This is a genomic window from Paenarthrobacter sp. PPS72 (assembly GCF_048537125.1).
GTDB lineage: Bacteria > Actinomycetota > Actinomycetes > Actinomycetales > Micrococcaceae > Arthrobacter > Arthrobacter nitroguajacolicus_E.
Genome location: NZ_JBLYIE010000051.1, coordinates 1 through 54525 on the forward strand (window position 1 = coordinate 1; position 54525 = coordinate 54525).

General features: G+C 59.9%; 50 protein-coding genes, 2 tRNA genes and 1 riboswitch. Of the genes, 42 read left to right on the forward strand and 10 right to left on the reverse strand.

The features are described 5' to 3' along the window. The first annotated feature begins 291 nt into the window (after positions 1–291). The 16 genes from ACLRGI_RS18920 (at position 292) to hisF (ending at position 12242) form a co-directional block, all read left to right on the forward strand. Positions 292–363, forward strand: a tRNA-Val gene (locus ACLRGI_RS18920). A 127-nt stretch (positions 364–490) separates the two neighbouring features. Further along, positions 491–637: a hypothetical protein gene (locus ACLRGI_RS18925; protein WP_419203087.1), complete on the forward strand. Its 147-nt coding sequence runs from the start codon at positions 491–493 to the stop codon at positions 635–637. 32 nt (positions 638–669) lie between these two features. After that, positions 670–1563: a cytochrome gene (locus tag ACLRGI_RS18930; RefSeq protein ID WP_419203088.1), complete on the forward strand. Its 894-nt coding sequence runs from the start codon at positions 670–672 to the stop codon at positions 1561–1563. A gap of 50 nt (positions 1564–1613) precedes the next feature. Beyond that, positions 1614–2186 carry a peptide deformylase gene (def, locus tag ACLRGI_RS18935; RefSeq protein WP_419203089.1) on the forward strand — a complete coding sequence of 191 codons (573 nt, stop codon included), beginning with the start codon at positions 1614–1616 and terminating at the stop codon, positions 2184–2186. Further along, positions 2183–3103, forward strand: coding sequence for a methionyl-tRNA formyltransferase (gene fmt, locus ACLRGI_RS18940; protein WP_419203091.1), 921 nt, complete (start codon positions 2183–2185; stop codon positions 3101–3103). The genes def and fmt overlap by 4 nt, the downstream gene beginning before the upstream one ends. Continuing rightward, positions 3100–4668 carry an RsmB/NOP family class I SAM-dependent RNA methyltransferase gene (locus ACLRGI_RS18945; protein ID WP_419203092.1) on the forward strand — a complete coding sequence of 523 codons (1569 nt, stop codon included), beginning with the start codon at positions 3100–3102 and terminating at the stop codon, positions 4666–4668. The genes fmt and ACLRGI_RS18945 overlap by 4 nt, the downstream gene beginning before the upstream one ends. A gap of 57 nt (positions 4669–4725) precedes the next feature. Continuing rightward, entirely contained in the window at positions 4726–5400 is a 675-nt protein-coding gene (gene rpe, locus ACLRGI_RS18950) for a ribulose-phosphate 3-epimerase (RefSeq protein WP_419203093.1), read from the forward strand. Positions 5401–5478: 78 nt separating this feature from the next. After that, positions 5479–5637: riboswitch (FMN riboswitch) on the forward strand. A gap of 89 nt (positions 5638–5726) precedes the next feature. After that, positions 5727–6431, forward strand: coding sequence for a nicotinamide riboside transporter PnuC (pnuC, locus tag ACLRGI_RS18955; RefSeq protein ID WP_419203094.1), 705 nt, complete (start codon positions 5727–5729; stop codon positions 6429–6431). Then, complete coding sequence (gene ribD / locus ACLRGI_RS18960; protein ID WP_419203095.1) at positions 6428–7549, forward strand: bifunctional diaminohydroxyphosphoribosylaminopyrimidine deaminase/5-amino-6-(5-phosphoribosylamino)uracil reductase RibD; 1122 nt, start codon at positions 6428–6430, stop codon at positions 7547–7549. Before pnuC ends, ribD begins: the two co-directional genes overlap by 4 nt. Continuing rightward, the gene (locus ACLRGI_RS18965) at positions 7549–8178 is read left to right on the forward strand and encodes a riboflavin synthase (protein ID WP_419203096.1); all 630 of its coding nucleotides are present in this window, start codon (positions 7549–7551) and stop codon (positions 8176–8178) included. The genes ribD and ACLRGI_RS18965 overlap by 1 nt, the downstream gene beginning before the upstream one ends. Beyond that, on the forward strand, positions 8175–8870 hold the full coding sequence (ribB, locus tag ACLRGI_RS18970) for a 3,4-dihydroxy-2-butanone-4-phosphate synthase (protein WP_419203097.1): 696 nt from the start codon (positions 8175–8177) through the stop codon (positions 8868–8870). The genes ACLRGI_RS18965 and ribB overlap by 4 nt, the downstream gene beginning before the upstream one ends. Continuing rightward, positions 8867–9571: a GTP cyclohydrolase II gene (gene ribA / locus ACLRGI_RS18975; protein ID WP_419203098.1), complete on the forward strand. Its 705-nt coding sequence runs from the start codon at positions 8867–8869 to the stop codon at positions 9569–9571. Before ribB ends, ribA begins: the two co-directional genes overlap by 4 nt. Before the next feature lie 17 nt (positions 9572–9588). Then, positions 9589–10074, forward strand: coding sequence for a 6,7-dimethyl-8-ribityllumazine synthase (gene ribH, locus ACLRGI_RS18980; protein WP_014921429.1), 486 nt, complete (start codon positions 9589–9591; stop codon positions 10072–10074). Positions 10075–10179: 105 nt separating this feature from the next. Further along, complete coding sequence (locus ACLRGI_RS18985; RefSeq protein ID WP_018778638.1) at positions 10180–10443, forward strand: phosphoribosyl-ATP diphosphatase; 264 nt, start codon at positions 10180–10182, stop codon at positions 10441–10443. Positions 10444–10527: 84 nt separating this feature from the next. After that, positions 10528–11388 carry an ATP phosphoribosyltransferase gene (hisG, locus tag ACLRGI_RS18990; protein WP_419203099.1) on the forward strand — a complete coding sequence of 287 codons (861 nt, stop codon included), beginning with the start codon at positions 10528–10530 and terminating at the stop codon, positions 11386–11388. A gap of 77 nt (positions 11389–11465) precedes the next feature. Then, positions 11466–12242 (forward strand): imidazole glycerol phosphate synthase subunit HisF, encoded by a 777-nt coding sequence (gene hisF, locus ACLRGI_RS18995; protein WP_419203100.1) that lies wholly within the window; start codon positions 11466–11468, stop codon positions 12240–12242. A 57-nt stretch (positions 12243–12299) separates the two neighbouring features. On the opposite strand, the gene ACLRGI_RS19000 is transcribed toward hisF, so the two are convergent. Further along, positions 12300–12944, reverse strand: a complete 645-nt coding sequence (locus tag ACLRGI_RS19000; RefSeq protein ID WP_419203133.1) for a TIGR03085 family metal-binding protein — start codon at positions 12942–12944, stop codon at positions 12300–12302. 89 nt (positions 12945–13033) lie between these two features. Between ACLRGI_RS19000 and hisI the strand changes: the two genes are divergently transcribed. The 11 genes from hisI (at position 13034) to pyk (ending at position 28266) form a co-directional block, all read left to right on the forward strand. After that, the gene (hisI, locus tag ACLRGI_RS19005; protein WP_419203101.1) at positions 13034–13450 is read left to right on the forward strand and encodes a phosphoribosyl-AMP cyclohydrolase; all 417 of its coding nucleotides are present in this window, start codon (positions 13034–13036) and stop codon (positions 13448–13450) included. A 58-nt stretch (positions 13451–13508) separates the two neighbouring features. Continuing rightward, positions 13509–15089, forward strand: coding sequence for an anthranilate synthase component I (locus tag ACLRGI_RS19010; protein ID WP_419203102.1), 1581 nt, complete (start codon positions 13509–13511; stop codon positions 15087–15089). Then, entirely contained in the window at positions 15086–15691 is a 606-nt protein-coding gene (locus ACLRGI_RS19015) for a Trp biosynthesis-associated membrane protein (protein WP_419203103.1), read from the forward strand. The genes ACLRGI_RS19010 and ACLRGI_RS19015 overlap by 4 nt, the downstream gene beginning before the upstream one ends. A gap of 131 nt (positions 15692–15822) precedes the next feature. Further along, a complete protein-coding gene (locus ACLRGI_RS19020; RefSeq protein ID WP_011774532.1) occupies positions 15823–16095 on the forward strand; it encodes an HGxxPAAW family protein in 273 nt (90 codons plus the stop codon). Positions 16096–16097: 2 nt separating this feature from the next. Beyond that, positions 16098–16916 carry an indole-3-glycerol phosphate synthase TrpC gene (trpC, locus tag ACLRGI_RS19025; protein WP_419203105.1) on the forward strand — a complete coding sequence of 273 codons (819 nt, stop codon included), beginning with the start codon at positions 16098–16100 and terminating at the stop codon, positions 16914–16916. A 114-nt stretch (positions 16917–17030) separates the two neighbouring features. Then, the gene (gene trpB, locus ACLRGI_RS19030; protein ID WP_419203106.1) at positions 17031–18407 is read left to right on the forward strand and encodes a tryptophan synthase subunit beta; all 1377 of its coding nucleotides are present in this window, start codon (positions 17031–17033) and stop codon (positions 18405–18407) included. Beyond that, positions 18407–19219 (forward strand): tryptophan synthase subunit alpha, encoded by an 813-nt coding sequence (gene trpA / locus ACLRGI_RS19035; RefSeq protein ID WP_419203107.1) that lies wholly within the window; start codon positions 18407–18409, stop codon positions 19217–19219. Before trpB ends, trpA begins: the two co-directional genes overlap by 1 nt. A gap of 21 nt (positions 19220–19240) precedes the next feature. Further along, positions 19241–20395 (forward strand): prolipoprotein diacylglyceryl transferase, encoded by a 1155-nt coding sequence (lgt, locus tag ACLRGI_RS19040; RefSeq protein ID WP_419203108.1) that lies wholly within the window; start codon positions 19241–19243, stop codon positions 20393–20395. Between the two features lie 259 nt (positions 20396–20654). Further along, positions 20655–25268 carry a glutamate synthase large subunit gene (gene gltB / locus ACLRGI_RS19045; RefSeq protein WP_419203109.1) on the forward strand — a complete coding sequence of 1538 codons (4614 nt, stop codon included), beginning with the start codon at positions 20655–20657 and terminating at the stop codon, positions 25266–25268. After that, positions 25261–26718 (forward strand): glutamate synthase subunit beta, encoded by a 1458-nt coding sequence (locus tag ACLRGI_RS19050; protein ID WP_364309467.1) that lies wholly within the window; start codon positions 25261–25263, stop codon positions 26716–26718. Before gltB ends, ACLRGI_RS19050 begins: the two co-directional genes overlap by 8 nt. Before the next feature lie 54 nt (positions 26719–26772). Continuing rightward, the gene (pyk, locus tag ACLRGI_RS19055; protein ID WP_419203110.1) at positions 26773–28266 is read left to right on the forward strand and encodes a pyruvate kinase; all 1494 of its coding nucleotides are present in this window, start codon (positions 26773–26775) and stop codon (positions 28264–28266) included. 137 nt (positions 28267–28403) lie between these two features. On the opposite strand, the gene ACLRGI_RS19060 is transcribed toward pyk, so the two are convergent. Next, a complete protein-coding gene (locus ACLRGI_RS19060) occupies positions 28404–29009 on the reverse strand; it encodes an ANTAR domain-containing response regulator (protein ID WP_011774540.1) in 606 nt (201 codons plus the stop codon). Between the two features lie 198 nt (positions 29010–29207). On the opposite strand from ACLRGI_RS19060, the gene ACLRGI_RS19065 reads away from it, so the two are divergent. Both ACLRGI_RS19065 and ACLRGI_RS19070 read left to right on the forward strand, forming a co-directional pair. Then, positions 29208–29289: transfer RNA gene (locus tag ACLRGI_RS19065), tRNA-Leu, on the forward strand. A gap of 86 nt (positions 29290–29375) precedes the next feature. Then, positions 29376–30506: a tyrosine-type recombinase/integrase gene (locus ACLRGI_RS19070; protein ID WP_419203111.1), complete on the forward strand. Its 1131-nt coding sequence runs from the start codon at positions 29376–29378 to the stop codon at positions 30504–30506. Positions 30507–30832: 326 nt separating this feature from the next. On the opposite strand, the gene ACLRGI_RS23430 is transcribed toward ACLRGI_RS19070, so the two are convergent. The 4 genes from ACLRGI_RS23430 to ACLRGI_RS19085 all read right to left on the reverse strand — a co-directional run bounded on the left by ACLRGI_RS23430 (position 30833) and on the right by ACLRGI_RS19085 (position 32766). Next, on the reverse strand, positions 30833–31330 hold the full coding sequence (locus ACLRGI_RS23430) for a hypothetical protein (RefSeq protein ID WP_503409122.1): 498 nt from the start codon (positions 31328–31330) through the stop codon (positions 30833–30835). 156 nt (positions 31331–31486) lie between these two features. Beyond that, positions 31487–31711 carry a DUF4365 domain-containing protein gene (locus ACLRGI_RS23435; protein WP_503409123.1) on the reverse strand — a complete coding sequence of 75 codons (225 nt, stop codon included), beginning with the start codon at positions 31709–31711 and terminating at the stop codon, positions 31487–31489. Between the two features lie 144 nt (positions 31712–31855). Further along, positions 31856–32455, reverse strand: coding sequence for a Fic family protein (locus ACLRGI_RS19080; protein WP_419203112.1), 600 nt, complete (start codon positions 32453–32455; stop codon positions 31856–31858). Continuing rightward, entirely contained in the window at positions 32452–32766 is a 315-nt protein-coding gene (locus ACLRGI_RS19085) for a hypothetical protein (RefSeq protein WP_419203113.1), read from the reverse strand. The genes ACLRGI_RS19080 and ACLRGI_RS19085 overlap by 4 nt, the downstream gene beginning before the upstream one ends. A gap of 190 nt (positions 32767–32956) precedes the next feature. Here ACLRGI_RS19085 and ACLRGI_RS19090 point away from each other — a divergent pair, with 190 nt between their 5' ends. The 10 genes from ACLRGI_RS19090 to ACLRGI_RS19135 all read left to right on the forward strand — a co-directional run bounded on the left by ACLRGI_RS19090 (position 32957) and on the right by ACLRGI_RS19135 (position 43166). Then, entirely contained in the window at positions 32957–33523 is a 567-nt protein-coding gene (locus tag ACLRGI_RS19090; protein ID WP_419203115.1) for a hypothetical protein, read from the forward strand. Positions 33524–33939: 416 nt separating this feature from the next. Further along, positions 33940–34206, forward strand: coding sequence for a PqqD family protein (locus ACLRGI_RS19095; RefSeq protein ID WP_419203116.1), 267 nt, complete (start codon positions 33940–33942; stop codon positions 34204–34206). Then, positions 34203–34910, forward strand: a complete 708-nt coding sequence (locus ACLRGI_RS19100) for a CPBP family intramembrane glutamic endopeptidase (protein ID WP_419203118.1) — start codon at positions 34203–34205, stop codon at positions 34908–34910. The genes ACLRGI_RS19095 and ACLRGI_RS19100 overlap by 4 nt, the downstream gene beginning before the upstream one ends. 3 nt (positions 34911–34913) lie before the next feature. Further along, the gene (locus tag ACLRGI_RS19105) at positions 34914–36341 is read left to right on the forward strand and encodes a tyrosine-protein phosphatase (protein WP_419203119.1); all 1428 of its coding nucleotides are present in this window, start codon (positions 34914–34916) and stop codon (positions 36339–36341) included. A gap of 100 nt (positions 36342–36441) precedes the next feature. Beyond that, the gene (locus tag ACLRGI_RS19110; protein ID WP_419203134.1) at positions 36442–37155 is read left to right on the forward strand and encodes a nucleotidyltransferase family protein; all 714 of its coding nucleotides are present in this window, start codon (positions 36442–36444) and stop codon (positions 37153–37155) included. Continuing rightward, entirely contained in the window at positions 37148–38056 is a 909-nt protein-coding gene (locus ACLRGI_RS19115; RefSeq protein ID WP_419203120.1) for a phosphotransferase, read from the forward strand. The genes ACLRGI_RS19110 and ACLRGI_RS19115 overlap by 8 nt, the downstream gene beginning before the upstream one ends. A 613-nt stretch (positions 38057–38669) precedes the next feature. Further along, positions 38670–39572, forward strand: coding sequence for a phosphotransferase (locus ACLRGI_RS19120; protein ID WP_419203121.1), 903 nt, complete (start codon positions 38670–38672; stop codon positions 39570–39572). 739 nt (positions 39573–40311) lie between these two features. Beyond that, the gene (locus ACLRGI_RS19125; protein WP_419203122.1) at positions 40312–40809 is read left to right on the forward strand and encodes a hypothetical protein; all 498 of its coding nucleotides are present in this window, start codon (positions 40312–40314) and stop codon (positions 40807–40809) included. Beyond that, positions 40799–41881: a hypothetical protein gene (locus tag ACLRGI_RS19130; protein ID WP_419203124.1), complete on the forward strand. Its 1083-nt coding sequence runs from the start codon at positions 40799–40801 to the stop codon at positions 41879–41881. Before ACLRGI_RS19125 ends, ACLRGI_RS19130 begins: the two co-directional genes overlap by 11 nt. Continuing rightward, positions 41874–43166 carry an MFS transporter gene (locus tag ACLRGI_RS19135; protein WP_419203125.1) on the forward strand — a complete coding sequence of 431 codons (1293 nt, stop codon included), beginning with the start codon at positions 41874–41876 and terminating at the stop codon, positions 43164–43166. Before ACLRGI_RS19130 ends, ACLRGI_RS19135 begins: the two co-directional genes overlap by 8 nt. A gap of 727 nt (positions 43167–43893) precedes the next feature. Here the strand turns inward: ACLRGI_RS19135 and ACLRGI_RS19140 are convergent. Further along, positions 43894–45038 (reverse strand): IS3 family transposase gene (locus tag ACLRGI_RS19140; protein WP_419203126.1). Its coding sequence is split into 2 segments (ribosomal slippage): positions 43894–44762 and positions 44762–45038, totalling 1146 coding nucleotides; the frame shifts between segments, so codons are not numbered across the junction. Between the two features lie 317 nt (positions 45039–45355). Here ACLRGI_RS19140 and ACLRGI_RS19145 point away from each other — a divergent pair. The 3 genes from ACLRGI_RS19145 (at position 45356) to ACLRGI_RS19155 (ending at position 48958) form a co-directional block, all read left to right on the forward strand. Next, positions 45356–46591, forward strand: a complete 1236-nt coding sequence (locus ACLRGI_RS19145) for a hypothetical protein (RefSeq protein WP_419203127.1) — start codon at positions 45356–45358, stop codon at positions 46589–46591. 121 nt (positions 46592–46712) lie between these two features. Continuing rightward, complete coding sequence (locus tag ACLRGI_RS19150; RefSeq protein ID WP_419203128.1) at positions 46713–47192, forward strand: hypothetical protein; 480 nt, start codon at positions 46713–46715, stop codon at positions 47190–47192. Between the two features lie 125 nt (positions 47193–47317). Next, positions 47318–48958 carry an esterase/lipase family protein gene (locus tag ACLRGI_RS19155; RefSeq protein WP_419203129.1) on the forward strand — a complete coding sequence of 547 codons (1641 nt, stop codon included), beginning with the start codon at positions 47318–47320 and terminating at the stop codon, positions 48956–48958. Positions 48959–49139: 181 nt separating this feature from the next. Here the strand turns inward: ACLRGI_RS19155 and ACLRGI_RS19160 are convergent, their stop codons facing one another. From ACLRGI_RS19160 to ACLRGI_RS19170, 3 genes are all read right to left on the reverse strand, one after another. After that, positions 49140–49622 (reverse strand): hypothetical protein, encoded by a 483-nt coding sequence (locus tag ACLRGI_RS19160; RefSeq protein WP_419203130.1) that lies wholly within the window; start codon positions 49620–49622, stop codon positions 49140–49142. A gap of 291 nt (positions 49623–49913) precedes the next feature. Then, positions 49914–52016, reverse strand: a complete 2103-nt coding sequence (locus ACLRGI_RS19165) for a KAP family P-loop NTPase fold protein (protein WP_419203131.1) — start codon at positions 52014–52016, stop codon at positions 49914–49916. Positions 52017–52246: 230 nt separating this feature from the next. Further along, a complete protein-coding gene (locus ACLRGI_RS19170; RefSeq protein WP_419203132.1) occupies positions 52247–54385 on the reverse strand; it encodes a P-loop NTPase fold protein in 2139 nt (712 codons plus the stop codon). Positions 54386–54525: the final 140 nt, after the last annotated feature.

Sequence of the window (54525 nt, forward strand, 5' to 3'; positions counted from 1 at the left end):
TACCAGCTGAGCTACGTCCGCAGTGTCGGTTCGGCGGGCAGCCCTGCAGGCATTCCGTCGCTTTCCGACGAGTAAAAACTCTATAGGAGGTTGTTGCAAACTCCAAATCGGTAGCGTGCCTTGGATCGAGTACGTGGCTGGATCCTTGTATTGACGCGGAAATAGGCAGTATCGACGCGGATCCGCACAAGTTTCATGCCTGTAATTCCATGGTTGTAGTTCGGCCAGGCGCTGGAGGCCCTGATCCGTTTTGCAATCCGGCAATGGTCCGTTAGTGTTTTCTATGCACCCGGGCGATTGGCGCAGTGGTAGCGCGCTTCGTTCACACCGAAGAGGTCACTGGTTCGAACCCAGTATCGCCCACTCCTGTATGCAATAGGTAAACCCCGTTTGGACCGATGAAGTCGGTCCGGACGGGGTTTTCTTTGCATCAGGCTGATGGATTCCGGGTTTCTGCGTCACGAACCATGGGGATGCGACACCCATCAGCATGCGCGAAAAAGACGAGCCGGAATTGCCTCCGGCCACTACGGAACCTGCCACGCCTTTCGCGGATCTCGCGTTGACCGCCCCGATCCTCGCCGGCAAGCTTGCCGCACTGCCCCCTGAGCAGTTGGCGCTGATCTTCCCCGGATGAATTCTGTCGGTCCTCTATGACACAGTCTTTGTATGACTGCTCCACTGCTTGCCCACGCTACTGACTACGGCCGGATGTACGCCCGGTCCACAACCGAGCAATTTTCCGTGCCGTCCATCACCACGGTGATCGGTCAGCAGGCACATGCCTTGGACGGGTGGTTCAGCTACATGGGAGCGAGCAGCCTGGCGGCGGATCCTGAGCTTCCGTCGATTCTTGGAAGCCCGGCCAAAATCCGGCAGGCCATCAACAAAGCCTCCAAAGCAGCCGAGGTTTATCGGGACGCGGCGGCAGCACGTGGTGACCGTGTCCACACGTACTGCGAACAGGTGGCCTTGCGGGCCATGGGGCGTCCGCACCGGATGCAGGAATGCAGGGATGACCTCGCTGCCCACGGCGAGCAGGCCTTTGCGGCCCGTTTTGACGAGTGGTGGGAACTGTACCGGGTAGAACCACTGGCGCCGGAGATCACTGTATGGAACAAGACCGTGGGCTATGCCGGTACTTTGGACCTCGTGGCCAGGATCAACGGTCGAATCTGCCTTATTGACTACAAAACCAAGGGCACCACCCGGGACGGAACGGTCAAGGCTCTTGATGACAAAGTGGTCATGCAACTCGCTGCTGGAATGAAGGCCGAGGAAAGCCTGGTGGATCCTGTTGCCGGTGAGTGGGAGCCGTGGAAGTACGGAGACAGCCCCATGTTGCTTGCGGTAGCCATTGGTGAGACCGAAGTGAGGCCGCAGCGCGCCAATCCGGACATACTCAAGCACCATTGGTGGAAGTTCTGCGCCTTGCGGCGCGTGTGGGAGATGTCAGCGGACGTCGTCGCGGCCGGCCAGCCATTATTGCCGGTTGCCCCGCCGGTTTTCTCATCAGCCGGAGCGGCACCGGCGGCGGCCATGACCTCAACTAAACTGGCTTAGGCTCCGCAACAACCGGAACCTGGTTTGACGATCGTGAGGACTGACAGCAGATGGCAATTTTGAGTATCCGAATCATCGGGGACCCGGTGCTGCGCACCGTAGCTGACCCCGTCACAGATTTCGGTCCGGAGCTCGCCAAGCTGGTAGCTGACATGACGGAAACCATGGAAGACGTTGAAGGTGCCGGCCTCGCCGCGCCGCAGGTGGGCGTCAGCCAGCGCGTGTTTACGTATCGCATCGGTGGAGTGGAAGGCCACATCATTAATCCGGTCCTGGAAAACAGTGAGGACTTCCAACCGGACGAGGTAGAGGGCTGCCTTTCCATTCCCGGTCTGGGCTTCCCCGTGCGTCGCTACAGGGCAACCCGCGCAGCGGGCGTGGACCTCAACGGCAATCCAGTCTCGGTGGAGGCTGAGGGGATGCTGGCGCGCTGTTTCCAACATGAGACTGATCACCTTGACGGTGTCCTCTACACGGACAGGCTGGAGGGCGATGACCGTAAGGCCGCGCTCCGTGCCATCCGGAACGCCAACTACCACGCCATTACAGAACAAACCACGTCCAAGCGCGCCAATTCGGTGGGTTCCAGCTTTGGTGGCGGCAGCTTCGGGGCTCCGGAGTGAGGGTCCTCTTCGCTGGAACCCCCGCTGTGGCCGTGCCATCATTGGACGCGCTGGTTAAAGCAGGCTTCGACGTCGTGGCGGTTCTCACGCGGCCGGATGCGCCCGTAGGCCGCAAACGCGTCCTGACTCCTTCTCCCTTGGCCGCACGGGCATCGGAACTCGGCATACAGATTATTCGTGCGGCAAAGGTCGACGCCGACACGACCGCCAGGATCGCGGAGTTCGCTCCCGACGTCGCAGCCATCGTTGCTTACGGGGGCATTGTTCCCAAAGCTGCTTTGGGTGTGCCCACCCACGGATGGGTCAACCTGCACTTCTCGCTTCTCCCGGCATGGCGTGGCGCTGCTCCTGTGCAGCGCTCCATCATGGCCGGAGACGACGTCACCGGGGCCGTTACGTTCCAGCTCGAGGAAGGCCTCGATACCGGGCCTGTCTTTGGGACACTGACCGAAACGGTCCGCGCTGAAGATACCGCGGGCGACCTCCTCGAGAGACTGTCCGTCAGCGGTGCGGTACTGCTGAGCCAGACCCTGTCCGCCATAGACGCCGGGCAGGTTGCCCCGCAGCCCCAGATCGGGGAGGTCTCCCTTGCTCCAAAGCTGACACTCGACGACGGTCGGCTGGACTGGCAACAGCCGGCCCTTGCCTTGCACCGCCGGGCGCGTGGAGTTACCCCTGAACCTGGAGCCTGGACAACCTTGGACGGCCAGAGGGTCAAGCTTGAACCGGTGTCGCTCCGCGCGGAGATCAAGGATCTTCCTCCGGGAAGCATCCGGGTGGACGGTAAATCGGTTCTGGTGGGTACCGGATCCCATGCAGTGGAGCTTGGCCGGATCCAACCGGCAGGCAAGAAGATGATGTCGCCGGCCGATTGGGCCCGCGGTTTGGCAGCACCCGAGAGAGTGGTATTCGAATGAGCGAGTCCGGCCGGCGAGGCCCCAACAACAGCGGGAGCCAGGACGGCGGCGGGGCGGGAAACCGAGGCTCGCAGGGCAACCGTGGATCCGGCGGCGAGAGCAAACGCAACGCCCAGGGGCGGGAGCGAAACAGGGGACCGCAGAGGGGTTTCACCAACAACGCTCCGTCGCAGCGGACACGTCGGGCTGATCCAGCGCGACTGGTCGCTTTTGAAGTGCTCCGCGCGGTTGCTTCCGAAGACGCCTATGCAAACCTCGTCCTTCCTGCGCGCATCAGGGAACACCGCCTGGACCGACGGGATGCCGGTTTCGCGACGGAGCTGAGCTACGGCGCTTTGCGTGGCCAAGGTACCTACGATGCCATCCTTGCCCGTTGCGTGGACCGCCCGCTGGAACAACTGGATCCCGCAATCCTGGATGCCCTGCGGATTGGCGCGCACCAGCTGCTCTCCATGCGCGTTCCCGCCCATGCCGCGCTGGACCAGACCGTCGGCCTGGCACGCGCGGTGATCGGAGCCGGTCCATCGGCCCTCATCAATGCGGTACTACGCAAAGTCACTGCCCACAGCATGGGCGAATGGCTGGAGATCCTCCTGGATGACGAATCCGACGAGACAAAGATCGCTGCCCTGCGCCATGCCCACCCCGAATGGATCGTTCGCGCGCTCCGACAATCGCTGGTGAACCACGGGCGGCCCAAGACCGAGATTGACGCCCTCCTGGAGGCCGACAACGCGGCCCCGGTGGTCAACCTGGTGGCCTTGCCCGGCCTGGGGAATCTCGACGAGGCTTTTGACAACGGAGCCACTGCCGGCGAATTGGTGGAAGATTCCGCCCTCTCAGCTGGCGGAGACCTGGGCCGTTTTGAATCGGTGCGTCGCGGCACCACGCGTGTCCAGGACGTCGGATCCCAACTTGTGGCGAGGGCTTTGGCCGGAGTCGAGCTGGGGGAGCCTCCTGCCCAGGGCGAACGATGGTTGGACCTGTGCGCAGGTCCAGGTGGGAAGGCAGCGCTTTTGGCTGCCTTGGCCTACCGCGGTGGCGCAACCCTCCTCGCCAACGAGCCTGCACCGCACCGGGCCAAACTTGTTCAACAAGCGCTTTCGGCTGTCCCCAACGACGCCTGGACGGTGCGGACCGGCGATGGCCGTGAAGTAGGTGCAGAGCAGCCCGAAAGCTTTGACCGCGTACTCGTGGACGTACCGTGCAGTGGTCTCGGGGCCTTGCGGCGCCGGCCGGAGTCGCGCTGGCGGCGCTCTCCCAAGGACATCGGAGACCTGGGACCGCTGCAGCGGGACTTGTTGAAGTCGGCGCTTGACGCCGTCAAACCAGGCGGCGTGGTGGCCTACGTAACGTGTTCGCCGCATCCGGCCGAAACCACAGCGGTTGTTACTGATGTGCTGGCCAAGCGCGAGGATCTTGAACTCCTCGACGCCGGACAAGCGTTGGACGATGTCAGCCTCACGGGGAATCTTGGCGCTGGTCACGAGCTGACTGCCCAATTGTGGCCGCACGTGCACCAGACGGATGCCATGTTCATGGCGATCATCCGGAAGAAGCCGTAGCCACCACCTTTAGACCATCACCGAGCTTTCGACTATCACCCATTAGAGGGGGCTGCCTTGTCTCAGTGCTGTATCAACCCGAGCATCCTGTCCGCCGATTTCGTCAACCTTGAGGCGGAACTGCACCGGATCAGCAATGCCGATGCTGTCCACGTGGACGTTATGGACAACCATTTCGTGCCCAACCTGACGCTAGGCCTGCCTGTGGTGCAGAGAATCCAAGCGGTCAGCCCGGTTCCGCTGGACGCGCATCTGATGATTTCCGACGCCGACCGGTGGGCGCCTGCCTACGCGGACGCTGGCGTCGCTTCAGTGACGTTCCATGTCGAAGCCGCCATGGCACCGGTCAAGCTGGCCCGCGAACTGCGCGCCAGGGGGTCCAAAGCCGGCATGGCCTTGCGCCCGGCTACACCCGTGGAGCCATACCTGGACATGCTCAGCGAGCTGGACATGTTGCTGATCATGACGGTTGAGCCCGGTTTCGGGGGTCAGTCTTTCCTGGACATTACGTTGCCCAAGATCCGGCGCGCGCGGGCGGCTATCGAAGGTTCAGGCATCGGCGTCGCCATCCAGGTGGACGGCGGCATTACTGAGGAAACCATTCTGCGGGCTGCTGAGGCAGGGGCCAACGTGTTTGTCGCGGGCTCGGCGGTTTATGGGCATGAGGACCCTGCAGAAGCAATCGACCGGCTCCGCGCTGCGGGCCAGACCGCTTGGGCAACGAAAGCCTGACGACCGTCACCACATGTTACGAAGATGGGCCGGGAATAGCCCGGGCATCTTGGTAGTTGTGGCAGAATAACAACACACATACGTGCTCCGGGGTCGGTGTAAGTCCGAACCGGCGGTTATAGTCCGCGACCCGCGAGCCATTGGAAGACTCCAAGAAATTGGACCTCCGATGGCAGACGGTTGAACTGGTGAAATTCCGGTACCGACAGTTAAAGTCTGGATGGGAGAAGCACGTACAGTCATGCCTTGGGCGTTCCTTTTGCGACGCCCGGCATTGCGCTGTCGTACACCCCCGGAGTCATCGCGGCTTACAGGGAAGGAACGGCATGGACTTACTGCGATGGCTCTTCGAAGCACAGATCCCCGTTGGAGGATCTGCTCTTGTCTTACGCGAAGTGCTTGGCAACATCTTTGGGCTCCTCAGCGCCCTCGGCGGAATGCGCCGGAAAGTCTGGGCCTGGCCTATTGGCATCGTCGGCAACATCCTCCTGCTCACAGTCTTCCTGGGCAACGTCTTTGGCGCAGCGGCGCCGGCCACGCTATGGGGACAGGCTGCACGTCAGATCATGTTCATCGCAGTGGCCATATATGGCTGGTACCGGTGGAAGCAGGGTCAGGAATCAAGCGCCCAAGGGCGGGCCATCGTCCCCGGCTGGGCCAGCAATAAGGTCCGCATCGCGCTAATTGGTGCGATGGTGGCGGGCACGGCGGCGCTGACGCCCTTGTTCGATGCCCTGGGTTCCTACCCGCCCGTCTGGGCTGATGCCTGGACCTTCATGGGATCCCTGCTCGCAACTTACGGCATGGCACGCGGATGGACCGAGTTCTGGCTGATCTGGGTGGCCGTTGACATCGTGGGAGTTCCCTTGCTGTTCGGCGCTGGATACTACGCCAGCGCGGTCATGTACTTGTTCTACGGCTTCTTCACCCTCACCGGGTTCTTCGTGTGGTGGCGGGCCGAAAAGCGTGAACGTGCCGACCATGCCGCCAGCCCCGCAGCCGTCGCCCTGTCAGCGGGTGTTGCCCGGTGAACTTCGTCAACACCACGTACTCTCCCGCAGAGCGAGCGGCCATGGAGGCTGCATTGAATGCGGCCCTGGCCGGTCCCCGCGGTGCCAATCCGCTGGTCGGGGCGGTAATCCTCAGTCCCGAGGGCGAGCAACTGGCAACCGGTTATCACCGAGGCGCCGGAACAGCCCATGCGGAAGCCGATGCAATTTCGGAGGCACGGAAGAACGGCGTGGACACCGTGGGAACCACCATGGTGGTCACTTTGGAGCCCTGTAACCATGTGGGGCGCACCGGACCCTGCGCCCAAGCGATCATTGCCGCCGGAATCGCGAAGGTGATCTACGCCGTCGACGATCCCCATGACCCCGCTGCGGGCGGTGCCCGCACGCTTACGGCCGCCGGTGTTGAGGTCCGTTCAGGGCTGGAAGGGCTGAAAGCGCTGGACCTGAACCGTGACTGGTTCGACGCCGTCGCAGCCAAGCGTCCCTTCGTCACCTTGCACATCGCCCAGACGCTGGACAGTCGCATTGCTGCGGTGGACGGCACCAGCCAATGGATCTCCTGCCCGGAGTCACTCGCCGACAACCATGGGCTGAGGGGACTTATCGACGCGATCCTGGTGGGCACCGGAACCGTGCTGGTCGACAACCCGCGGCTGACGGCCCGAACTCCGGACGGCGAACTTTCGCCCCACCAACCGATTCGTGCCGTCATGGGCCTGCGGGAAGTCCCGGAAGATGCCGCAGTTCGGGGAACAGACGGGCGTTTTGTCCACCTGCCCACCAGGGATCCGGCAGAAGCCCTGGGCCTGCTGTTCGATCAGGGAGTCCGGCACCTCATGGTGGAAGGTGGTTCGTCCATTCTGAGCACGTTCCTCGCGGCAGACCTGGTGGACGAACTGATCGTCTACTTGGCCCCAACGCTTCTGGGATCCGGAACTCCTGCGCTGAACGACCTCGGTATCACCACACTGGCCGACGCCCAGCACTGGTCCTGGGACGAAGCCGGCGGTGGCGCTGTGCGCATTTTGGGCAACGATCTTCGGCTGCACTTACGGTCCCCACGGGGTGCCGCCAGCATTAACAAGAATTTGGTTCCGCAAGCTGAAGCTGCGGAATACGTGACAGGAGGACACTGATGTTTACCGGAATCGTAGCCGAGCAAGGCACCGTGCTGGGCATTGAGCACGATGGCGATAACAGCGCAACATTGAGGCTGAAAGCGCCTACCACCGCGGAGAGATTGCCCTTGGGTGGTTCCATCGCCGTCAACGGCGTGTGCCTGACGGCCACTCAAATCGACGGCCAGGACTTCAGCGTGGATGTCATGGGGGAGACCTTGCTCCGGACGACCATCGGCGAGCTGGCGCAGGGAGATGCCGTGAACCTGGAACGCTGCGTTCCGGCGGGCGGACGGCTGGACGGCCATGTGGTCCAGGGTCATGTGGACGGTGTGGGCGAGCTCCTGGAACGGGAGCCGCTGGGCAACTGGGACCGGCTGCGGTTTGGCGTGCCGGCCCCGCTGGCACGGTACATCGCCGAAAAGGGTTCGATCGCCGTCGACGGTGTCTCACTGACCGTGACCGCTGTCAGTCCTGCCGCCGAAACGGCGCCGTGGTTTGAAGTGGGGCTGATCCCCACCACCTTGGAAGAAACAGGCCTGGGGGCCAAAACGGTGGGAAGCCGCGTGAACCTTGAGGTTGACGTGCTGGCCAAGTACACCGAACGCCTTCTGTCCTTCGCACCCGGTCAGGGAGTGGCACGATGAGCGCCCCCGCCAAAACAACTCCCGCAGGCACTCGGCGCACAGGGCTGGATCCTGTTGAGACCGCTATCGCGGCTATGGCGGCCGGCCAAGCAGTGATCGTGGTGGACAACGAAGACCGCGAGAACGAAGGCGACATCATCTTCGCTGCCGAACACGCCACGCCGGCCCTCATGGGTTGGACCATCCGGTATTCATCCGGCGTCATCTGTGTTCCCTTGGACGAAGAACGTGCGAACGCCTTGGTTCTGCCGCCCATGGTGGAGATCAACGAGGACTCAAAGGGAACGGCCTACACCGTTTCCTGCGATGCCGCGATCGGGGTCAGCACCGGAATTTCAGCTACCGACCGCGCCTTGACGGCCAGGATTCTTGCGGATCCGTCCAGCACTCCGGCATCGATTACGCGTCCCGGGCATATTTTCCCGCTGCGGGCAGTTAACGGGGGAGTGCGTGAACGTCCAGGCCACACGGAAGCTGCTGTGGACCTGTGCCGTCTCGCCGGGCTGGCTCCGGTGGGTGTGATCGCAGAGTTGGTACATGACGACGGTGAAATGATGCGGCTGGACAGCCTGCGTGATTTTGCCGCTGAACATGGGTGCCCCCTCATCTCCATCGAGGACCTGGTGTCGTATGTTGAGGCGGTAGAGTCCCAGACGGCACATGTTTCACAGGAGGACGAGGAGAAGCGATGACCGCATCGACCACACGCAGCAGTGACCACACCGGCCCCGGGCCGCACCCCGTCAGCGGTGGGCCGATCGTGCAATTACCTACGGCTTTCGGTGATTTTGTGGCACAGGCGTGGACAGACCTTGAGACCGGCCACGAGCACCTCGCCGTGAGCTCCCCGAATCCGCCCAAGGGTGGCCGCGCGCCGCTGGTGCGGTTGCATTCCGAGTGCCTGACCGGTGATGTTTTCGGTTCCTACCGCTGCGACTGCGGCGAGCAGCTGGCATTTGCCCTGGAGCTCATCCACGCAGAAGGAGGTACCCTGCTCTACCTGCGTGGCCAAGAGGGCCGTGGAATCGGCCTGGCCAACAAGATCAAGGCTTACGCGCTGCAGGCAGCCGGGTTCGACACTGTGGAGGCCAACGAACAGCTCGGCCTGCCGGTGGATGCACGTTCTTACACGGCGGCAGGGCAGATCCTGGCCGAGATGGGACTGCACGAGGTCAGGTTGCTCAGCAACAACCCGGACAAGCAAAACCGCCTGGCGCAAGCCGGTGTAACGGTTGTGGAGATGGTTCCTACGGAGGTTCCTTCCCGCGAACAGAACCTGCGCTACCTGCAGACCAAGAAGGACCGGATGGACCACCGGTTGGCACTCGAAGTCGAGCCAGTCAGCAACGGCAAGACACCGGCAGCCCTCCCCTTTGACAACAATCAAGACTGAACGGATTCATAGCAAATATGAGCGGCCACGGCGCACCCACTATTGACCTCACTACCCTCAACCCCGAGGAAACTTCGCAGCTGAAGCTGGCCATTGTTGCGGCGAGCTGGCACACACAGATCATGGACGGACTGGTTGACGGTGCCCTCCGCGCAGCCAAGGAAGCCGGCATCGCTGAACCCACGCTGCTGCGGGTTCCGGGCAGCTTTGAGCTCCCGGTTGCCGCGGCCAGGCTCGCACCGCACTTCGACGCCGTCGTAGCCCTCGGCGTGGTGATCCGCGGCGGAACGCCGCACTTCGACTACGTCTGCCAGGCTGCGACGTCGGGACTCACCGATGTCAGCGTCCGCACCGGCGTACCGGTGGGCTTCGGCGTCCTTACCTGCGACACCGAGCAGCAGGGCATCGACCGTGCCGGCCTTCCCGGTTCCAAGGAGGACAAGGGCCACGAAGCGGTGACCGCCGCCTTGGCCACGGCCGTGACACTGAAGCAGTTCAGCTAGAAGCATTGGTTCGAAGGGGATGTTGGTGTGTCTTCACTCACATCCCCTTCGTCATGCAACGCCCCAGGAAGCGGTGGCCGCCCCCGAGCAAGTAGTCTGGAGGGCGTGAAGAATTTCGAGACGCTGTTCGCAGAACTGAGTGAGAAAGCAGCGACCCGCCCGGCAGGTTCGCGCACGGTTGCCGAACTGGACTCCGGAATCCACGGCATCGGCAAAAAGGTGGTCGAAGAGGCCGCCGAAGTCTGGATGGCCGCGGAGTACGAATCGGACGAAGCCGCCGCTGAGGAAATTTCCCAGTTGCTGTACCACCTGCAGGTCCTCATGCTTGCCAAGGGCCTCAGCCTGGAAGACGTTTACAAGCATCTCTAGCCACGCCGCTCCGCTTGCCTGTTGCGGAGCCCCCTGCGTGGCCAAGGTGCCTGAAAACCTCCATTCCAAAAAGAAAGTCTCCCAATGCTCCGTGTAGCAGTCCCCAATAAGGGATCCCTGTCCGAAGCCGCCTCGGCAATGTTGTCCGAGGCCGGTTACCGTCAGCGACGCGACTCCCGTGAACTGGTCATGGTTGATCCCGACAATGACATTGAGTTCTTCTTCCTGCGTCCCCGCGACATCGCTGTCTATGTAGGCCAGGGAACCTTGGACGTCGGCATCACCGGCCGTGACCTCTTGCTTGACGCAAAGGTCGAAGCCGAAGAACTTCTTCCCCTGGGCTTTGCCCCGTCCACATTCCGGTTCGCCGGCCCCGTCGGTGAATTCACCGGCGTCGAGCAGCTTGAAGGCAAGCGCCTGGCCACCAGCTACGACGGACTCCTGCGCGACTACCTCGCCGAACGCGGCGTGAACGCCAAGGTGGTCCGCCTGGACGGGGCCGTGGAATCTTCCGTGCGCCTCGGCGTGGCGGATGCCATCGCCGACGTCGTTGAAACCGGGAACACCCTCAAAGCTGCCGGGATGGAGATCTTCGGAGATCCCATCCTGAAGTCCGAGGCCGTGCTGATTCGTCGCTCCGGTTCCGGTGGCGCTGCCAATGGAACGGCCAAGGAAATCGAGATCCTCATTCGTCGCTTGCAGGGAGTCCTTGTGGCCCGCCAGTACGTGCTGATGGATTACGACATCCGCAAAGACCTGGTGGAAGACGCAGCGGCCCTTACCCCGGGCCTCGAGTCGCCTACGGTTTCGCCCCTTCGCGATTCCGAGTGGGTTGCCGTGCGGTCCATGGTTCCCAAGAAGGAAACCAACCGCATCATGGACGAACTGTACGACCTCGGCGCGCGCGCCATCCTGGTCAGCAGCATCCACGCCTGCCGTATCTGATCCAACGCGGCCACCTCACGCCGCGTCGCAAACGTCAGAACGCATTCCCAGCAGATAGCAGAATTTAGGAGCAGCACATGGCTGTAGCCGTACGCGTCATCCCATGCTTGGACGTCGATGCAGGCCGCGTGGTCAAGGGCGTCAACTTCGAAGGCCTCCGCGACGCCGGTGATCCGGTGGAACTCGCTCACCGGTACGACCATGGCGGGGCCGATGAACTGACATTCCTGGACGTCACAGCCTCGTCCGGCAACCGGGAAACTACGTTCGACGTCGTTCGCCGCACCGCAGAGGAAGTGTTCATTCCCCTGACCGTAGGCGGCGGCGTCCGTGGTGTTGCCGAGGTGGACAAGCTCCTGCGTTTCGGCGCGGACAAGGCGTCCATCAACACCGCTGCCGTTGCCCGGCCCGAGGTAATAGATGAGATCACCCGTCATTTTGGTTCTCAGGTCCTGGTGCTCTCCGTGGATGCGCGCCGTACCCGCGAAGGTGACCAGCCGACGTCGTCCGGTTTTGAGGTGACCACCCACGGTGGCCGCACCGGCACTGGAATCGACGCCGTAGCCTGGGCCAAAGAAGCAGCTGATCGGGGTGTGGGAGAGATTCTGCTCAACTCGATCGATGCTGACGGCACCAAGGACGGCTTCGATCTTGAATTGATTCGCCTGGTTCGTGCCGCAGTGAACATCCCCATCATCGCTTCCGGCGGGGCCGGTGTACCTGCCCATTTTCCGCCCGCGGTGGAGGCAGGCGCCGACGCCGTTCTGGCAGCATCAGTGTTCCACTTTGGCCCGGATGACATGATTGCCCAAGTCAAGACTGCAATTCGTGAGGCGGGCTTCGAGGTCCGCTAGGCGCCGGGGTTTTAACAGCAATGGAGGCTCACCTGCACGGTGACCCTCCATTGCTGTTTAAAGGCCGATGTCTGCGGACTGCAAAAGCGCGACGGCGTCCGGCTGGCCTTCGAAGGTGACAAGGGCCTGGCTGGTGCGGCCATGGGCGTGCATGAGCAGTTCGCCGGGCTCGCCGACGATTGCTACGGAGACGGGAGCACGCTTGGCCACGTGGCGGGGCCCGGTGGGGCGCACAAGCACGATGCCGAGATCCACGCCCCGGTAAAGGAATGCTGCGCGTTTGATCAGTTCGTCCCAGAGGGCGTCGGAGTAGGCTTCATCCAAGGCCCGAGGCGCCCAGCGGTCGCCGGCACGGCGAATGTCTTCTGTGTGTACGAAGTACTCAATAAGGTTTGAGGTCTCGTCCAGGGCTTTGATCTTCAAAGGGGACAGCGCGGGCGGGCCACCGCGGAAGGTCTTGACGAGGTCTGCGTAGGCGTCCGAGCTCTTCAGCTTCTCGGCCAGCTTGGACGTTGCTTTCTCGGAAGCCTTGCCCAGGCTGGGAATCAGGAGACCCAAGCCAACTGCAATCTTCCGTTCCCGCAAGTACAAATGCGCGGCAAGATCCCGGGTCAACCACCCTTCGCAGAGCGTGGGGGAGTCAGGCCCGGCCGCCAGCAGGGTTTCGGCCAGTACTTCTCGGGAAGGATCGACGAAATGCATCACTTGTGAAACTAGCACGATCAGAGCACTCTTGCGCAGTGGAACCGCCGCAGAATCCGGCTCCCGTCCAAGGCACTAGACTTGATCTGATGTCAGAGCAGTCCGCCCCCAGCCCAACTCCTGCCGCGGAGCTTTCCGGCGACCCCGTGAGCCCCTTGCCGCAGGAGATCGCCAGCGCCCTTAAACGGGATTCTTCAGGCCTCGTTGCAGCGATCGTGCAGCAGCACGACACCAACGAGGTCCTCATGCTCGGCTGGATGGATGACGAGGCACTCCACCGCACCATGACTTCCGGCAGGGTCACGTTCTACTCCCGTTCCCGCCAGGAATACTGGCGCAAGGGCGACACCTCCGGACACGTACAGTTCGTGAAGTCTGTCGCCCTTGACTGCGACGGCGATGCCCTCCTGATCCGCGTGGACCAGATCGGCGCAGCCTGCCACACGGGAACCCGGACCTGCTTCGATGGTCGCGACTTCACAGTCGTTACGGGCCACCGCGAATAAGGCACCCACCACTTTCCACTGACGCACCACCTCAGACAATAAGGCGGAGAACATAGCCATGCAGGACCTTGGAATCATCAGCCCGGGCCTGGAAGAGTTCCGCGAACTCGCCGTCCACAGCCGTGTCATCCCTGTCCGACTCAAGGTCTTGGCCGATGCCGAGACCCCTATCGGCCTGTACCGGAAGCTCGCCAAGGGGCAGCCCGGAACATTCCTCCTGGAATCCGCAGCGGTAGGCGGAGCGTGGTCCCGCTATTCCTTCATTGGTTCCAAATCCCGTGCAACGCTGACTACCAAAGACGGCGAAGCCCACTGGATCGGCGAGCCGCCGGTGGGCGTCCCGGTCTCAGGCAACCCGGTAGAAGCTGTTCGCGACACCATCGCCGCGCTACAGACTGACCGCTTCGACGGCTTGCCGCCGTTCACCTCTGGTTTGGTTGGCTTCCTGGGCTGGGAAGCCGTGCGCCACTGGGAACGACTGACGTCCCCGCCCGAGGATGACCTCCAGCTGCCGGAGATGGCACTGAACCTGGTCACCGACATGGCGGTCCATGACAATGTGGATGGTACCGTCCTCCTCATCGCCAACGCCATCAACTTTGATGACAGTTCCGAGCGGGTGGATGATGCTTGGCACGACGCTGTGGCCCGCGTGAAGGGGCTGCTGGACCAGATCAGCACACCTGTTGCCCAGCCGGTTTCCGTGCTGGAAACCGCTGCTTTGGACTTCGCTTCCAGCGTGCAGGAACGCTGGGAGGAGGCCAAGTACTTGGAAGCCATTGACCGCGGCAAGGAAGCCATTGTTGACGGCGAGGTTTTCCAGGTAGTGATCTCCAGGCGCTTCGAAATGGAGTGCGCAGCGGATCCGTTGGATGTCTACCGTGTCCTTCGTAATACCAACCCCAGCCCGTACATGTACCTCTTCAGCCTGGAGGACGCGGATGGCCGGGAATACTCGATCGTTGGTTCATCTCCGGAAGCCCTGGTGACGGTGACCGGCGAGGAAGTCATCACGCATCCCATCGCCGGTTCCCGGCCTCGTGGCAAGACGGTTGAAGCCGACAAGGCCTTGGCAACAGAACTGCTGGCCGATCAGAAAGAGCGCGCCGAGCACCTGATGCTGGTTGATCTCTCGCGCAACGATCTTTCCAAGGTCTGCGTAGCCGGAACGGTGGACGTCACGCAGTTCATGGAAGTGGAGCGGTTCAGCCACATCATGCACCTCGTGTCCACAGTGGTTGGCGAACTGGCTCCCCATGCCAAGGCCTACGACGTCCTTAAGGCGACATTCCCGGCCGGTACGCTTTCCGGCGCGCCCAAGCCCCGTGCGCTGAGGTTGCTCGACGAACTCGAACCACACCGGCGCGGGATCTACGGTGGAGTGGTTGGCTACTTGGACTTCGCCGGCGACATGGATATGGCCATTGCGATCCGGTCCGCACTGCTCCGGGAGGGACGGGCCTACGTGCAGGCAGGTGGAGGAATCGTGGCCGATTCCCATAAACCTTCCGAAGCGTTGGAGACAGTGAACAAGGCTGCGGCTCCGCTGCGGGCCGTGCACACTGCCGGGTCGCTGCAGAACATTGCCGCGGACACCGTGCGGAATGCAAACGGCTCCGACGACGGGACTCGCTCATGAGCACGGCCTCATCAGCGCCTTCGGTCAGGAAGTCACCGCGCTGGGCGCGGAAATCCACGCTGGTCCTTGCCACCACGATCCTTGCGCTGGCCGTTTTCGGAGCCACGACGCAGACCTGGATCGAGGTGCGCCTGGACCCCACAGGGGCGTCCAACAGCAATCTATATGTCCAAGGCAGCAAGGCCGCCACCGCAGTCACGGCGCTGGCCGTCGTCGCTCTGGCTGGTGGGTTGGCCGCCTCCATTGCCGGGAAGATTGCCCGCTGGATCATCGCGGTCCTCATCGTATTGTCTGCCGTCGGCATCATTCTTGCGGCGGTGACCGTGATGCTTGATCCACTTGGTGCCGCCCAGGGATCCATCGCTGCCGCCACAGGTGTCTCGGGCGGGCAGGCAGAGGCAGTGCTAACTGTGTTTCCGGCCCTCGCAATTGTTGCCGGTTCCCTCTTGGCGGTCTGCGCCATAGTCGTGCCGGTGGCCGGGCGCCATTGGACCTCTCGAACCAAGTATGACGCCGGGTCGCGGGGCAGGAAGAGCGGCAACGAACCGGTGGACGAAATTGATAGCTGGGACAGCCTCTCGCGCGGTGAAGACCCAACGTAGGCGTTCACGCTCACTTTTGGGCGTGTCCGGCGCAACAAAGCCGACATCGTCCGGGCTGGCGCCCGGCGATGTCCCGGCGGTCGTCAATAAATGGCAGAATGTAAGCAGTATTCATCCTGAGGAGATTTCACATGAGCAAAACCACAGTGTCCAACAACCAAGCGGAATCCACCATGGCCAGCCACGCTGACGCTATCGGTCACGGAAACAGCCCGGCTGCCTGGACCTGCGTTCTGGTGATGCTGGTCGGTGCTTTGATTTCCTCCATCGCGTTCGTCATCGCCAGCACCCCGATCTTCGTCGGTGGACTGGTTGTCATGGTCATCGGCCTGATCGTGGGCTTCGTCATGCGCAAGGCCGGCTACGGAGTTGGCGGCAGCAAGCTGCAGAACAACGGCCACTAATCGTGACCGTTCTTGATGACATCATTGTTGGAGTCAAAGAGGACATGGAGGCTCGCCGCGGCGTCGTCTCCCTCGCGGAACTGAAGGAGCGCGCCGCAAGCGCTGCTCCGGCCCGTGATGCGTGGGCAGCCTTGGGCGGCCCTTCAGCCGTCCGCAACGACCTCAAAGTCATCGCTGAAATCAAGCGCCGCAGCCCCTCCAAGGGTGATCTTGCTTCCATCGTGAATCCCGCGTCGCTGGCAGTCCAGTACGCCGACGGCGGAGCTTCCGTCATCAGCGTCCTCACCGAACAGCGCCGGTTCGGCGGCTCGCTGGCGGACCTCGACGCGGTGCGTGCCGCCGTCGAAACGCCGTTGCTGCGCAAGGACTTCACTGTTGACGAGTACCAGATCTGGGAAGCCCGTGCCCATGGCGCCGACATCATCCTGCTCATTGTCGCGGCCCTGTCCGACTCGGAGCTCGCTGACTTCAGTGCGTTGAGCCACGAGCTCGGCATGAACGTGCTGGTGGAAACGCACACCGAAGAAGAAATCGAGCGTGCAGTTGCGGCGCAGGCCAAAATCATCGGCATCAATGTCCGCAACCTTAAGACGCTCGACGTCGATCGTTCCGTTTTCGGATCCTTGGCCGGTTTGATTCCGGCTGAGTCCGTCATTGTGGCGGAATCCGGCGTCCGGGGTCCCGAGGATGTCTCGCACTATGCCGCCGGCGGCGCCAACGCCATTCTGGTGGGGGAGGCGCTGGTCAGTGACTCCACGCCGCACGAACGTATCACTGAATTCAAGGCAGCCGGAGCTGCCGCCATCGCCGTCAGGAACTGAGGCAGTAACTGAATCACGGCGAATAGTTGCAAGGCAGCCCTGGCAATAGCCTGCGGCTGCCTTGTGGCACGTGGAACTACCCAATGAACTAACTGGAACAGGACGGTGAGACTGATGGTCGACGCGCCAACAGCCGGCTCAGAAGAGACTGCGGCGGACGCATTCCTCCAAGGTGGCCCTTCGCTGCGGAACGCATCGGGTCCCTACTTTGGCAGCTATGGCGGACGCTGGATGCCCGAGTCGCTCATCGCCGCCCTTGACGAAGTCCAGGACACTTTTGAGAAAGCCAAAGCTGATCCCGATTTCATCGCCCAGCTGAAGGACCTCAACAAGAACTACTCCGGCAGGCCGTCATTGCTGACAGAAGCCAAGCGCTTCTCGGAGCACGCCGGCGGAGCCCGAATCTTCCTCAAGCGCGAGGACCTCAACCACACCGGCTCGCACAAGATCAACAACGTCCTGGGCCAGGCACTTCTGGCGAAACGCATGGGCAAAACCCGCGTCATCGCCGAGACCGGTGCAGGCCAGCACGGCGTGGCCAGCGCCACCGCCGCAGCCCTGCTGGGCCTCGAGTGCGTGGTGTACATGGGTGCCGAGGATTGCCGGCGTCAGGCCTTGAACGTGGCCCGCATGCAGTTGCTCGGCGCAACAGTGGTTCCAGTGACCAACGGTTCGCAGACCCTCAAGGACGCCATCAACGATGCTCTCCGGGATTGGGTCTCCAATGTTGAGCACACCCATTACCTGCTGGGCACCGCAGCCGGTGCGCACCCGTTCCCTGCCATGGTCCGCTATTTCCACGAGGTCATCGGCGAAGAAGCCCGCAGCCAGATCCTGGAGCAAACGGGCAAGCTCCCTGACGCCATTGCTGCATGTATCGGTGGTGGCTCAAACGCGATCGGTTTGTTCCACGCTTTCCTTGATGACGCCTCCGTGAAGATCTACGGCTTCGAAGCCGGTGGCGAAGGTGTGGAGACCGGCCGCCATGCTGCAGCGATCTCCTTGGGTCGCCCAGGGGTACTCCACGGTGCCCGTTCATACCTTATGCAGGACGAAGACGGCCAAACTATAGAATCCCACTCCATCTCCGCCGGCCTGGACTACCCGAGCGTCGGTCCGGAGCACTCTTACCTGGCCGACATCGGGCGTGTCACCTACGAGGCCGTGACTGACACCGAGGCCATGGACGCCTTCAGCCTGCTGTGCCGGACCGAAGGCATCATCCCTGCCATTGAGTCCTCCCACGCGCTGGCCGGTGCCATCAAGATCGGCCATAGGCTCACCGAAGGCAAGGAAAATCCTTCCGAGGTCACAGTGATTGTCAACCTGTCCGGCCGCGGCGACAAGGACGTGGAGACTGCCGCTGCCTGGTTCAACATGTTGGATGAGGAAGGGCACGTCAAGGGCACCACGCTGTCCACGCGAAAGCCCAAGGGGCCCACCGAGCGCACGTCCGAAGCAGCCGTGGATGTCAACGAGGATCAGAACTGATGACTGAAGAATTCGCCAGCAAATCCGCTGCCGCCATTGATCGCGCCAAAGCAGAAGGACGCGCCGCCCTGGTGGGCTACCTTCCCGCGGGCTACCCAACGGTCCAGGAGAGCATCGAGGCCGGCATAGCCCTGGCCCGCAACGGTGCTGACCTCATCGAAATCGGAATCCCGTACTCCGATCCCGTGATGGACGGCCCCGTCATCCAGGCCGCAACAACTGAAGCGATTTCCAACGGATTCCGCGTGGCCAACGTCTTCGACGTCGTTGCCGGCATCACTGCCGCTACTGATGCGGCAGTTCTGGTCATGACGTACTGGAACCCCGTCATGCGCATGGGCGTCGACGAATTCGCCCGCCGTCTGGCCGAAGCCGGGGGAGCAGGGCTTATCACCCCTGACCTGGTGCCCGACGAAGCTCATGAGTGGTTCGAATCCTCGGACAGGTACGGCTTGGATCGGGTGTTCCTTGTGGCACCTTCGTCCACCCCGGAGCGGCTGGACATGACGGTGAAGGCAAGCCGTGGATTCGTGTACGCCGTCTCCATCATGGGCGTCACCGGAACGCGAACCTCCGTCAGCAGCAGCGCTGAAGACGTGGTGGCCCGAGCCCACGCAGCCGGTGCCGAGCGCGTCTGCGTAGGCCTGGGTGTCTCCAACCCGGATCACGTCCGGGAAATCGCTGCCTATGCGGACGGCGTGATCGTCGGCACCGCTTTGGTGGCGGCCCTCCGCGATGGCGGCGTGGACGCCGTCGGACAACTCACGAAGAACCTCAGCGCCGGCCTGGGCCGCGCAGTTGCAGAAGCCTAGGAAAAGGAAACAGCGAAGCGAATGCAGACCGTCCTCCACGCTGCGGCAATGGTCCCCATGAGTATCCCGAGCCCATCGTGGTCCGGTTTCGACATTCCCCTGCCGTGGGGGACGTTGCGCATCCACGCTTACGCCCTCTGCATCCTGGCGGGCATCATCGTTGGTTTGTGGCTGACCTCGGCCCGTTGGAAGCGCCGCGGCACGCCTGAAGGGAGCCTGTGGGACATCGCCATCTGGGCGATTCCGTTCGGCATCATCGGTGGCCGCCTCTACCACGTGTTCTCTTCGCCGGATGCCTACTTTGGTCCCGGTTTCGACGGCACGGGGGATCTTTCCCTGATTCCGCAGATCCAGCGTGGTGGGCTGGGTATTTGGGGGGCAGTGATCCTCGGCGCTGTTGGTGCATGGATCGGCTGCAGGCGGGCCGGAGTGAAGCTGACTGCGTTCCTTGATGCAGCTGCTCCCGGACTGTTGTTGGCGCAGGCGATCGGCCGCTTGGGCAACTGGTTCAACCAGGAACTCTTCGGCGCCCCCACAACCTTGCCTTGGGGACTCGAAATCGATGCCGCCAATGCCAATTTCCCACCGGAAATGGCTGCGGGCACACTGTTCCACCCGACGTTCCTATACGAGATGGTATGGAACATTGTTGGCGTCGCCATCCTGCTGCTGCTGGACAAGAAGTTCAACTTCCGCTGGGGCCGGCTCTTCTGGCTGTACGCCATGTACTACACGTTGGGCCGCGTCTGGATTGAAGCGTTGCGCATCGACGACGCAGAACAGATCAGCCTCTTTGGAATTACCACCAGGCTCAATGTGTGGACCAGCATCTTCGTCTTTATCGCGGCGCTGGCCATCTTCTTCATCCTTGGCAGGCGGGGCCGGCCGGTGCCCGACACCCCTTATTTGCCGGGCAGGGAGCCCGAAAAGACGGCGGAAAACGACCCCGGAGCGGTGACGAGCGTCACCAGTCATGATGTGGACGCATCTGTCTCAGATGCTGGTTCGCGTGGTAATCTCCCAGATAACCAAAGCGATCCGGGCCACGTTGACGAGCCGCAGGAATCAGCAGGGGGCACGGATGAGGACACTACGTCCAGCACCGGTTCCACATCTGCTGCTACTGCCGCAAGGAAGGCCCCCGGATCCACGCCGAAGGCAGACGACACCAAGTAGTCGCGTTCGGTAAAGGGGCAACAGAGTCACCGCTCGTAGGGCCCAGTCCACAGCGTCGTGGCACCCCGGAAACCGGATCGCAGCATACCGATGTTCACTGGTCAAGCCGGGGCCAGAGGTCTGCGTAACCGTTCGTTGCGCTGGATCGGCTGGCCTACAATTCCAATTACTAGCGCTTTGTTGTGCCCGTCACAGGGCAGGCAAGGTGGGGCCAACGTTGTCCCTTCCATACGCACGATTCCGAGGAAGGACGTCTCCCATGACCCATCTTCATAACCCCGATTGGTCCGAAAAAATCGAACCTCAGGGTGCCATGTCTCCGTTCAAGCGCTTTGCCGCGCTCCCGGAGGCTCAGGGTCTTTACAACCCTGACAAGGAGAAGGACGCCTGCGGCCTGGCTATTATTGCCACGCTCCGCGGGGAACCGGGATACGACATCGTGGAAGCGGCATTGACTGCCCTCCGCAATCTCGAACACCGCGGCGCTGTGGGCGCCGATGAAGGTACCGGCGACGGTGCGGGCCTGCTCATGCAGGTTCCGGACGAGTTCTTCCGGGCCGTCACCGAATTCGAACTGCCTGCCACGGGCCAGTATGTGGTGGGCACCGCCTTCCTTCCCGCTGAGTCCCGCGAAGCAGACAACGCGAAAGCCGGCATTGAGGCACTTGCCGCTGACGAGGGCCTGACGGTCCTCGGCTGGCGTGAGGTTCCCGTGGTGGCCGACCTCGTCGGCGCCATGGCGCGGGCCTGTATGCCGTACTTCTCACAGCCGTTCTTTGCCTCTGCCACCGGTGAGCAGCTCGAGCACAACGAGCTGGACTCCCGCGCCTGGCGTATCCGCAAGCGTGCCCAGAACAAGTTCGGCGTGTACTTCCCGTCGCTGTCCTCGCGCACCATTGTGTACAAGGGCATGCTGACCACCGCCCAGCTTGAGCCGTTCTACCCGGACCTCTCGGACAAGCGCTTCAAGACCAAGCTCGCCATCGTCCACTCGCGCTTTTCCACCAATACGTTCCCGTCGTGGCCGTTGGCGCAGCCTTTCCGTACCATCGCCCACAACGGTGAGATCAATACGGTCAAGGGCAACCGCAACTGGATGCGTGCCCGCCAGTCCCAGTTGGCCAGCCCTCTGTTGGGCTCCGTCCCCGAAGAGCTGTACCCCATCTGCACCCCCGGTGCCTCGGACTCAGCTTCCTTCGATGAGGTAGCTGAGCTGCTCTGGCTGTCCGGCCGCCCCATCACGCATTCCATCATGATGATGATCCCGGAGGCGTGGGAGAACCACGCCACCATGGATCCCGCACGCCGTGCGTTCTACGAGTACCACTCCCTGCTCATGGAGCCGTGGGATGGTCCTGCCGCTGTCTCCTTCACTGACGGTAACCTCGTGGGAGCAACGTTGGACCGCAACGGCCTGCGCCCGGGGCGCTACTGGATCACCGAGGACGGCCTCATCATCTTCGCCTCGGAAGTCGGCGTGATCGAAGTTGAGCCTTCCAACGTGGTCAAGAAGGGCCGCGTTGCTCCCGGCAAGATGTTCCTGGTGGACACCGAAGCCGGGCGAATCATCGACGACGTCGAGGTCAAGGCCGAGGTGGCCGCCGCCAATCCGTGGGCCGAGTGGCTCAAGGACAACCTGATCGACATCAACGAGCTCCCGGAGCGGGAGCACGTGGTGCACACGGCAGCATCGGTGAACATTCGTCAGCGGACCTTCGGTTACACCACCGAAGAGCTGAAGATCCTGCTCGGTCCGATGTCCCGTACCGGTGCGGAGCCCTTGGGTGCCATGGGCTCGGACACTCCGGTAGCCGTGCTCTCCAAGCGTCCGCGCCTGTTGTTCGACTACTTCGTACAGTCCTTCGCCCAGGTCACCAACCCTCCGTTGGATGCCATCCGCGAAGAGCTGGTTACGTCATTGAAGTGCGCCATCGGCCCCAACGGCAATCTCCTGGACGGCAAGCAGGTCCGCCAGCCGCAGATCTCCCTGCCGTTCCCCGTGATCAACAACGATCAGCTCGCCAAGATCGCGAATATCGAAAGTCCCGACGGCGATCGCATCGCCATGAAGGTCCGTGGCCTTTACCGCCCCGAGGGTGGGGAAGCAGCACTCCGTGCACGCCTGACCGAAATCTGCGAGCAGGTTTCCGGTGCGATCAACCGTGGCGTGCAGTATGTTGTGCTGTCCGACCGCGACTCCAACGCGCAGTGGGCTCCCATTCCTTCGCTTCTGCTGGTCAGTGCCGTCCACCACCACCTGCTCCGCAGTGCAAACCGTACCAAGACCGCGCTCGTGGTGGAGGCCGGTGACGTCCGCGAGACGCACCATGTGGCAGTACTGATCGGTTACGGCGCTTCTGCCGTCAACCCGTACTTGGCCATGGAATCGGTGGAACAGCTGATCTCCAACGGCGACGTCACAGGCGTCACTGCGGAAGACGGCGTCTACAACCTCATCAAGGGCCTTGGCAAGGGTGTCCTGAAGATCATGTCCAAGATGGGCATCTCCACTGTGGCTTCCTACACCGGCGCCCAGACCTTCGAGGCGCTGGGCCTGTCCCAGGAACTCGTGGATGAATTCTTCTCCGGAACGCACTCCCAGTTGGGCGGCGTAGGCCTGGACGTCATCGCAGCCGAAGTTTCGGCACGCCACCAGATGGCGTACCCGGAGGGCGGCATCGAGCACCCGCACCAGCCGCTGCTCGGCGGCGGCGAGTACCAGTGGCGCCGCGACGGCGAGCCGCACCTCTTCAACCCTGAGACGGTATTCCGCCTGCAGCACGCCACCCGCGAACGCCGGTACGACATCTTCAAGTCCTACACCAAGGGCATTGACGATCAGTCCGAGAACCTGATGACCCTCCGTGGGCTCCTCAAGTTCAAGGACGGCGTCCGTCCGGCTGTTCCGCTCGAGGAAGTGGAGCCCGTCTCCAGCATCGTCAAGCGTTTCTCTACGGGCGCCATGAGCTACGGCTCCATTTCCAAGGAAGCCCACGAGACCCTTGCAATTGCCATGAACCGTTTGGGCGCCAAGTCCAACACCGGTGAAGGCGGCGAGGACGTTGACCGACTGCTGGATCCGGAACGCCGCTCTGCCATCAAGCAGATCGCCTCGGGCCGCTTCGGTGTCACCAGCTTGTACCTGACCAACGCCGACGACATCCAGATCAAGATGGCACAGGGTGCCAAGCCCGGCGAAGGCGGCCAGTTGATGGCCCAGAAGGTCTACCCGTGGGTAGCCCGGACGCGTCACTCAACACCCGGCGTCGGACTGATTTCCCCGCCCCCGCACCACGACATCTACTCGATCGAAGACCTCGCTCAGCTCATCTATGATGCCAAGCGCGCCAACCCTTCGGCCCGGGTCCACGTGAAGCTGGTTTCGGAAGTCGGGATCGGCACGGTGGCGTCCGGCGTCACCAAGGCGAAGGCCGACGTCGTGCTTGTTTCAGGTCACGACGGCGGTACCGGCGCCTCGCCGCTGAACTCGCTGAAGCACGCGGGCGTGCCGTGGGAACTCGGTCTTGCCGAGACCCAGCAGACCCTCATGCTCAACGGTCTGCGCGACCGCGTGGTGGTTCAGGTTGACGGCCAGCTCAAGACGGGCCGCGACGTTGTCATTGCCGCCCTGCTTGGTGGCGAGGAATACGGCTTCGCGACTGCTCCGCTGGTGGTTTCCGGCTGCATCATGATGCGCGTTTGCCACTTGGACACCTGCCCTGTGGGCGTTGCCACGCAGAATCCTGAGCTTCGCGCCCGGTTCAACGGCAAGCCCGAGTTCGTGGTCAACTTCTTCGAGTTCCTCGCGGAAGAAGTCCGCGAAATCCTGGCCGAGCTCGGTTTCCGGAGCCTGGAAGAGGCAATCGGCCACGCCGAGGTCCTCGATACCCGCGAAGCGATCAACCACTGGAAGGCCGAAGGGCTGGATCTCGATCCCATCCTTCACGGGCTCGAGTTCGACGACGACGTGCCGCTGCGCAACATGACCGGCCAGAACCATGAACTGGACAAGCACTTCGACCAGCGGCTGATCACCATGGCGCAGGAAGCACTCAGCGACCGGATGCCGGTCAAGATCTCCCTGGACGTCATCAATACGGACCGGTCCGTAGGTACGATGCTGGGCCACGTTGTGACCAAGACATTCGGCATTGATGTCCTGGCAACCGACACGATCGATGTGACCCTCAACGGAACTGCGGGCCAGTCCCTCGGGGCCTTCCTGCCTGCCGGTATTACGCTGCGCCTGTTCGGCGACTCCAACGACTATGTGGGCAAGGGCCTTTCCGGTGGTCGCATCATTGTTCGCCCGGATCGCACCAACGTCTTCCAAGCGGAACGCAACGTCATTGCCGGCAACGTCATCGGTTATGGCGCCACGAGCGGCGATATGTTCCTGCGCGGTCAGGTTGGCGAACGCTTCCTGGTCCGTAATTCCGGTGCGACTGCGGTCGTCGAAGGTATTGGCGATCATGGCTGCGAGTACATGACCGGCGGCCAGACGCTGATCATCGGCCGCACGGGCCGCAACTTCGGTGCCGGCATGTCCGGCGGTACTGCCTATGTGCTGGACCTGCAGCCGGAGCGCGTGAACAAGCTGGCCCTCGATAGCGGTGAACTCCAGCTCCTGGAGCTCGACGCCGAGGACCGCGACATCGTTCACGGCCTGCTGACCAAGCATGTTGAGGAAACCGAATCCGTCCTGGCCGGCCGTCTGCTCGAAAACTTCGACGACACCGCCGCCCGTATCACCAAAGTGCTGCCGCGCGACTACGCCGCAGTCCTGCAAACCCGTCTCGACGCCATCGAAGAGGGCCTTGACCCCGATGGCGAAGAAGTATGGTCTCGAATCCTGGAGGTAACCGGTGGCTGATCCACGCGGATTTCTGAAAGTCCGGCAGCGCGAGACGCAGCCACGCCGTCCCGTTCCCGTCCGCATCATGGACTGGAAAGAAGTGTACGAAGCGCAGGAAAAGGGCGTCCTGAAGAGCCAAGCCGGGCGCTGCATGGACTGCGGCGTTCCGTTCTGCCACCAAGGCTGCCCGCTGGGTAACCTCATTCCCGAGTGGAACGACCTCGTGTGGCGGGACAAGGGTGAAGAAGCGATTGAGCGCCTTCACGCTACAAACAACTTCCCGGAGTTCACCGGCCGTCTGTGCCCTGCACCCTGCGAAGCGTCCTGTGTGTTGGGAATCAACCAGCCCGCCGTGACCATCAAGCAGGTTGAAGTTTCGATCATCGACCAGGCCTTCGACAACGACTGGGTCCAGCCACTGCCTCCCACGCGCCTCACCGGCAAGACGGTGGCCGTGGTGGGTTCCGGTCCCGCCGGCTTGGCCGTGGCACAGCAGTTGACCCGAGTGGGCCACACTGTTGCTGTGTACGAGCGCGACGACAAGATCGGCGGCCTTCTCCGCTACGGCATCCCCGACTTCAAAATGGAGAAGGAACAGGTTGATCGCCGTTTGGAGCAGATGAAGGCCGAAGGCACGCGCTTCCGGACCGGCGTCGCTGTCGGCACCGACGTGACCTGGGAGCAGTTGCGACGCCGTTACGACGCCGTCGTGGTCGCCACCGGCGCTACCGTTCCTCGTGACCTGCCCATCCCGGGCCGCGACCTTGAGGGTGTCCATTTCGCCATGGATTACCTGGTGCCTTCCAACCGCAAGGTGGCGGGGGAGAACCCCGAGAACCACATTGATGCTCGCGGCAAGCATGTCGTGATCCTCGGTGGTGGCGATACCGGTGCGGACTGCATCGGTACTGCGCACCGCCACCAGGCTGCTTCGGTGACCACGCTCGCGATCGGCAAGCAGCCGCCCGCGGAACGTGCCACCCACCAGCCGTGGCCGACGTTCCCCACCCTTTTCGAGGTCGCCAGCGCCCACGAAGAAGGCGGCGAGCGTACCTACCTTGCATCAACCGTTGAGTTCGTTGGGGAAAACGGCAAACTCACCGGCGTCAAAGTTGCTGAGACCGAGTTCGTGGACGGCAAACGCCTGCCCAAGGCCGGTACAGAACGGATTATTCCAGCTGACCTCGTGTTCTTGAGCCTTGGCTTTACCGGTGCTGAGCCGGCGGGCATCACGGAGCAGGTCAGTGCAGAATTCGACGGTCGGGGCAACGTTGCCCGCGACGGCTACTACATGACGAACACCGAGGGTGTGTTCGTTGCCGGTGATGCCGGACGTGGCCAGTCACTGATTGTGTGGGCCATTGCGGAAGGCCGTGCGTGCGCGGCTGCAGTGGACAGGTTCCTGATGGGAAGCACCATCCTCCCGGCACCGGTCGCCCCCACCGACCGGGCGATAGCGGTCTTATAGCGCCGGCAGGAACACTTCTTTTACTCAATCAGCATGACTACTTAGGGTAGGTATATGAGACGCGCGAAAATTGTGGCAACTTTCGGCCCGGCTATCTCCAGCTTCGACAACACCCTCGCGGTGCTGGAGGCCGGCGTCGACGTTGCTCGCATGAACATGAGCCACGGCGACTACTCCGTGCATGACACCACCTATGAAAACGTCCGCAAGGCTGCCGCCCAACTCGGCAAGCCCGTGGCCATTATGGCCGACCTCCAAGGACCCAAGATCCGTCTGGGTCGCTTTGTTGATGGCCCGCACGAGCTGGCCGTGGGCGACACCTTCACCATCACCACAGAAGATGTCCCCGGTACCAAGGACATCTGCTCCACCACACTGAAGAGCCTCACCGAAGACGTCAACGTGGGCGACGCCCTGCTCATTGACGACGGCAAGGTGGCGCTGCGCGCAATCGAGGTTGACGACGTCAAAGTTGTTGCCATCGTGACGGTTGGCGGCAAGGTCTCCAACAACAAGGGCATCAACCTGCCCGGTGTTGCCGTCAACGTCCCCGCATTGAGCGAAAAGGACGAGGACGACCTCCGTTGGGCCCTCAAGCGCGGTGCAGACCTCATCGCACTCTCCTTCGTGCGTGATGCCTCAGACATCAAGCGCGTTCACGAGATCATGGATGAAGAAGGTCGCCGTGTCCCGGTGATCGCCAAGATCGAGAAGCCGCAGGCCGTGGAGCAGCTCCACGAAATCATCGACGCCTTCGACGCCATCATGGTTGCCCGTGGCGACCTCGGTGTCGAATTGCCGCTCGAAGAGGTGCCGATCGTCCAGAAGCGCGCTATTGAACTGGCACGCCGCTGGGCCAAGCCGGTCATCGTGGCCACCCAGGTCCTCGAGTCCATGATCGACAACCCGCGTCCGACCCGCGCCGAGGCTTCCGACTGCGCCAACGCAGTTCTCGACGGCGCCGACGCAGTGATGCTCTCCGGCGAAACTTCCGTGGGCCAGTACCCCATTGAAACCGTCAAGGTCATGGCCCGGATCATCGAGTCCACCGAAGTCCACGGCCTTGAGCGCGTCCCCCCGCTGGGCACCAAGCCCAAGACCCGCGGTGGCGCCATCACCCGTGCCGCCGTCGAAATCGCCGACCAGCTGGACGCCAAGTACATCTGTACTTTCACCCAGTCCGGTGACTCGGCACGACGCCTCTCGCGCCTGCGTCCGGTCAAGCCGGTCTTCGCGTTCACGCCGGTTGAGCACGTCTGGAACCAGCTGGCACTCACTTGGGGCATCCAGCCGGTCCTGGTTCCCTCCGTGGGCCACACCGACGAAATGACCGCACAGGTGGACAAGAGCCTCCTCCAGATGGATCTTGTGGACGAAGGCGACCTGGTTGTCATCGCTGCCGGTTCCCCTCCGGGACAGGCCGGTTCCACGAACTCGCTGAAGGTCCACAAGGTAGGCGACCTCGCCGACACCTCCAAGACCGACGACGGTTCACGCAAGGAACCCGTTGGTCCGTGGCCGGAAAAGAAGTCCAAAGCCAAGGCCTAGTCCTTCGGTTTCCTGAATGCGGGCCCCGCCGTTTGGCGGGGCCCGCATTTTTTGTTGGCTTTAAAGCTAAGAACGACGGCGGCCGCCCACCTCGTGTGAGGTGAGCGGCCGACGTCGTGTGTTTATCGCTTGGGGCGTTAGTTGACCTGGTTGATGATGGTTTCGGCAACCTCACGCATGCTGAGGCGGCGGTCCATGGAGGTCTTCTGGATCCAACGGAAAGCTTCCGGCTCCGTCAGGCCCATCTTGGTGGTCAGGAGGCTCTTGGCGCGCTCTACGAGCTTGCGCGTGGCGAACTGCTCCTGGAGGTCCGAAACCTCGTTCTCGAGGGCCTTGATCTCCTCATGGCGGGAGAGGGCGATCTCGATGGCCGGGATGAGGTCCGCGGGGGAGAACGGCTTGACGACGTACGCCATGGCGCCGGCGTCGCGGGCGCGCTCCACCAGTTCCTTCTGGCTGAAAGCGGTCAGCAGGACCACAGGGGCGATGCGTGCCTTGACGATCTTCTCAGCCGCCGAGATGCCGTCCATGACGGGCATCTTCACGTCCATAAGGACAAGGTCAGGCTTGAGTTCTTCTGCCAGCTGCACAGCTTTCTCGCCGTTGTCTGCCTCGCCGACGACGTCGTACCCCTCGCCCTTCAGAATCTCGATAATGTCCAGGCGGATGAGGGTCTCATCCTCGGCTACGACAACGCGTCGGGCCGGCTGGGCTGTGGACGTGGACTCCGTCTGTTCGGTCACGGGATCTCCTTGAAAAGGTTCGGCGGGTTCATGTCCATCTTAGTGTGGACTCTTTGATGGCTGGTTTTTGTTGCATCAGCGCGCCCGGTTCTTTGAATCAGCCTATCTGCATGTAGAGTAGTTTCGCGTGCTGGGAAAGGATCGCGTTGCTCACAGAAATGAGAGCAGTCAGCGAGAGTTTACTTCCCGGTAATCCGCGCCCGAGTGGCGGAATTGGCAGACGCGCTGCACTCAAAATGCAGTATCGAAAGGTGTGTGGGTTCGAGTCCCACCTCGGGCACTGTAATGTCGCAGGTCAGGGGCCTATATGGCCCCTGACTGTTGACAAAACCCCCAAATCTGTTGACACGGAACTAGCATTTTTATGTGGCTAGTATCCGGAAACGCGTCAAAAAGGACGGCTCTTCGTCCTTCATGGTGGTCTGGCGAGACCCCAAAATCCGGAAGCAGCAGGGCATTACTGTCGACTCTGCGCATGAGGCCGAAACGCTCAAGCGATTGCTCGACGCGAACGGCCAATCCTTTGAGATCGCCCAGCAGGCACTTCTGGACAACAGGGCGAAGATACCCACGGTTGGGGAAGTCATTCAGGAGCACATCGACCTCCTGATCCGGCCGTCGAGCGGGACCGTCAAGACGTATCAGACGATGCTTGATCTCCATGTGAAGAAGGTCATTGGCCACGTCCCCGTCGACAAGCTGGATTATCGGATGATCGCCTACTGGGTGAAGTCGATGATGGCTAAAGGACGCTCACCGAAGACGATCAAGAACGTGCACGGCCTGATTTCTGCGTCGATGAACACCGCAGAGATGCTTGGCTACATCACTCGCAATCCATGCCGCGGCGTCCAGCTGCCGAGCGTCGAGAAGGCCGAGGACGAGATGATGTTCCTCACCCATGCCGAGTTCGGTCTGATTATGGACGGTATGGGGCAGCGCTACCGGGACTTCACCAACTTCTTGGTCATGACCGGGACACGTTTCGGGGAGGCGACGGCGCTGACTGTTGCTGACATCGATTTGCTGGGCAAGCCGGCCACGGCTCGGATCAACAAGGCATGGAAGCGGGACGGGCAGAACCAGTTTTACATCGGGCCGACGAAGACAGGGGCAGGCAAGAGGACCATCGGGTTGAATCCTGCCCTGGTTGACCTGCTGATTCCGTTGGTGGCTGGGCGGCCGAGTAGCGACTTGCTGTTCACGACGCCGAAGGGGGAGCGGATCGTACACAAGCTGTTCTGGCACCACTATTGGGTGCCGGCAGTGAAGGCTGCCCAGGCTCGGGGACTTCGGAAGAACCCACGAATTCACGATCTACGACACACGCATGCTTCCTGGCTAATTCAGGACGGCGTCCCTATCTTCACGATCTCGCGTCGGTTGGGGCACGCCTCGACTAGGACGACTGAGGGCGTTTACGGGCATCTGATGCCGGAGGCGCTGCAGGCTGGGGCGGACGCGACGGAGCGGTCGGTGTCGGCGTTTATGCGCTGATGCGGCCGGGCCCGTTATCGGTCTTCTAGGAAGCCATGCGGTTACTGGCCCTAGTCCCGATGAGCCGAGTGTTGGCGTTGGTTCACGCGCGGAGAACTGAGAGCAGCACTGCCGAGAACGGGCAGCCGTCATAGGCCAAGAAAATCAGCCCGCGCCTGACGGCAAGGGGCTGATCTTGATGGTCAGAGTCTACGCGGTCCGGTGACTTCACATGGACGATGTCCTTCCCGGAACATAAGCCGGCTATTGGTCGATTGTCAGCTGCGGATCACCCTCGGTGGCGAATTTGTCTACCAGCAAGAAAGCCTTGCCCCGTTCGTTGAGCGTCAGTTCGAGGCGGAAGTAGTCAACTTCACCTTCGGCGTTCCTATAGGGACGGATACCGTTGGCAATTCGCCGCGCCTCCAGTCATCAAACGACTCGGTGAAAAACTGGTCAGCCTCATCCCAAATTGAGCACTCCGCCTCGTACTGGTCATACTCCGCATCGACATAGGTTTCCTCGTGGACATCGAGGTCGGCCCAGGCAAACAGCTTCGCTACCGCATCAGCGTAACTCCTTGGTCCCACAAAGAACTGCCAGGTGACAAGTTCTTCTGGAATGTGGCCGTCCTCGTGATCGATGCCAATCGAGATCGAACCATGACCCGAAGACTTGTTGATCCATTCCTCCATATCGACGAGAAGGCGCGTACCACCCGCGAGCATCTCCATCCAGGGACTCGCAAGCTGGAGTTCGCGGATTCGGAGAACATAGGGGTCACCGGCCGCAGCATCCGTGAGCGGAATCCGGGCTGTCTCATCAAGCAAATGGTCCGCTGACACAAGCAGCTTCCAGCCACCGGTCGTCGTTTCGACGGGAGTGTCACGATTGACTAGCTGCCAGTGGCACTTTTTCGTCTCAGGGTGGAAGGGGACAACAACAACTGGCAGCGAGTGGTTCGTTCAGTAGTGGACATGTGCTGCACCAGGCCGGAACCATCAGCCTCCGGGACCAGGTTCACTGAACCAGCTTTTGCCACCCTTGATCTGGAGAGCCAGGAGCCGACCACCCACATTCTCACCGTCTACGAGCTCCGCGTGAGCATCTATACCGTAGTCCTCGGTAGGCTGAACGCGAAAGAGCCATCCGAGCTCATCTTCGATGGCAAGACGTGTGTGGGTCAGACCTGCACTGCCGACTTTGGCACTAGGTTTACGGCGCATCACGGATCCATCTTGCCGCACTGCGGGCCAAACATGATGAAAGCGTGCGGCGCACGGCCAACCGGATTTGCCACTCTGAACAGCAGTTGTTGAGCCCCGACGAAAGAGGAAGAAATCCCTTCTTTGTCCGTCGGTACCGGACCCCTAGCCCTCGAGGTCGATGAGCCCGACGGTGTCGAGAAGAAGGCCAACCTCCAGCGTCAAGTCCGCTGCCCTCAACCCCTCGAAATACCGATGCGAGTCAATGGCGGGCTGCCAATCGAAGGTGTAGCGGAGGGTGAGACTGAACAGCAGCAGATCCGCTAATAAGCGTGTGGTTCTCCCGTTCCCATCCACGAAAGGATGCACGCTGACAAGCCGGTGGTGTGCGGTCATCGCCACCCAAGCAGGATCCAAAGCATCCTGCTCTACCCAGAACTCGATATTGCCGACCTGAGCAGCCAACTGCTCCCGGATCTGCTCTGGAGCCACCCCGATAGTGACCCCCCGGGCTCGGATTTGCCCTGCCCACTTCCAGATCCGGGAGTAGCAGTTTTTGTGAAGGGTCTCGAGGACACCGTCCCTGGCGAGGTCGAGCGCCGTGATCGCACCCTCGCCGATGGCGGACATCATCTCGGCCTGAACCGCTGAAATGGCATTGGCCTCGGCCTCATATACCTGCAGCTTGTTGTCGAAAGACACCCCGTCCACGAATGCAGTTGCGTCTTCCGGATCGACCGGTGTGCTGTCGTATGCCGGGCTCACCTCGCCGTCGTACCATCCGCAATATCATCCGGCGGATAACGGCGGTTCCTGTTACGCATGCGGATCGAGAGCACATCTGCGACGGCCTTCCTCGATTCCTCAGTGGACTTCACAACAATGTGCTCCGGCTGGACGGCACGATCCTCGATGGCCATCGAAGCTGCCACCTGCTCGGCAATGACCCGTCTGTCCACTGTGACCGGCTTCATGATCGGCTGAATCTCAAAGGGCTCGAACGAGAAGTCCCGATGGGTGGTTTTGACTATCGCTACGCGCTTGACCAGGCCCGCTGTGTACTTGACCTTCTTCATCCCGCCTCCTTCCGCTGCTCACTGTTCACAGTCTACGTCGGCACCGTCAACCCGGCAGCAGGCAGAGGCCCGGTTGCCGGGGTCCCGTTTTTGCTGGATGTCGCAGGTGGCTCGTCAGATCGGCACAGCCGATCCGGATCTGGCCTCGAAGGACGGTCCTGGCTCCACCCCGACCAGAAGGAGCAGGACGATGAGCCACGACGACCACAAGTGCAGCCTGGCCCAGCTGGAGCGGGCGCTCGAGGTGCTCGATACCAAGCTGAAGCGCCTGGAGCTGCAGGCTCCGATACGGCTCCGTGCGATTGGCGGTTTCGCGCTCATGAAGTACGGCATCCGCGCTGCCGACCGTGCGTTCACCATCGACATCGACAGTGTCACAGCTGACTTCGCGCCAGAGGTCATGGCGGCCATCCACGATGTGGCCGACGAACTGAACCTGGAGCGCGACTGGATCAACAACGACAACGTGATGGACGGCGACGACGCTGAGCTCGTGGCGTCGATTTACCAGGCACGCTGGATCGACGACGACACCGCGTACGAGTGCATTAAGCTGCAGTTGGCGAGCATTCCCACATTGACCCGCGCCAAAATCATCGCCCTGGACACCGCCGAGTTCTCAGGCCGTGCACAGGACCTGCCGGATCTCCTGGAGCTGCTTCGATTCCAGGGCATCACCACGGCTGCCCGGTTCGATGCTACCTACCCGGATCCGTACGAGGAGTACCCAGCCGCACGCGAGGCCGTACAGGCATGACGCACGGCATCGGTCGACCGCCTGAGACACGCGCCGGCGCTGAGGGGCGTCAGGCCGTCCAGACCACTGAAGGAAGTTGGAATATGACCTTCAAAGAGTTTCCTGCACAGCCAGGCCAAAATTAGTCAGGGTAGCACGTTGATTATGCAATCACATGTCAATTGATCATTGTGAAAGGATAACTAAATCTACTTGCGTAAAGAGCATCTGATGTCTTAGGCTCCCGTTTAGGGGAACTGGATTTTCCCTATCGCTTTCAGGTAAAGGGGGTGAAACAAGGATGAAAAAGACTTACGTTAAGCCGGCTCTCAAGAAGGTCGACATTTTCAAGGCACCCTTCTACACAAACATCTAATCTGACTACGGCGGGCTCATTGTAATCAATGAGTCCGCCGCCTCTAACTATTGGAGCTATTTTGGAAATCTCGTTCGAGAAGCCGGTGGGTAGATTCGATGTGCGGCCGCAGATAGTTGCGGATGATCTATATCTTGTTCATGGACACGACGCTTTTCAGCTAGGGGAAATCGAGGCTCGCATATGGAGCCTATGCGACGGCGATCACTCGGTGGATGACATTGCCCAGATGATTTCCACTGAATATGAAGTTGGGCTTGAAGTAGCCAAAAATGACGCTTCAGAGTTCATTGACAGCTTGCGGAACAGCGACCTTCTCGACAAGTGACGCAGATCGCCAAACTCGAGCGCAGGCAGCTCTCGTCCTTGTGCCTGGTTATATCCGGGGTAGTGTTCGTGGCCATATGGTTCACACGCGAAACGCCGCTGCTAGCTCTGGCGCTTAGTGCCGTAGGGATAGTTTCTTGGGCGTATGTGGAACTCCGTCGATACATCGCCAACTTATGGCTTCGAAGAGCGCTCAAAGCACTTCCGTATTTCATGCCTGTGATGGTGGTTGGCATCGACCTACAGGGAACGCTTTTGGGTATTGCTGTTGGCATAGCACTTGGTGCGACCCTGCTGGCGCTTCAGTCGAAAAACCTGCGTATAGCCTTGGATCGACGTCTGCTCGGCTTGATGCCCCGACCAACGAGGACTGAGGCCTTTACTGAGTCGATGTTCTTCTTGCTCCCCAGCGTGGCTCAGGAATACTTCCATCGACAGGCTTGGCTTTATGTTCTTATTCTACAAACTGGAGTATGGCCCTGGGTAGCGGTCCTTTTCACATCCATAATGTTCTCCGTCGAGCATCTAGTGGGCGGCGGCGGACACACAACGCCCTCGCTAATCAACCTAACCAGATGGTTCGGGATGGGCGTACTGCTCGCAACGGCCGTGTTACTCACCGGTCAGATTTGGCCGGCAATAATCTGCCACGCAATGGTAAATGCCCCGGCCGCGATTCAACCGCACCTGAGAGGGAAACTTTAGATAATGATCATCCAGCCAGAAGAATTTCGGAATCCCGCTGTTCAAGCCGACTTACTAAAGTTTGTTCCCAGTGAGATCGTCGAAAACGCGGTTATTTTCGTGGCGGGATCTTTGGTTCATGGTTATGGGAATGCGACATCCGATATCGATATTATCGCCATCCATCGCGAAACTGATGTGGGCAGTCGTGCTGAGAGCATCCAATCGGTTGTTAAAGTCGCTGAAGGATTGGACGTACACGTCGGTGAGTACCGTGGAGTGCGAGTCGATCTTGAAGTTGTGCAATGGGAGAAGATATCGTCCGTGGCAACGCAACTCCGTGAGGGGGGTAGCGCCTCCACAGTTCCTGAGTATTTGAGAGTTTCGCTTAACAACCTGAAGAACGGAGTCCCGCTCGTGCGTTCCGGCGAGTTCGAGAATTTGCGCGACTCGTTCCCATGGGCAACCTATACTCGCATGGTCACTTTGGAGAACGCATCAAGATTCCAAAGCACTTCGGAGGATGCTAGCGGTGGCATTTTGGGGAAGGACCTGGGACCTGCGATGCTTGCGTCCAAACGAGCTTTGGATAATGCCGCGGATGCGCTCCTTGCCTCGCTCGGAAACACAAACTATAGAACGAAGTGGCGGCTTCGACTCTTGGAGTCGGTTGCAGGATCTGAGCCGGCGCGCCGCTATCTGGAAGCGCAACTCGAGCCTTCTCTCCAGACCTTGGAAGTGATACAACGGGCAAAGCAGCGGCTCCGTCTTGGACAAAGCTTCCTTCTCGATGCGCACTCCGCGCTAACTGCACAGACCAGTCGACGCGATGCTGCTCTTCTCGCTCGGACACGGAGGCCCTTGGTAATACCCGGTCATCCAAACGCTTGGGACATAGGCGGTCTCCCAGTCGGTGACAACGTCGTGAAAAGCGGTGTGTTGTACCGAGCAGGGAGTTCCGAAGCGGTCGATGCGCAAGACCTTGATCAGCACGCCATCGTGACCGTTGTTGATCTTAAAAATGAAGACGAACCGCACTTTCCCATAGTTGACGCAGGTAAGTATTCAATTCGTCAGGTTTCACTACCGTCGAGAGAATTTTCTACCGATACCTTGGTCGAGGTCATACGGCTGCTGGAACAGTCCGACGGCGCAGTCCTGATTCACTGCGCGAGAGGTCGTGACAGAACCGGACTAATGATCGCTTGCATACTTCGAATCATTGGAGCATCGAAGGACGCGATTACAGCGGATTTTATGAACTCCGTGCGGGGTTGGGATGCCGTAGCCCCCGAATCAGAGCGCGCCCGCCGCTCATACGTGGAGATCGAGTCGGAATTCCGTTCAAACTTAGGCCAAAGCAACATTGAACAACTAGCCCGCGATGCTGGGCTGACGCAGGCGTCCGTAGACGCCCTCAAACGAAAAATCCTGACTGCTGCAGACGAGTGAGGGTCTACTGCATCGCTGAACGACCGATCACAAATCATCCATATCGACGGGCATTGGAGCCGCGGAAGGACATCGGAACGTAATGCACTTCATTGTCACAATGGCTGGACGCGGAAGGCGAATGGCCACCGTGTCACGGACACTCCCCAAAGCTTTGCTGCCGCTAAGTTCTGGAATGGTCGAGGGTTTCTATGATTGCAACCTTTCCCGCATTGTAGCCACTGCACGCTCGCTCGGCGCATCAAGAATCGTCGCTGCGACTACTGGTACACCCATCGATCAGGCGGCTGCGCGAGTGCTTGGCATCGAAGACGTGCAATCCGCCCCGCTGGGAGAGGCAAACGCCGTTGCTGAAGCAATGCGACACCTATCAGGGACCTCAGAAGAGGTCACCGCAATCTGGTCAGCTGACAACATCATCGACATTGAAGATGTCCGATCGGTAATCGACTCAGCCAGGGCGGCAGACTCGTTAACAGCCCTTGTAGGGGTTGCGGAGGTACAGGACCTGGCTGAATATACCCGTGTAGAGGTACGAGAGCACGGCGAGGAGGTTATAGGTCTGACCGAAAAACCAAAGGAAGCGGGTGCCGGCCTTGCGAAGAGTGGTTTCTACGCTCTTCGGTCCGCGGCGCTTGTCACCTGCCTTGCCCAATCAACCCTCGACAGATTTGGGGAATGGTCCATGACAGGTGCACTGGAAGTTGGTATGCGTTCTGGCGTTAATGTTCGAAGCCATGTGCTACATGGTGGATTCCTGGATATCGGGGACCCCAAAAGGTACTACCGCGTAGTCGCCGACGCTGATGCTTAGACTGAAGGGAGGCTCCGGTGCATTTCTCATTGCAGGTCCTACAACAGTAGTGAAGATTGGTCGGGGTCAGTCTGGCCGACGCAAGGTACGTCATGAGGCCGACTTCCTGCGGTGGGTTCAGGATAACCACCCCCATTCCCCATTCGTGGAAGTTCGACAACCGTTTGGACTGGGGCGACTAGGTGTCGTAGCCACGCGTTTGGTACACGCACCTTCTGCGCGGTCACTCGCGAGTGGTGGTGAATCACGACTGCTGTCGGCCCACGTGACAACGGCTGCACGGAGTTTGGCTGAACTGGGTGTTGCGCAACGTCAGCTCTGTGGTGACAACCGACCCGCATTGTGGGGTCAAGATTTGCTGATCAGGCGTTCACGCCTTGCGGAACGCATTTTTGACGATTCTTTCCTGAGGCGCTCAATCAGATCTCTCGTCGATCGATGTTCCACGACTACCAAGAAGGATTTGATGGTTAGTCCCTTCAGGTCTGTCATCCATGGGGATCCACATCTGGGCAACCTACTGCTAACTGACAACGAAATAGCTTGGATTGACCCGCGAGGCTATTTCGACGGGCAGCGAATTTTCGATCCTGCCTACGACCTCGGAAAGATTGCGCACGAAGCTGCACTCGTGCGCGCAATGGGAGCAAGCAGCTCGGAGGTAAGAAGGGTTGAACGATGGGGAAGGGTTCTATTCGGCTCGTATGAGAGGTGTTGGGCGGCAGTGGATTCTACTGTGGCAAACCGCGCTGCATACTTCGCCGCTGTGAACCTTGTATCGGCCCTCACTTTTGGGCACGTCCAAAGTGCTCCGGCGGCTAGGGAAATGGTTGATGTAGCCCGCAACCTCATGGAAACGGTAGACGTTCACGGTGGGGCGGCGGTGGGCACGTGGCTATAAAGGTCGGGTTCGAGGGATTGCCCGGTGTTGGGAAGACCACGGCCATCCATGAAATCCATAGTGAACTTGTACAGCGGGGATATACCTCTCGCGTTGTCCCGGAACTCATGGTTCATATTGGTGGGGTACCGGTACCCCCAGAGCGCTTCAATCTGAATGACCGGCTCAAAGGTCAAGCTGCCTCGGAGGCTAGCGAGGACGTCATCCTTATGGATCGAACCTGGGTATCGACGAATGCTTGTAACTTGACCCTGGAGGGCTACGGGCACGCACCTGGTTTGATGAGCGACCCATTTGAAGTCGACCTTTGGGCATTTCTCAAGTGCGGCGCATCGGTACGCGAACCACGTTGTGCTACGAGCTATGAATGGCCTTGGTCTATGGAAGAATTCGCTGGCCGATGGGAAGGGTTGGCATGGGACATGATTGGCCGGACGGATACACCAATTTTGGATTGGACTGGTATTTCGTCCGCCCTTGTAGATCAGATCCTTGACAGGGTTGAAAGAGTGAGCGCAGAGCCGACCGGCGGCGCCCGTGGGCCTCACAAACGCAGTCGTAACCAGTGATCCGCCAGCGCATTGGTCCGTTGGAGTCAAAAGAGGATATTTCCGTGAATGATAATGACAGCCTTCAATTACTTGCCGGTACGCTGGGGCTCCCTATCCATCACCTTGAACCAATAGTGCATGCAGGAGACGGTAGGCTATTCCGCATCCCGGGGCTTGGCATTGCAAAGCTTTACGAAAGCGGATCCGACAAGCTGCGGTCTGCGCTGGCTGCTGCGAAAAGGATATCCGACGCCGGCCTCACTTTTTCCCCCCGCCTTCTGGATGTTGTTGAGTTCGGCGAGAGCGATGTTGCCGTAATCTTCGAGTACATCGAGGGCGCGCATCCTCCAAACGATTTCCTGAATGTCTGCGATCACCGAGCGGACCTGACACTCTTGCTTGACACCCTTCACTCAAACCACGCCGATCAATTCAGTCGCGCGCCGTTCACCTCGTCGTCGTCTTTCAGCGATTGGCCGTCATTTTTGAGATCGCAGCTCGAAAAGATACCCGTGCGTTTCCTGGAGCGGACGGGAAGCCCTGCTGAATCCTTCCTTTATGAAGCAATTGAGTACACACGTGCGACGCTTTCCGACGCCCATGACCTCCTTCTGCGTGTTCAGCCATCGCTCGTGCATCGCGACGTTTCTGCTCGTAACCTCCTGATACCACGAAAGGGCGGGTTGATGCTTCTCGACTTCGATCTAGCCGCCTATTACGATCCATTTTTCGATTTTGTGAAGTTGGACTTGTTCAATCCGCCTTCGTCCAAGAACTCATGGGAGGCACTCGTCAAAGGTTATTGCCTGCAAACAGAAACAGATGTTGATGAAGCGTTCATGCGGATTGGTGTCTGTCGATCTCTAGAATTGCTCTGGGGGTATCCGGCACTGATTGCGATGGGAAGCAGTGCGGCCGACACGTGGAAGCATCAGATTCAGGAGTTGGTTGAAAAGCATGCATAAAGATTTGTTCGCCTCGCTGCTACTTATTTCGGTAGGGGCCGGGCAAGCTGCTCAAGTACAGCAAGCGGGCAGGTTGCTAAGGAATCGCTTCCGGATTCCGTACCCAAGTGGTAGCGAGCAGGTGCGTGAAACAGAGTCAACGCGATTGGTAGTGTTGCTTCCAGCATACGAAGCGGTCGATGAAGTCAATTCGGCATTCGATTGGTTCTCACGTGAAGAAATCGACGATGGTTTGACTGACTACGTGTTCATTACGACAGCTCGGGAGAGTGATGGGGGTACGGCGCGGGTTAGCGCGTCAGTCGCGGCCCGTCACGATCGATTCCACCACCTACACAGCACAACGACACCCTACTGTAAGGCGTCGCAACTCAACGATGCAGTCAGTTGGAGCCTGGAGCGTTGGCCTGTCTCAGACCTTCGCTTTGCGATCTACGACATCGATGGCCGCCCGGAGGTCCTTCCCCACAGGGCACTGGGTGGGACATTCGCCGATATTGAACAGCAAGTGCCTCTCCCGGCACGACCTGAGCTGGGTTCAAAATCCGCGATTGGTCGTGGCCACGCGGGCGTCCAGGCGGTGCGTGCTTTGGCAACAGAATTTTGGACGTGGGACAGGGCCCAGACTCGACACGGTATGCGGCTGCTACAACAACCAGTGGTCAGTCCCGCGAAATATTGCTGGGGCAACGGACTTGTAATACGTGCGGGAGCCCTCGAAAAAATCGGAGGCTTCCCCGTGCCGGTGGACGACTTGGAGGTGGGATATGAAGCCACGGTTATGGGCCTCACATCGGCTATTCGACCCGAGATCGTTTGGCACTCCGCCTACGTCGAACCGAAGCAGATGGCACGCAGTCTCGGATTCATTCTTAAGGGAGACAATCCGTTTGGACATGACCGCTGGCAGAGATCATCGCCGCGGCAGCGCGTGTGCTTGTCGACGGCCCGTGCGATGAAGCTACTGAGGCTGATGGAGCCGGCGTTTTGGCTCGCATTCGTCATATCGTCGCCGCGCCGCGCCCGCCTGGTGCCGTTGATTGCGGCCAGGTACGTGGTTCCTGCGTGGTATGGCGCCCGTGCTCTCTCCCACTTGGTGGACGAGGCAGATGCACCCATCCTGCTCAAGGCTCCTACTCTTTTTGACACAACAGTCGCGGCCATGGCCACGCCAGGCATTCGCCTCGCTGCGTGGTTGAAGGGACACATGGATAGCTGGAGGAACTATGCAAAGTAAGGTCATCTACGACGGAGAAATTGCGATCACGTCGAACTTTCCCGGCGCTGACGACTGGATTCATGCCCATTTGCCGACCGAGGTTTCTCAAATGAATGGGACAGGATGGCGCGGGCATCTCCAGATCCTGAACTCTGCGGCACAGTTTGACCAGTTGCAGCGCATTGCGGACAACAGCTCGTCTAAACGGCACCCTCGGCTGTATATGGACGAAACTTATGAGCACATCCTCCTCGGAGGACAGCATCTATTCCTAATGCGGCCAGGTGCTGCGCAGTCACTTCCACATGCGGTTTTCGGCTCGTATGACACGGATTGGAAAATAGTCGTGCCTGACGCTTCCGTAGCGTCAGTTCGGCAAACGCTCAGAAGTCTCCGCAGCGTACTCCGCGGATACCACCTGGATCGTCGCGGCCTCCTTATGCACGGTGCCACGGCCGGTGGTGCACTGTTTCTTGGGCCTTCGGGGGCCGGAAAAACCAGTGCAGCTATTCGCTTCGCACGCCTTGCCAATAAACCACTGGTTTCAACAGACAGGACAGTGTTGAGAGCAGGTCCTACGGGCGGGGAGGTCATTGCTATTGGTGGACCGGAGGTGATGCGACTCGGAGTTGGCCTAGCCCGAGAGCTTGACGATGCCTTACTGACGCAAGGGTCGACTACCCGCTCACATCAAGATCTGAAACTTGTGCAGGTTTCAGGGCAGGTGTTTGGGTCAAAAGACAAGCTCGAGCTTACTTTCGACGACGCCAGAAGTTCCCTCGATATCAGGAGCCAGGATTCAACTGTGCTCTCGGCAATCGTGCTGCCACGTGTGGCGGAGTCGGGCGGCGCAGTTATGCGGTCTGAAGATGAAGAATCAGTCATCGAGGTGACGCGACACTTACTGCACCCGGACGCCAGACATGGGTATCCGATCGCCTCGTCAATGCTGGCATCCGATGAAGCCAAGTCCTTTGCTGTCGAACTGTTAGCCAATCTACCGATCTACCGATTGACGTGGCCCCTCGACGATAGCGACGTACGTAGGAAGCTCTTTACGGAGTTGGACGAGGCCCTGGCATATGCGTAAGAGCGATAGCGAAGCCGAGGCACCGTCTACGTCGGGAACCGGCGAACAAATCGCAGTGGACAGTTCCCGGAGACCGCTGGGTTGGTTCTGGTCAGGGCGCTTTGCCTCTGCTTTCGGCAGCGCGCTGACTACGTTGATCGCGCCATATTATCTGGCGGTTGTATTGCACCTGGACGCCGTGGCGGTGTCTCTGGTGATGGCAGGGCCGGTCGTAGCGACTCTCTTGTCACCACTTTATGCAGGCATTATTGCAGACTCAGTGGACCGCAAGCTTTTGACCATCAGTTGCGACTTCCTCCAATTCGTCCTCCTTGTAATGCTCGGTGCCATAACACTTTGGGGGCCTGATGGCCTCCTTCCCTTCGGAATTGCCAACTTCCTCCTTGCCATAGTCTCGTCAGTCAGCGCTGTGGGACTTATGGCGGGATTCCCGGACATCGTTGGAGAGGATAGGTTGCATGCTGGCAATGCGCGGTTGCAAACGTTCAACACCATAGCTCATTCAGCAGGAGGCCTCTCCGGAGGTGCGGTTATGTCCTTTCTTGGACCTTTCACAGCTCTGATTGTTAATAGCCTGGCATACTTGATGTCTTCTGTCTCCCTGCTTTTCACACGCTGGCCTAATGCAAAACCTCATACGGTAGGCAAAAACAAAGAGCCGTATATGCGGAGAGTAGCGCATGGTTTCGTTCTGGTAAGAAAGAAGCCCCTGCTACTTGTGCTTGTGATGACGAGCACCGTCGCCAACTTCTTCATTACGCTTAGCGCGGTCGCGCTACTATGGCTTCTGGTACGTGAAATCCAACTGCCGTACTTTATGTACGTGTTGATCCTTTCAATTGGCTCTCTGGGCGCAGCCGTGGGTGCAACGTTAAGCTTCCGAATTGCATCCTGGACAGGTTCAAATCAGCGCGCCCAACTGCTCTCGCTGAGCCTCTATGCAGTTCTACTGGCGGGTTACACGCTTCTCGACGGAACCGGTGTAGCCACGGTTATTTTCGCGGCCGCAGTGGATTTCGGTGTTGGCTTTGTCGTGTCTGTCTACATAGTGAACAATGCGGTGCAACAGCAGGTTCTCGTACCCTCTACTGATCGCGGAAGTGTGGGAGCAGTTCGATCCTTCGGTTCGGCACTCGCAGGTGTACTCGGAACAGCGTCCTCTGGCGTGCTCATTGCGCTTTTCACGGGTCGCGGCACAGTGGTCTTCTGTGCCATAGGGCTAGCCATGGTCGCCCTAAGATTCACTTTTCATGTGTTCCGCAGAGCCGAAGTACTTGACAGCTAATGCATTAGTGCAGGGCCTAGGGCCTGCAAGAGGCGGTTTGATGGATTTGCCCTGCTCTGTTCCGATGCGTGCACACTCCTGACCATAACGCTCGATGAGAAGGATCATTAAGTTGCCAACTCGTTCAACGACCTGCTTGCGTACACCTTAGGCGAGCATGACGGGGTCAAGGACCTGTGCGGAGGGAAGGTCTTACCGGGGCATTGCCGACGCCGGGCCGGTCTGTTCAACAGGCGAGCGATCCGGCTGAAAATCGAATGACTGCGCCGTCCTCGATCGAGCGCCTCAAACAGCGTATTGCCCTCAACGCTGCTGATCTCGACTACGGTGACGATAGGATCGGACCACGAATACGGCTCCTGAGCCGCATATCAGCGCGAAGCGGCCCAACCTGAGCTGGCGGTTCTGAATCGCAGGCCCTACAGAATACCATCAGCTGAGAAGCCCCGATCCCCGTTGACAGAACATGCTGCCCTGTCAACGGGGATCATTTGCCTTTGCTTTGTGACACAGAAAACAGATAAGCGCAGCTGATCCGGGCCCCTGCCTACAAACCCCGCGGCATCTACACGCTCGAACCGCATGTTGATCATGTGACCGCCCACAACGGATTCATCCCGATCGAGGCCAGTGCCGAACGCGTCTACGGCAAGTCCTACAACTTGCTGCGAGGTAGGTAGCAGAACGACGACCACGGGTCTGCCCCGGCTTTCGTTGACTCGGGGTCTTAGGCCGCTGTGAGCGCGGTCCGGTTGATTGTTTCATATTCAATGGGCGTGAGTTTTCCGAGCCGTCGTTGCCGTCGCCGGCGGTGGTAGGTTCTCTCGATCCAGGTTGTGATGGCCAGTCTGAGGTCTTGCCTGGTGAGCCACCGCTGACGGTCCAGGGTGTTCTTTTGCAGCAGTGAGAAGAACGATTCCATCGCGGCGTTGTCCGCGCACGCCCCAACCCTGCCCATCGACCCTGTCAGGCCATGGTGCCGGAGCGATTCGACGAACCGGCGGGACCGGAACTGGGACCCACGATCCGAATGCACCACGGTCCCTGCAGGGTTGCGTGCCGGCACCGCGTTCTCCAGTGCCGCTACGGCCAGCGAGGACTTCATCCGCGAGTCCATCGAATACCCGACGATCCTGCCGGAATAGACGTCCTTCACCGCGCAGAGGTAGAGCTTGCCCTCGGCAGTGGGATGTTCGGTGATGTCCGTCAGCCACAGTTCGTTCGGTGCCACGGCGGTGAAGTCCCGCTCGACCAGATCGTCATGAACTGGTGGCCCGGGTCTGCGGTTCAGGCCGCGTTTCTTCGAGAACACCGACCAGATACCGTGGTCCCTGCATAGGCGCTGGACCCTGTTCTCGCCCGCCGTGATGCCCTTCCCAGGAAGTTCGTCGGCGATAAGACGGTACCCGGCTGCCGGGTCGTCGGCGTGAATGTCCAAGGCAGCGTTGACCAAGTGCGCATCGATCCAGTCCCGTTCCGTCACCGGGCTGGCCCTCCACCGGTAATAGCCTTGCTTGCTGAATCCCAACACCCTGCAGGTCACCGCCACTGGAACACCGTGGGCGGCAAGGTCCGTGACCAGCGGGTAGATCATTTTGGGTTGATGTCCCTGGCCAGATAGGCAGCCGCCCGGCGCAGGATCTCGTTCTCCTGCTCCAGCAGGCGGTTGCGTTTCTTCAGCTCCCGCATCTCGGCCGAATCACCGCCGGCAGGTCCGGCTCCGGATTCTTTACGTTCGGCAATGGCAATCCAACGCTTGAGCGTCGTGACTGACAGCCCGAAATCCTTTGCAATCTGCGCCAGCGGCGCTTCGCCCTTGCGGGCCACATCAATAACATCCTGGCGGAACTCCGCCCCATAAGCCGTGGGCATGGTCAACATCCTTCCACGAGCACATGCCCGCTAGGTCAAGGAGTCAACAAAACCGGGGGCAGTCCCGATTACGTAGTAGCTGTGCACGGCATTGGCCGGTCGAACACGGAGACGAGCGGCATCATCAGATGACCCCTGCGATCCAATTCATGCCCCGAAATTATGATTTCGGTGAATTGGAAGACGACTTGTTCTGCATTTTAGAAGACAAGTAAGGGCGTTCAACATACCCTGCTCTCATGGTTCGCATCGCATCCGGACCATGGGGTAAGGCTGCAGCGCACTTGATGTGTTTCAGCCCGACATGAAGGGTCGCAATGACACTTGGAGATGAAAGGGTGACAAACCGGCTTAGGGGGAATCATCCGCGTGGTGACGACCGCTTTGGACCAAATGGTGGTGACACGTTCTCGACCCATCGTCGGCCGCTGGCAATCCGGAGTCATAAGTATTCCCGTGTAGCACTTCTTGCTGTCGCGGTAGGTCTCGTCATGGTTCTGGTTGGCTGTTCCATGCCAACCCCTGTCAACAGTGGGAGCGACTCCGAATCCCAGCAGAAGAACGGCCTAGTGGTAAAGCCAAGCCCAACAGGTTCAGTGGAGAGTTGCGCGCTGTCTGTCTCAGAAGTCCAGACTGCCCTTGAGCCGTGGCTGGGTCCAGGCGAGGTGGCTATCGATTTGGATGACAATCGAACAGGCAATAACCAGTGCTCCTATATTTTGCCGAAAGGTTCTCTCGCGCTGGATGGAGACGGTCGGAAGGTATTGAACGGTAGTTCGGGGCCGGGCTTTGTCATTCACCGCTACCGGTACGATGACGATTCGGGCGTCGTACACGGCATGGGCGTCTACAACGTGGATCGTGAGTATGGCGGAAAGACTCCAAAAGAGCTGTTCGATTCTGTTTCCATTGCAGTACGGGACATCGAGAAGGCCCAAGGGACTGATAAGGGTGTCCAGTTTCTATGGTCCAAGGATGGCGGAATAGTCACAGACGGCCGATCCGGTGTTTATGTCGCCGGTCCCGGAGACTACTGGTACTCAGCCGGCCTCGGAGGCATGAAGGCGGACTATTCATACGCGCCATCTCTCATAGAGCTGGGAAAAATGCTGTTTGTCAAAGGGGGCTCGGCGAATACGGAGATACCCGCGGCTTCAGTCTCACCATTGGCAAGCGCTGAAGCCTCGCCGAGTTCCGCACCAGCCTTGGATGCAGCTTTGCCGGCGGCACCCGTGGACGGGCTCAGAAGCAAGATGTCGGGCACCTGGACCGGCCAGGTCATTGGGGACACCTCCAAGTACACAATCAAGGCGACCATCAGAGAAGTCAACGGAGTACTAATGGCTGAAGTTGAGTATCCCGAGCTCAAGTGTTCAGCCACCTGGACAGAAGTATTTGTTAGCGGAAGCGCAGTGTCCCTGAGAGAAAAACTGAAGTCAGGCAGGTGCCTCGACAACGTAACCGTTGGCTTGACGCTGGAGGGCCAAAGCATTGCTGCCTTCTTTGCGAGCGGCTCGGGCAAGGATATTCGGGCAGTACTTACCAAGAAGTAAGTCCGTCGGTGCCAATACTCCGAGACAGGCCTGAATTGCTGTATGGACCTATTGAAGCTAACTCTCCGAAGAACTCCGGGAAGGTAGACATGATGTTGCAATCAACGTCCAGGCCGCGGCTATGAAGCGCGCTGTCGGACTACTTTCGGCAGTCCTAGTGCTGGGGGGCCTGGTGCTGGCATTTTGGATCCTCAATCCTTTGGGTTGGGGCCAGGAAAACGCTGAACAAACAGCTCCGACGTCATCTGCCTCGGCGGGGCCCGGCACCTTACCGGACTCAGATGCCCAAGGAGCGGCAGAGGCGTTATCCGGGCTGACTGACAATCCTGCAGATGGAATTTCGGCAGTGACCAAGGAGTCATTTGACGCGGAGGTCGCCTTGCCGGAGGGGTCCTCGCTGGTCCCTGAGGTCTCATCGTGGGCGTCGGACGGTTTCGGGGGCGGAACAATGAACGTTGTGATGTCTGAGCCCGGGCGGGCAGATACCCGCTATGTGGCTGTGATGGTCAAGGAGGATGGTCAGTGGAAGCTCCTGGGCACGCTGGAACAGACGGAATCACCCCAAGGACCTGCGGCGTCAGCAGGACCCGAAGCGCTATGAAACGATTACGGCTTACGAGTCTGGTCTTGGTGGCAGTGCTGTGGTTGTGCCTCGCGGTTTCGACAGCGTCCCCGTCTTACGCCGACGAGCCGGCCTCATGGGCTGAGAGTTGCAAAGTCCCGGGCTTGGCCCTCGCGCCGGTCATCTCAAAGGACAAGGACAATACAGGAGCGGCGGTCAAAATTCGCTCTGACCCACGCGGCAAATATGTGCCTGTCGTCTACATTCATGGCTGGACGGGTTCCAGCGTCCACAACGAGGCGGCCAAGGGAGCGTTTTCTCTCAAACCCGATCTATTGACATCCAGGATCGGCACCGCCGCCCCGACGCGCACTCTGATCGGCAACGTACAGGATCTTGGCGGGACCGCAGTGTTCACCTTCGACTACGCACGATATGCTTCGCGCTGGGTGACCGATGACAACATAGGCCCTGCACTGGCCAAAGCCTTGAACTGCCTGTACGAACGCAGCGGCGAGAAGGTGATCGTGGTCGCTCATTCCATGGGCGGTCTTGCAACCCGCCAAGCGTTAGCGCTCGGTGGAAGCGCGCTTGCTTCGAAGGTCAGTCAGGTTATTACTTTCGGCACACCCAACACTGGATCCATTGGAGCTGCGGTAGCGGGACTGGGTGTAGATGCGGCTGGTTTGACGTCGGGAGCTGGTTTGGTGTTTCGGCTTTGGCTTTCGTATTGCGGAAAACTAAAGTCCGCAGACCAGAACAGCTCGGATTTGCTGTGTTCGGCTTTCGTGCCACAGCAGCTGCTGTCGTTCAATTCTGAAGCAGCTGTGGCGCTCAGGGCTGGCTCCCAGCAGCTGAAGCAACTGGCTCCCTGGCCTTCTGGACTGTCCGTTCGCGCCCTATCCGGAGCGGCTGAGGTCACCGTGAATGGCCAGGGATTCTTCAAACAGAAGGTCAAGACAGAGGCCGGTGTAGGGGACATCGTAGTGGATTTGGGATCCGCCCAGAGCCAAGCAACAACAAAGAAGCAAGCACCGTGTGCGTACGAAATGGATGCACGAACGAGCATCAACAACGGCATCAAGACCGAATGGTTGGGCATTGCGACCAAGAACGAGGTCTCGCGTTCTGTCGTGAACCTTCTGACCCACCCCATACCGTGCTATCACGGGAACTTGATGCGCAACATGGACCTCGCCCTTGAACAGCTTGGCTTCATTGCTGATGACGTGCAGTTGCGCACGCCCGCGACAAAGCTCGTCACCGTCCGGCCGTGGCGGGACGGATCAGAGGCAGGACCCGACCGTGTTGTGGATGGTAAGGCGCTACCGGAGAGTTACTGCAACGGTTCCAACGTTGCCGGCCGTGCTGACGCGTTCCGCTGCTTCGTAGATCACGGAGTCTACGACCCGTGTCTTCAAAACCCGGCCAAAGCCACTGAATATCTGTGTTACTTCGGTTTGGAGAGGATACTGATCCAGAACGTCCGTCCGCAGGCCAAGGTGCCCTCAAGAACGGCACCAGCAGACCAAAGCTCCCCATTTCTGGTCACCCTGAAGGACGGAACGATCTGCAGGACGTCATCAGGGGCAGGGCCTCCGGCCATCCCGGGATACCCCTATTGGGCAGGCAGCTGCAGCGGTCCACATGCAGGGATTTGGCGGGCTCGACTTGCCGACCGGGGGGTCAATCCAACGTCCGGCTTGGTAAATGAGGCATCGTCGGGGACGTGGTTGATAGCAATCGAGGAAGACACCAAGTCTGGGCAAGCGACGCTGCATCCAGTGGCAGTGGCATACCGATGAGGGGTAGGTGATGTCATGTAGCTGCCTATGCACTCTCCGGTAGCACTGATCGAGTGTTGCTGGAGCGGTCAGCGACCCAGCCCCATCAACGAGAAGCCCTGTCCAGGGCAACCCGGACAGGGCTTCTCGTTGATGGGTTAATCCGAGGCTACCCAGAATTCAGCGATTTTACGAGGAGCCATCAGTTGATCCTCATATCGCGGATGCTGTTCTTCCAGTCGCCTGTTTTGGCGGAGAGAAGCCCACCGCCCTCGCTGACCATGATGATCTGCTGCTTGCGTACGATGCTCTTGCCACGCACCACGATCAGCGGTTGTTCGTGCTGCCAGAAGACCTCGGCGTCGTCGCGTTCTGACTGTGTGCGCAGACTCTCTATGACCCGCTCGACACGGATCTTGAGCTGGGGTACAGGCGGTTTCATGACACACCATTCGTCGTCGCCTGATTCATCCTCGATCTCAATTTCCAGGGGCTGGTTGTTGTAGCCCCTCAAAGCGAAGTCATGGCCCCGGCGTTCCATCCAAAGAGAAGCCACCGTGAAGTCCGAATCAGTGTTGAAGTCGACCTTGCCGAAATCATCCTCTGATTCTCGGTGCTTGGCTTCCCAGATCCTGGGCTCAGTTCGGGCACCGGTGTCGTAGGGAGTGAGTGATTCTGTGGGCATGGTCGTTCTCCAATCGAATAGCTGGTGGTCTTACAGTTAGTCGTTGAGCTCCCGAACCGGCTGCGCCGGTCAGCTTGCTGCTTTCGAAACATGCGCCACGCACAGCACACAGGGACCCAGCGAAAAAAGAAACCCCCTGCGCCGAAGCGCAAGGGGTCTCTCTCGCTGTTTGAGAGCTATTCAGTTGTCTATTTAGTTGGCGGAGAGATGATCAATGCCTTGGGCGCATGGCGGGTTGCTTTAGCACTGCACCTCGTCCTCACTTGCCCTCCCGGACCGGGCTTTGCCGGGTCAAGCATCACCAGGCTGAGCTTCCTGGACTTTGGCCTGTTCCTCCCGCCACTTCCTGAGCTCCCGTATGGCGAAGTTGGTTCTTTGGGCTGGGGAGGGAACTTCGTCTCTTTCCGGCTCCTGAAGTGGAACAGGGTCTTCGAGCGGCTCGTCCAACAACATGTCGGCCGGAACAGTATCCCGGAGGTTGTCGATTGCCAATGCCAGCTCAGAAGGCCCGGCTTTGTGGTTTCCCACCCACAGAAGAGACACAGTGAACCTGGATATAAGGGTCGTGAAGGTCAGGGTCCCTGAACTCAAAGCTTCCATCGTTTTGGCCCGAAGCAATTTCAGTCCGTCAAATGTAGGCAGGTAGCCCCATACTTCGAATCGTTCTTCCGCTGGTATGGGCGACTCGGGGTTCTTCCATTCTTCTACCAACCACGTGGTAGCGCGATCGATCCAAATTTCCCGGAGCTGATCTCCTAGCGTCGTTGCGACAAATTCGTGCTCGTGTGGCGCGTCGGTTGCGTCAGAGTAGTCGATTTGGAGGGCGTGTCCGAGGACGACGGGCCTTGCGAATTTGTCGGCCAACGCTTCAGCGTCTCCAGGCGACCAAGGCCTCTGGCTGCCGATGAGCTTTGCAAGCCACGAGATTTTGAGCCCATGGCTGCTTGTGAAGCTTTCATACTGGATCGGCGGATTTGAGAGTCCTCCGGACAGATAGTCAATAAGGCGGCGCGTATCGACTGAGTAGTCCGTATGCCGTCTACCCTTCCGCACGGCCTTCATCCGCATGTCCTCCACCGGATGGTCGAAGGTCTCCCGGCACATGTCGCCGGGTCGGATTGTGCCAGTGAGAATCTTGTCCAGGTCCCGGTGCACGAGGACATCGGATACATCGCCTGCCGGTAAGGAGAAGGTGAAGTAGCGGAAGAAGTACTCACGATCATAGGCACGATACTTGGTGCCGAGACCTGCCAGCCTGTTTCCAGGAAACGCACGAGGAAAAATCTCCATGAGTGCTTCAATCAGTTCATCGGTTTTGGCTTCATAGCCACAGGCCTTCATCCGTTCGCGCCAAATCGGCATCGCCGTAGGTTGCGGGGTTCCGTAACCTTGGTCATGCGACAAATCGTCGACCCAGAGAGGCAATCTTCTATAGAGATCCGGATAGAAGAGCCGAAGGAAGGTCAGCGCAAAGAAGTCCGAGGGATCTACGTCGCCCTTAGCTAGGGACAGGAAGGTTATCGCTTGCATTGCATAGCGGCAGCAGGCCCTTGGAGTGTTGAGGAGCGTCCACATGTGATTGCCATAGAACTCCTCAAAGCGAAATTTAGGAGTCTGTGCACCGTTCATGCCGCTTGAGGCGCTGTTCAGTAGCGGCTCCAGGTGGCTCTTGACGATTTTCTGCAGGAACTGCTGTTGCGGCTCGGGCAAGTCGAGCGGGTACTGGACGATTTTCTCCAGATAGACCTCTGCGTTCTCCGTGCCACCCAGCACGCCGCCCAGAGTCTTCACGGTCGACGCTCGATCATAGGCAAGCAGATAGTTCACCCGCGGAAACCTTCCCAGCAGACGGATGGTCTTCATCAACAGCAGTAGGTCATGGGGGAGCAGACGGTCGACATCGTCTACGACAACCAGTACCTTGCGGCTGGCTGCCTTGATGGTTTTGGCCAGGTCATCGAATACTGCATCCCAGGATCTGGCCGGCATGAATTCGCGCAGTGTCTCTGCGGCGGCTACACCCACTATGGGAATCGCCTTTAGCGCAGGGGCGCCGCGTCTCACAAGATCGAATGCCTTCTCGCGAAGGGTGTCTCGGGAGTCGTCCGGGAAAGCTGCAAGGATGGCCGAATATAGTTCCGCTTGAAGCCGTTCGTCGTCGAAGGACCAAGGGTTGAAATGCACGACGTGAATGGACTCGTCGAGCTGTGCCGTGATGTAGTTCAGAACTGTAGTCTTGCCGGAGCCCCACGGACCGACAAGGCCGAGAACCGTGCTGTCGTTGCTTGCGGCAAGGTCTCCGATGAGGCTGGCCACCATCTTTACGAATGGTCCCCGTTCGAGTTCGTCCTTATTGGCGTCCGTTTGCGAAGGGTCTGTCCAAGGTTCCGTCATCCTGCGATTCTAAGCGCGTAGCAGCCGGACCCCATGTGTGCGAGCCTTGTGGGGCTGCTAGGGCGTCAACACACTGCTGGTGCGGGTGGCCAGCTCAACGCCGGCGCCATTGTGCTGAGCGTTGCGGTCTGCATCTTGCTCGGTAAGAACCTGGCCAGGCCCCTGACGAAGGGCCTGTCCAGCAACGAACGGCGCAGGGTACGCAGGCGGTAGCACCGGCAGCAACTTCCCTAGGTCGCTGGTGTGCCATTGCCATAAGCTGGCGGGGTGGCCCTTTTTTCACGCCAACGCAGGATCTCCTCGTAGGCAAATCTCTTGCGCTGAGCAGATGACGGGATCTCATCCTCCTTGGCTTCCGCTTCCTTTGCCGGTTCATCCAAAGACAACTCCATCAATTTCTCCGGCGTAACTGTGTTCTCAAGCTTGTCGGTGAAAAGGGTCAATTGTGAGGCCGGTGCTTCGTAGTTTCCGGCCTCTGTGGAAGCCATAACGAAAGCATCAGCAAGGGTTGTCATCGTGAGGGAACCGTCTTTGAGCGCATCAAGCGTGACGGCCTGAAGCTGGGGTAAGCCATCCATTGCGACGAGGTAGTTCCACACGGCAAATTGTTCATGGATGGAGTCGGCCGAGCCACGGGTCCGCCATGCGTCAACCAACCACTGTGTCGCCTGATCAATCCACAGCGGAATCAGCTGGTCTGTCAGGGTTTGATCAGCAACTGTCTTAGATGCCCCCATCGCCTCCAGCTCAGCCATTGCTCTTGCCGAATGGGAATTATTGAGATTCAGGCAGTGGCCCAGAGACTCAGGCCGCGGAAACAGTCCGATGAAGGCCTTGAGCTCTGGTTCATCCCAAGGGTCGCTATGACTTAGCAGTCGTGCCAGCCAGGACTCTTGGAGTCGGGTGGAAGTGTCTCGGAAATCCTGGGTGGAAGGCCGGTTTGCAATCGCGATGCTCAGGTAATCGATGAGAGGACGTGCGTTCGTATCGTAATCGGTGTGTCGGGCGCCTTTCTTGAGGGCCTTTATCTGCATCTGCTCAGTGGCGTGGTCGAACGTTTCCGGGCAGCGCCCTCCAGGACGCACTTCACCTGTGCGGATACGATTTATGTCTCTCATGACGGCTTCATCGGACATGTCGCCGGTGGGCAAGGAGATTGTGAAGTAGCGGTCGAAGTACTCGCTATCGTTGGCGCGGTACTTTCCGCCAGCTGTTCTCCACATGTTGTCCGGGAAGGCATGAGGAAACAATGATGATAGCGCCTCCATGAGTTCAATGACTGTGTCACCCTTGTAACCACAGGATTTGATTCGCTGGAGCCACTCATCTTCGGATGGGGCCTTGCTGCTGCGGTTAGAGCCCTGTTTTCTGGTGAGGTCGCCCGCCCAAGCCGGCAAACGCTCGTAGAGATCCGGATAGAAGATACGCAGGAAAGTGATCGCGAAGAAGTCCGCCGGGTCGACGTTCCCCTTGGCAAGCTGCAGAAAGGTTATGGCCTGACCCGCGTAACGGTGGCACGCGCGGGGGGTTGTCAGCGTCGTGGTCATGTGTTCGGTGTAGAAGGTTTCGAACCTGGACTCCGGTGTTGGCCCTCGGTATGTTCCAAGAGATGCTTTGCGCACTGTCGGACCCAATGCAGATTCTATGATCTCTTGAAGGAAGTGCTGCTGTGGTTCAGGGAGGTCCAAGGGATACTGCACGATCTTTTCCAAGTAGACCTGCGCGGCAATAGGGTCGTTTCCTAGACCAGCAGCTAGAGCCGTGATTGTTGATTTGCGGTCATAGGCAAGCAGGTAGTTGACCCTGGGAAAGCGCCCAAGGAGCCGGATGGTTTTCATCAGGAGCAACAGGTCCTTGGGCTGAACGCGATCCACATCGTCCACGACAACGAGAACCTTGACGCTTGCTGCTTTAATTGTCTCCGCCATGTCCTGGAACGCGGAATCCCATGATTTCGCTGGCAGGAATTCGCGGACGGTTTCCGAGGCCCCTGTCCCGATGACGGGGATCGCTTTCAAGGCAGGGGTACTGCGTCGTGCCAGGTCCACGGCTTTCTTGCGGAGGGTTTTACGGGAACCTCGCGGAAAGGCCTCAAGGATTGCTGAATAGAGTTCTGCCTGTAGCCTGTCCTCGTCGAAGGACCAGGGATTGAACTTGACCACGTGAACGGAGCGGTCCAGAGCGCTGGTGATGAAATTCAGTACGGACGTCTTACCGGAGCCCCAGGGTCCAACCAGTCCGAAAACTGTGCTGTCGTTGCTGTCGGCGAGGTTCTCGATGAGGTCTTTCGCCATGTCGACGAAGGGACCTCGGTCCAGCTTATCCTTGCGGCGGTCCGTCTCTGGCGCATCTACCCATGGTTCAGTCACACCTGAGATCTTAGCCTCGATCCACCGGTCGGGTTGAGGTTGTAGCGGCGTTTTAAACAGAGAATGCCTGTCGGATCGGGAAAGATGGGGTTTGTCTAGAACTCCGTTTGGCCAATCCAAGAGGCATCTCATAGATGCAA

Coding starts and splice junctions, on each gene's coding strand:
- ACLRGI_RS19105 (WP_419203119.1), top strand. CDS start 34,914: ATGATCATCCAGCCAGAAGAATTTCGGAATCCCGCTGTTCAAGCCGAC.
- ACLRGI_RS19145 (WP_419203127.1), top strand. CDS start 45,356: ATGACACTTGGAGATGAAAGGGTGACAAACCGGCTTAGGGGGAATCAT.
- ACLRGI_RS19020 (WP_011774532.1), top strand. CDS start 15,823: ATGAGCAAAACCACAGTGTCCAACAACCAAGCGGAATCCACCATGGCC.
- pnuC (WP_419203094.1), top strand. CDS start 5,727: ATGGACTTACTGCGATGGCTCTTCGAAGCACAGATCCCCGTTGGAGGA.
- ACLRGI_RS19115 (WP_419203120.1), top strand. CDS start 37,148: ATGCTTAGACTGAAGGGAGGCTCCGGTGCATTTCTCATTGCAGGTCCT.
- ACLRGI_RS23435 (WP_503409123.1), bottom strand. CDS start 31,711: ATGCGCCGTAAACCTAGTGCCAAAGTCGGCAGTGCAGGTCTGACCCAC.
- ACLRGI_RS19150 (WP_419203128.1), top strand. CDS start 46,713: ATGAAGCGCGCTGTCGGACTACTTTCGGCAGTCCTAGTGCTGGGGGGC.
- ACLRGI_RS19130 (WP_419203124.1), top strand. CDS start 40,799: ATGCAAAGTAAGGTCATCTACGACGGAGAAATTGCGATCACGTCGAAC.
- ACLRGI_RS19160 (WP_419203130.1), bottom strand. CDS start 49,622: ATGCCCACAGAATCACTCACTCCCTACGACACCGGTGCCCGAACTGAG.
- ACLRGI_RS19000 (WP_419203133.1), bottom strand. CDS start 12,944: ATGCATTTCGTCGATCCTTCCCGAGAAGTACTGGCCGAAACCCTGCTG.
- ACLRGI_RS18925 (WP_419203087.1), top strand. CDS start 491: ATGCGCGAAAAAGACGAGCCGGAATTGCCTCCGGCCACTACGGAACCT.
- ribA (WP_419203098.1), top strand. CDS start 8,867: ATGACCGCATCGACCACACGCAGCAGTGACCACACCGGCCCCGGGCCG.
- ribB (WP_419203097.1), top strand. CDS start 8,175: ATGAGCGCCCCCGCCAAAACAACTCCCGCAGGCACTCGGCGCACAGGG.
- trpB (WP_419203106.1), top strand. CDS start 17,031: ATGGTCGACGCGCCAACAGCCGGCTCAGAAGAGACTGCGGCGGACGCA.
- ACLRGI_RS19110 (WP_419203134.1), top strand. CDS start 36,442: ATGGCTGGACGCGGAAGGCGAATGGCCACCGTGTCACGGACACTCCCC.
- hisF (WP_419203100.1), top strand. CDS start 11,466: ATGGCTGTAGCCGTACGCGTCATCCCATGCTTGGACGTCGATGCAGGC.
- ACLRGI_RS19135 (WP_419203125.1), top strand. CDS start 41,874: ATGCGTAAGAGCGATAGCGAAGCCGAGGCACCGTCTACGTCGGGAACC.
- ACLRGI_RS18965 (WP_419203096.1), top strand. CDS start 7,549: ATGTTTACCGGAATCGTAGCCGAGCAAGGCACCGTGCTGGGCATTGAG.
- ACLRGI_RS19015 (WP_419203103.1), top strand. CDS start 15,086: ATGAGCACGGCCTCATCAGCGCCTTCGGTCAGGAAGTCACCGCGCTGG.
- ACLRGI_RS18945 (WP_419203092.1), top strand. CDS start 3,100: ATGAGCGAGTCCGGCCGGCGAGGCCCCAACAACAGCGGGAGCCAGGAC.
- ACLRGI_RS19090 (WP_419203115.1), top strand. CDS start 32,957: ATGAGCCACGACGACCACAAGTGCAGCCTGGCCCAGCTGGAGCGGGCG.
- gltB (WP_419203109.1), top strand. CDS start 20,655: ATGACCCATCTTCATAACCCCGATTGGTCCGAAAAAATCGAACCTCAG.
- ACLRGI_RS18930 (WP_419203088.1), top strand. CDS start 670: ATGACTGCTCCACTGCTTGCCCACGCTACTGACTACGGCCGGATGTAC.
- ACLRGI_RS19085 (WP_419203113.1), bottom strand. CDS start 32,766: ATGAAGAAGGTCAAGTACACAGCGGGCCTGGTCAAGCGCGTAGCGATA.
- pyk (WP_419203110.1), top strand. CDS start 26,773: ATGAGACGCGCGAAAATTGTGGCAACTTTCGGCCCGGCTATCTCCAGC.
- ACLRGI_RS19165 (WP_419203131.1), bottom strand. CDS start 52,016: ATGACGGAACCTTGGACAGACCCTTCGCAAACGGACGCCAATAAGGAC.
- trpA (WP_419203107.1), top strand. CDS start 18,407: ATGACTGAAGAATTCGCCAGCAAATCCGCTGCCGCCATTGATCGCGCC.
- hisG (WP_419203099.1), top strand. CDS start 10,528: ATGCTCCGTGTAGCAGTCCCCAATAAGGGATCCCTGTCCGAAGCCGCC.
- ACLRGI_RS19010 (WP_419203102.1), top strand. CDS start 13,509: ATGCAGGACCTTGGAATCATCAGCCCGGGCCTGGAAGAGTTCCGCGAA.
- ribH (WP_014921429.1), top strand. CDS start 9,589: ATGAGCGGCCACGGCGCACCCACTATTGACCTCACTACCCTCAACCCC.
- lgt (WP_419203108.1), top strand. CDS start 19,241: ATGCAGACCGTCCTCCACGCTGCGGCAATGGTCCCCATGAGTATCCCG.
- hisI (WP_419203101.1), top strand. CDS start 13,034: ATGTCAGAGCAGTCCGCCCCCAGCCCAACTCCTGCCGCGGAGCTTTCC.
- def (WP_419203089.1), top strand. CDS start 1,614: ATGGCAATTTTGAGTATCCGAATCATCGGGGACCCGGTGCTGCGCACC.